Raw genomic sequence first — 56,548 nt, forward strand, 5'->3', positions numbered from 1 at the left:
GGAGATTTCGCAGGACGCTATCGAACGCCGCTATCGCCTTGCTGACCACCTCCTTCGGATAGGCCAGCAGGCGGGACAGCTCGAACAGGCCGCACTCCAGCCGCAGTAGAAGGCCGAAGTTCGTGACCTGGGGCAGCACGGAGTCCATCGCGCGCCAGCCGGCCGGCATCTCGCCACGGGCGAAGAAGCCGCCAAGACCTTCGGGGACAGGCGCAGTGCCCGACATGCGCGCACCGATCCGTGCCGGCACGAGGGCGAAGGCGCTGAACGGCGGGCCGCCGATGAACTTGGAGCCGGTGACGAAGACGATCGCGTCGAGCGCCAGATAGGCGCCGAGCATTTCCGGCGAGATGCGGCCCTGGCAGGCGTCGACGATCACGTCGAGCTTGTCGCCGAAGCGGCCGACCAGCCGCTCCAGCACCTGCGGAGAGGGCGCGATCAGCCCGGTCTTCGAGCGGTGCACGACGTGGAGCAGCGGGCGCTCGCCGGCGGCGATGGCGCCGGCGATCACATCGGCGAGGGCGGCCTCGCGCTCATTTACGTCGCGAAGGCCGCCGTCCTGGTTGCGGACCTTGACGGTCTCAAGCCGGATCTGCCGCTGATCGAAGCCGGGCACCGGCTGGCCCGTATCGACAGCGAGGCCGAGCGCCGTATGCGGGGCAAAATAACGCCCCTGCTGGGCGTGGAGGCAGCCGCTGCCGACCTCGTCCACCTCGACGATGATGTTGCAGATCGGGCTGCCGCCGCCGAGCGCGGTTGCGAGGACCAGATATTCGAGATCGGTCCCCGACGGCCCGAAGGCGATGTCGACGGAGCTGTCGAGTTGGTAGAGCAGGCGCAACCGGCGCCGGGCGTCTTCCAGCGCATCGGCATAGACGTCGGCAATGGCTCGACTCCGTGAGGCCTGGTGAAGCTGGAAGTGGAATGCGCGGGCTTGTGCGAACGCGCCGGCCGAGACGGTGCTGGCCGTCGAGGAGGCGTAGCTGATCGCCGGCATCGGCTTGGGCGCGCAGCCGTAGGAGTTGAGGCCACTCTGCTCGTCGAGCGTAATCCGCGCGTCACCGCCCAGCGCCATCAGCTCGCCCGTCGTCAGGCTCAAGCCGCCATCGTCCGGCTGAGAACCGGAACCGCCGGTGTCCCGGGTTATGTTGTCATCGGAGCCGCCCGCCAATATGGCGAGCTTTTCGGGGTGGCTGGTCATAACCCTATGTAGCGCCCGACCACGCCGGTTCAATCGATCGGAGACTGCATGCCCCTCCTGCGCCCGCTTCGCATACCCCAGAATGCGAAGAACAACCTGCGGGTGATGTTCATCGCCAAGCACGCCAAGAGCTCGGGCGACAGACACCAGATCGACGGCAACCATGCCACCTACCATCACGAGATCGGCAGCGTGCTCGGCGGCATCTTCGCCAATCTCACGATCTGCAACCAGTTCGAGGAGCTGTTCGAGAAGCCGGAGGTCGACTTCATCTTCTCGTTGCTCAATCGCGGCGGGTTCCTGAATTCGGAGATGCTGGCGCCGCTGCTGGCGACCCGCCACGGCATCCCGTTCCTCGGCGCCTCGCCGATCCTGCGCGGCCTTGCGGACGACAAGCACCTGATGAAGATGGCTGCACGCTATCGCGGCGTGCCGACGGCCGACTGGCAGATCTTCCGCCGCGGCGCACCGATCGAGCCGATCACGGCCTGGAGCGCGGACCGTTACGTCGCCAAGCCCAACGCGTCTTCGGCAAGCTGGGGCGTAGCGGCCGCACGTTCTTGGGATGAGCTTCGGGCGGAGATCGACCGCATTCATGATGAAGGCCACGATGCGCTGGTGGAGCCTTTTCTGCGTGGCATCGACGTAGAGCTGCCGGTGTTCGGGCGGGAGGGAGCCGAGATCCTTCCGATCATGACCTTCGAGCACGATCCAGACGTGCTGCGCACCTATGGCGAGAAGCGCGGCTTCGAGGATTCAGGGGCCCGGCTTGTGCCGATGGTTGAGGGACCGCTTGCCGATGAACTCCGCGCCTACACGCGCAAGCTGATCCCGGAGCTCTGGCCCTTCGATTACGGTCGCTTCGAATTCCGGGTGAACCGCGACACGGGCGAAGTGCACTTCCTCGAAGTGAACCTCCAGGCCAACATCTGGTCGAAACGCGTGATCGGCCAATCGGCGGCGCTGGCCGGGCTCAGCCACCCCGACCTCATCGAGACCATCGTGTGCCACAGCCTTGTGCGCCAGGGACTTGTCCGCGCGGAGGATGTTCGTGCCGGCTGATGCGGGGCGGCCGTTCACGGCGATCATCCTGGCGGCGCAAAGGAACGGGAAGCTTGACCCGCTGGCCGCTGAGGCTGGGGTCACCCATAAATGCCTGGTGACGATCGTCGATCGGCCGCTGATCGAATGGGTGATCGAGGCGCTCACGCCGGTGCCCGGGCTCCAGCGGATCCGGATTTGCATCGAGCCGGAGGCGATTGCGGCGGTTCGCGCCGTGCGTGGCGCATCGGGCGAGCTCGGCATTCCGGTAGACTTCGTCGCCTCAGCCCCGACGATAACGGACAGCGCCTATGCATCGGCGCAGGGCGTTGATCCTCCGATGATCCTCACTACCGGAGATAATGTGAACCTGACGCCGGCGGCGGTTGAGCGCATGCTGGGGGCGGTCGCAGACGGAGCCGATGTCGCTGTCGCGATGGCGAGCCGGCCCGCCGTCCTTGCCGCCCATCCCGAAGGGCAGCGCCGCTTCTACGAATTCTCGGACGAGGCTTATTCCAACTGCAATCTGTACGCGATCGGCAGCCATGCGGGGTTGAAGATGGCCGAGACTTTCCGCGAGGGCGGTCAGTTCGCCAAGAACCGGGCGAGGCTGGTCAGCGCCTTCGGCTGGTTCAACATCCTCCTGTTCCGCTTCAAACTCCTGTCCCTCGCTGGCGCTATGAAGCGGCTGTCCGCCCGCTTCGGACTCAGGATCGCGGCGGTCGTGCTGGAGGATGGCGGTCACGCGGTGGACGTGGACAACCGCCGGACATATATCATCGCCGACATCATATTAAGAGAGCGCCTCGCGCGGAACGGATCCCTCGGCCATTGAGCGGCGGCCCGCTTCCCGTTATCCAGCTTGAGCTAGGGGGGACCTGACCATGGCCGAATTCGCGCTTCCGAAGAACAGCAAGATCAAGGGCAAGGGCCGCACCTTCAAGGCGACCAGCCCCGGCCGGATCAAGACGTTCAAGATCTACCGCTACGATCCCGACAGCGGGGAGAACCCCCGCTACGACACTTTCGAGATCAATCTCGACGAATGCGGGCCGATGGTCCTCGACGCGCTCATCAAGATGAAGAGCGAGCAGGACCCGACGCTGACCTTCCGACGCTCCTGCCGCGAGGGGATTTGCGGCTCCTGCTCGATGAACATCGCTGGCCGCAACGGCCTCGCCTGCACCACTGCTATCGAGGATTACAAGGGCGACGTCCGCATCACGCCGCTGCCGCACATGGATGTGGTGAAGGATCTGGTGCCTGACTTCACCCACTTCTACGCGCAGTACGCCTCGATCGAGCCGTGGCTGAAGACGGTAACCCCCACCCCGTCCGGCAAGGAACGGCTGCAATCGCCGGTCGACCGACTGAAGCTCGACGGGTTGTACGAGTGCATCCTTTGCGCCTGCTGCTCTTCCTCCTGCCCGAGCTATTGGTGGAATTCGGACAAGTTCCTGGGCCCCGCCATCCTGCTCCAGGCCTATCGCTGGCTTGCCGACAGCCGTGACGAATTCGCCGGCGAACGGCTCGACCAGCTCGAGGACCCGTTTCGCCTGTATCGCTGCCACACGATCATGAACTGCGCGAACGTGTGTCCGAAGGGCCTGAACCCCGCCAAGGCGATCGCCGAGACCAAGAAGCTGCTGGTCGAGCGGGCGATCTGAAGGCTCGTTCCCGGTAAGCCGGTCGAGCTATGCACCCCCTTATCGTCCACCAGCCGGACCCGGAGCATCCGGGCTGGTGGACGTGGGACGTTTCCGGCGAGGAGCGGTATAACGCGACCATCGGCAGGTTGCTGGTGCGGGCGGACGGTCCCGGGCGCGCGCGCTGCCGGATGTTTCCCGGCACGCTGCAGAGCAACCTAGGGAATGTGGTTCATGGCGGCGCGATCCTGACCTTTATCGACATGGCGCTGTTCGCGGGCGGCAAGCTCGCCGGTATTTCGGACATCTCGCATTCGGTGACGCTCGATCTGGCTTGCCAGTTCATCAGCCCCGCCGAGTTGCGCATACCGCTCGACTGCACTGTCGAGCTGCTCCGGGAGACGGGCCGCCTCGCCTTCATGCGCGGTCTGGTCGAGCAGGAGGGGCGCACTGTCGCCTCCTGGTCGGGCACGCTGCGCAAGGGCGGCGAGCGGCGGTGATCAGCCTGCTCTCGCGCTACCAGCAGATGGTCGCGGCGGGTGAGCTCAAACCCGACGAAGACCAGCGCCGCGCGGTCACGCAACTCGACCGGCTTGAGCGCGACATGGAGCGGGGCGGCAAGCCGAGCCTGTGGTCGCGCTTCACCCGGCGGCGGACCGAGCCTGTGCGGGGCGTGTACATGTGGGGCGGCGTGGGGCGCGGCAAATCGATGCTGATGGACCTGGCCTTCGAGGAGATCGACGTTTCGCCCAAGCGCCGCGTCCATTTCCACGAATTCATGCTGGAGGTGCATGAGCGGCTTCGAATCGAGCGCGGGCGCGAGAAAGGCGATCCGATCCCACCGGTCGCCGAGGCAGTCGCAAGTGGAGCCTGCCTGCTCGCCTTTGACGAGATGGTGATCAACAACAGCGCCGACGCGATGATCCTGTCGCGGCTGTTCGGGCAGCTGCTCGACCGCGGCGTCACGGTCGTCACCACCTCCAACCGGGCGCCGCGCGATCTCTACAAGGACGGGCTCAATCGCGAGCATTTCCTGCCCTTCATCGATCTCGTCGAGCAACGGCTGGAGGTCGTGTGCCTGAACGGGCCGACCGATTACCGACTCGAGCGGCTCGGCGGCATGGCGACTTGGCATGTGCCGAACGGACCGGAAGCGACGCTGCGGCTGAGCCAGGCCTTCTTCCGGCTCACCGACTATCCGGTCGAGGATCGCGGCAACGTGCCGAACGAGGCCATCCCGGTTCAGGGCGGCCGCACGTTGCATGTGCCCAAGAGCCTAAAGGGCGTCGCCGTGTTCTCGTTCAAGCGGCTTTGCGCCGAAGCCAGGGGCGCTCCGGATTATCTGGCTATCGCGCGGCGCTACCATACCGTCATCCTGGTCGGGATCCCGAAGCTCGGCCCGGAGAACCGCAACGAGGCCGCCCGTTTCGTGACGCTGATCGATGCGCTGTACGAGCACAAGGTGAAGCTGCTGGCCGCTGCGGACGCAGAGCCCGGCCAGCTCTACACGCAGGGGACCGGCGCCTTCGAATTCGAGCGCACGGCTTCACGACTGATGGAGATGCAGTCGCGCGACTATCTCGCCACGGGCCATGGGCTCGAGCAGCTGGCCGCCTAAGCGGTTGCCCGTGACCTCCTCCGGGTCTAAGCGGGCCGCATCTTGACGGCTGCGCGCCGCCGCAGCCTCGCCACTGCTCAACACGAGGGGTTAGAGTCCGTCATGGCTCGCAAAAAGATCGCGCTTATCGGTGCCGGCAATATCGGCGGCACGCTTGCCCACCTTGCCGCGCTGCGCGAGCTTGGAGACATCGTCCTTTTCGACGTCGTCGAGGGCGTCCCGCAGGGCAAGGCGCTGGACCTGGCCCAGGCGGGGCCGGTCGAAGGCTATGATGCGGAGCTCAAGGGCTCGAACGATTATGCCGACATCGCCGGCGCGGATGTGTGCATCGTCACCGCCGGGGTCGCGCGCAAGCCGGGCATGAGCCGCGACGACCTGATCGGGATCAATCTCAAGGTGATGAAGGCCGTCGGCGAAGGCATCCGGACCCATGCTCCGGACAGCTTCGTCATCTGCATCACCAATCCGCTCGATGCGATGGTGTGGGCGCTGCGCGAATTTTCCGGACTGCCGCACGAGAAGGTGGTCGGCATGGCCGGCGTGCTGGATTCGGCGCGCTTCCGTCATTTCCTGGCCGAGGAGTTCAAGGTCTCGGTCGAGGATGTCACTGCCTTCGTGCTCGGCGGTCATGGCGACACGATGGTGCCGGTGGTGCAGTACTCGACCGTGGCCGGCATCCCGATCCCCGACCTCATCAAGATGGGCTGGTCGACGCAGGAGAAGATCGACGCGATCGTCCAGCGCACCCGCTCCGGCGGCGGCGAGATCGTGGCTTTGCTCAAGACTGGTTCGGCTTATTACGCGCCGGCGACGAGCGCGATCATAATGGCCGAGAGCTTTCTCAAGGACAAGAAGCGCGTCCTTCCCGCCGCCGCCAACCTGACTGGCCAGTACGGCATCAGCGATCTTTATGTCGGCGTGCCGGTGGTGATCGGCGCGGGCGGCGTCGAGCGGATCGTCGAGATCGAGTTGGACGAGGCGGCGCAGGCAAATTTCACGGTATCGGTGGACGCGGTGAAGGAGCTGCTTGAGGCGTGCAAAGCCATTGATGGGAGCCTCGCATGATCGCTACACGCATCGGTCTTGCCGCCGTCCTGATGGCGACCGCGCAAGAGGCGTTCGCTCAGTCGGTCACCTTGACCGTGGACGACGGCCGCCCTTTGGTCGTCGGTGGATCGTCCGACCTCGGCGCCGCGCTAACTGCAACCTCGTTGGCGCCAGTAGCGGTGTCGGCCGAGTTCCGCCGCCTCTGCCTTTCTGATCCCGCCACCGCGGGGACGCGTGTCGCGGGTTCAGTTTTGGCTCTCGTCAGCGATGACGCCCTTTTCGCGGCTGAAGGCAAGCGGGGCGAGGCCCGAGTGGCTCGCTGGAAGAGCCCTTCGGCTGAACTGGCAGTCTGGACAGGCGACGACGCGAATCTGAAGGGTCGCCCGATCGCGATGCCGAGCCGGGGCTCTACGACAACCGGCCCCTACGGGCCGTTTCGAGCGGATGGAACGCAATGCAACCTGGTCGTCATGCTCACTGACCTCGCCGCTGCGCAGGCGTTAGCGGCTGCTCTCACCGCTGCGTTCGGAACTCCCGGGAAGCTTGTTTCTAAAAAATCATTCGCTGACGGCTTCTGGCAAGTCGCCGGTACAAACCCGATCGTTCGCATAAACTTCACTGCGCCCTCGGTGCGCGGCGGGCCGCAGCCCGTTCACCTGTCGGCGCAGGTTATGAAGAAGGGAAAACGTTGAGCATCCTCGTCAACGCCAGCACGCGCGTCATTACCCAGGGCATGACCGGTGAGACCGGCACCTTTCATACGCAGCAGGCGCTCGCTTACGGGACCAAGATGGTCGGTGGCGTCACGCCCGGCAAAGGCGGGCAGACGCATATTGGATTGCCGGTGTTCGACACCGTTGCCGAAGCGGTCGAGAAGACCGGTGCCGATGCAAGCGTCGTCTATGTGCCGCCGCCCTTCGCCGCGGATTCGATCCTGGAGGCGATCGATGCCGGGGTGCCGTTGATCGTAACGATCACGGAAGGCATTCCGGTGCTCGACATGGTCAAGGTCAAGCGCGCGCTGGCGGGGTCTAAGTCCCGGCTGATCGGGCCGAACTGCCCGGGCGTGCTGACTCCGGGCGAATGCAAGATCGGGATCATGCCGGGCAACATCTTCAGGAAAGGCTCGGTCGGCGTTGTCAGTCGATCGGGCACGCTGACTTACGAAGCGGTGTTCCAAACCTCGAACGCCGGGCTGGGCCAGACGACTGCGGTCGGCATCGGCGGCGATCCGGTGAACGGGACCAACTTCATCGACGTGCTGGAGTTGTTCCTGGCCGATGACGAGACCAAGTCGATTATCATGATCGGGGAGATCGGCGGCGCGGCCGAGGAGGATGCGGCGCAGTTCATCGCCGACGAGGCCAAGCGCGGCCGTTCCAAGCCGATGGTCGGCTTCATCGCGGGCCGCACCGCGCCTCCGGGACGCCGCATGGGCCATGCAGGCGCGATCGTGAGCGGAGGCAAAGGCGGCGCCGACGATAAGATCGAAGCCATGGAGCGGGCTGGAATCCGAGTTTCTCCGAGCCCATCTGAATTGGGGACGACACTTTCAGCGCTGCTTAAGGGTTGACCTGACATTGCTCCTGCGAAGGCAGGAGCCTAGCATCAGCGTGGTCACTGGGCTCCTGCTTGCGCAGGAGCACGGAAGGGTAACATGGACAGCTTGGGCGAGATCGAACAGGAGCAGGGCCCGAGTTGGGCGCGCGACAATTGGCCGCTTAGCGATCTGGACGATCTGAACGCCGGCCTCGACCCGACCCGCATGACAGTCGAGAAAGTCGCGGCCAAGGTCAAGGAAAGCGCGGCCGGCGCCGGCAAGTCGGACGCGGAGATCAAGCAGGCGGCGGACGATTCCATCCGCGCGATGATGCTGATCCGCACCTATCGCGTGCGCGGACATCTCGCTGCGGATCTCGATCCGCTCGGCCTCGCCAAGCGCGAACTGCCGGCCGACCTCACGCCCGAGTTTCACGGTTTCACTGGAGCCGCGCTCGACCGCCCGGTCTATCTCGGCGGCGTCATGGGGTTTGAGACCGCGACGGTTCGAGAGTTGGTGGCCGTTCTGCGCCGCAATTACTGCGGCAAGATCGGCCTTGAATATATGCACATCAACGACCTGGAGGAGCGCCGCTTCCTCCAGGAACGGATGGAAGGCAAGGACGCCGCGATCAGCTTCACGCCCGAGGGCAAGCTGGCCATCCTCACGAAGGTGATCGAAGCCGAGGAATGGGAGAAGTTCCTCGCGCGCAAATATGTCGGCACGAAGCGGTTCGGTCTCGACGGCGGCGAATCGATGGTGCCGGCGCTCGAGAGTGTCATCAAATATGGCGGCCAGCAGGGCGTGCGCGAGATCGTGCTCGGCATGGCCCATCGCGGGCGGCTCAACGTGCTCTCCAACGTGATGGGCAAGCCTTACCGCGTGATCTTCAACGAGTTTGCGGGCGGCTCGGCCAATCCGGAGGATGTCGGCGGATCGGGCGACGTCAAATATCACCTCGGTACGTCGAGCGACCGCGAGTTCGACGGCGTCAAGGTCCACCTCTCGCTGGTGCCGAACCCGAGCCATCTCGAAGCGGTCGATCCGGTCGTCCTCGGCAAGGCGCGCGCGGTACAGACGCTGCGGGGCGATCCGGAGGGTGATCAAGTCCTTCCCGTGCTGCTGCACGGCGACGCGGCATTTGCAGGCCAGGGCATCGTCGCCGAATGCTTCGGCTTTTCCGGCCTGCCGGGCTACGGCACCGGCGGAACGCTGCACTTCGTGATCAACAATCAGGTCGGTTTCACGACTTCGCCGCAGTTCGGCCGGTCTTCGCCCTATCCTTCGGACATCGCGAAATCGGTCCAGTCGCCGATCTTTCACGTCAATGGCGACGATCCCGAAGCGGTCACCTTCGCGTGCAAGGTCGCGATCGAATATCGGCAGTGCTTCAATCGCGACATCGTGATCGACATGTGGTGCTATCGCCGGTTCGGTCACAATGAGGGCGACGAGCCGAGCTTCACGCAGCCGCTCATGTACGCCGCGATCCGCCAGCATCCGCCGGTCAGCGCGCTCTACGGCAAGCGGCTGATCGAGGAGGAGGTCATCGATCAGGCCGGCCTCGACGGCATGGTGAGCCAGTTCACAGCGCTGCTCGAAGGCGAGTTCGAGGCCGCCAAAGCCTATCTGCCCAATAAGGCGGACTGGTTTGAGGGCCGCTGGGCGGGCCTTGGTAGACCGGGTACTCCGGAAACCGAGCGTCGCAATGTCCAGACTGCGCTGGCCCCTGACCGAATGCGCGACCTCGGGGAGGCGCTCACGGCGGTTCCGGCCGACCTCACTCCGCACAAGACACTGCTCCGCATTCTCGACGCCAAGCGCGAGATGTTCGCCAGCGGAACCGGGTTCGACTGGGCCACCGCAGAGGCGCTCGCGTTCGGATCGCTGCTGCAGGACGGGTTCGGCGTGCGCCTGTCCGGGCAGGACAGCGGCCGCGGCACGTTCAGCCATCGTCACGCGGTCTGGGTCGACCAGACCGACGGCCACAAGTATATCCCGCTGTGCGGGATCGAGGGCGGGCGGTTTGAGGTGCGCGATTCGCCGCTCAGCGAATTCGGCGTGCTCGGCTTCGAGTATGGCTATTCGATCGCCGATCCGCGCACTTTGGTGCTGTGGGAAGCGCAGTTCGGCGACTTCATGAACGGCGCGCAGACGATCATTGACCAGTTCATCGCTGCCGGCGAGGCCAAATGGCTGCGCGCCAGTGGGCTCGTCATGCTGCTGCCCCACGGCTATGAAGGGCAGGGTCCGGAGCATAGCTCGGCGCGGCCCGAGCGCTTCCTGCAGCTTTGCGGCGAGGACAATATCCAGGTCGCCAATTGCACGACGCCAGCCAACTATTTCCACCTTCTGCGGCGGCAGATGCTGCGCGAATTCCGCAAGCCGCTGGTGCTGATGGCGCCCAAGTCGCTGCTTCGACACAAGCTGGCGACGTCCGTTGCCGCCGATTTCACCGGCGACAGTCACTTCAAGCGCATCCTCTCCGATCCCGCCCAGCCGCGGGACGAGGATGTCCGGCGGCTGGTGCTCTGCTCGGGCAAGGTCGCCTACGACCTCATCGAAGCGCGCGACAAAGCTGGGGACAGCAGCACCACGATTGTACGGATCGAGCAGCTTTATCCCTTCCCGTCCGAGCCGCTCGTCAGGCGCCTCCAGCGCATGACCAACCTCGAGGAAGTGATCTGGGCGCAGGAAGAGCCGCGCAACAACGGCTACTGGACCTTCGTGGAGCCGTTCGTTGAGCAGTGCCTCGCCGTTGCCGGCGTTCGGCCGACGCGCCCGATCTACGCCGGGCGCCCCTCTTCCGCCTCGCCCGCGACCGGGCTTGCCAAGCGGCATGTGGCGGAGCAGGCATCGCTGATCGCGGCAGCGCTCGGGCACCGGATCGAAGGCGCTAAGGAAATGGCCGCCGATGCCGTGCGCAAGGCCGGCAAGGCGGCGAGCTGATGGCAAGGGAAGATCATGTCGACTGACGTTGTGGTGCCGACGCTCGGCGAATCGATCGCGGAAGCGACCCTTGGCCAGTGGCTCAAGAAGCCCGGCGACCCGGTCAAGGCGGACGAGCCGATCGCCAGCCTGGAAACCGACAAGGTTGCGGTCGAGGTGCCTTCGCCCGTGGCGGGCACGATGGGCGATCAGGTGGTGAGCGAAGGCACCACGGTGGCCGTGGGGGCGCTGATTGCGCGGATCGAGAATGGGGCGGGTGCTGTTGCGCAACCCGCCGAGGCCATGCCGGCTCCCGCCGCAACTCAGGAGCAGGCTGTCGAGGATGATCCGGCGCTCTCACCCTCGGCGCGCCGCGCGGTGATCGAGCGCGGTCTCGATCCATCGAAGATCGAAGGAACGGGCAAGCACGGCCTCGTCACCAAGGAGGATGTGCTCGCCGCCGCGGCCAAGGCGCAGCCCTCAAGTGCTCCTGCGAAGGCAGGAGCCCAGGATCCGGCTCAGAGCCGGGCTCCTGCCTCCGCAGGAGCACAGGGCGGTTCCGCTGGGCCGGAGCGCCGCGAAGAGCGCGTGCGTATGACCCGGCTGCGGCAGACGATCGCCAGCCGGCTCAAGGAAGCGCAGAATACCGCCGCGATCCTCACCACCTTCAACGATGTCGACATGAGCGCGGTGATCGACGCGCGCGCGCGCTACAAGGACCTGTTCGAGAAGAAGCACGGCATCCGGCTCGGCTTCACCGGTTTCTTCGTGAAGGCCGCCGCGCTCGCCGCGCGCGACGTGCCTGCGGTCAATGCCTCGATTGAAGGCGACGAGATCGTCTACCACGATTATCTCGACGTCTCCGTCGCGGTCAGCGCGCCGAACGGCCTCGTCGTCCCCGTGATCCGCAATGCCGATCGGATGAGCTTCGCCGAGATCGAGAAGACGATCGGCGACTTCGGGCGCCGCGCCAAGGACGGCACGCTCAAGATGGACGAGATGCGCGGCGGCACCTTCACCATCTCCAACGGCGGCGTGTTCGGATCGCTGCTGTCGACGCCGATCATCAACCCGCCGCAATCGGCCGTGCTCGGCATGCATCGCATCGAGGAGCGGCCGGTGGTCAAGGACGGCCAGATCGTCGCCCGCCCGATGATGTACCTGGCGCTCTCCTACGATCACCGCCTAATCGACGGGCGCGAGGCGGTCACCTTCCTGGTCCGGATGAAAGAAGCTATAGAGGATCCGACGAGGCTGCTGATCGACCTATGAACTGGCGCGAGCATATCCATTCGGACCCGGAAATCGGTCGCGGCAAGCCGATTTTTCGCGGCACGCGCTTCAAGGTCGAATTCGTCCTGAAACTCATGGCGGCCGGTTGGACGTATGAGCAGATGGCGGAAGAGTATCCGGGCATCTTACCAGAGCACCTTCGCGCGGCAGCTGCCTTTGCCGCCGAGATGATGCGTGACGAAGAGTATGTTGCGATTGGGCAGGCGCAAGCGGCTTGAAGTTCCTGCTCGATGTGCACATCGGCACCAGTTTTGCGCGCGCTTTGGTCGAACGTGGGCATGATGTAGTCAGAGCCGCCCTCGACTATCCCAAGTGGGGCGATGAACGGCTTCTGGAATTCGCCGTCGCCGAGCAGCGGATCGTGGTCACTCAGGATAGCGACTTCACCGACCTCGTATACGCGTTCGGCAAGCCCGCGCCGCCTTCGATGCTATATATCCGCTGCGAGCCTGAACAGCTGCCCAGTATGGTCGGCCGAGTTCTCGAAACCCTCGACTCCGGCCGGTTCGATGACCACATGAGCGTCATCCGCCCGGATGACACCCGCTATCGTCCCCTGCCTCGAGAGAACAAGAATGCCTGAATTCGACTTTGACGTGATCGTGATTGGCGCTGGGCCGGGCGGCTATGTGGCGGCGATCCGGGCGGCGCAGCTGGGCCTCAAGACGGCTTGCGTGGAGAGCCGGGAGACGCTCGGCGGGACCTGCCTAAACGTCGGCTGCATCCCCTCCAAGGCGCTGCTGCACGCCTCGGAGCTTTATGCGGAGGCCAGCAATGGATCGCTCGCCAAGTTCGGCGTCAACATGGCCGGGGTGACGCTCGACCTCGACGTGATGCACGGCGAGAAGGCCAAGGCGGTCAAGGAGCTGACGGGCGGCATCGCGTTCTTGTTCAAGAAGAACAAGGTCGAGTGGCTGAAGGGCCACGCGGCGTTCACCGGGCCGAACACGCTTGACGTCGCGGGCAAGGCGGTCACCGCCAAGAACATCGTGATCGCCACCGGCTCGTCGGTCACTCCGCTTCCGGGTGCCGATATCGACAACGAGGTGGTGATCGATTCTACCGGTGCGCTCGCGCTGCCGAAGGTTCCGGGTCACCTGGTGGTGATCGGCGGCGGCGTGATCGGGCTTGAGCTCGGCTCCGTTTGGAAGCGGCTCGGCGCTAAGGTGACGGTGGTAGAATATCTCGACCAGATCCTGCCCGGCATGGACCGCGAAGTGCGCGCCGACGCCACCAAGATCTTCAAGAAGCAGGGCTTCGAGATCCGCACCTCGACCAAGGTCACCAAAGTCGATCGCAGCGGCGCCGGCGCGACCGTCACGATCGAGCCGGCCCAGGGCGGCGCGGCCGAGACGATCGAGGCGGACGTCGTGCTGGTGGCGATCGGCCGTCGGCCCAATACCGAGGGCCTCGCGCTCGAGCGCGTCGGCGTGCAGGTCAACGATCGCGGCATGATCGAGGTCGATCACAGCTTCCGGACGAAGGTGCCGGGCGTGTGGGCGATCGGCGATGTCACCCCCGGCCCGATGCTTGCCCACAAGGCCGAGGACGAGGGCATCGCGGTCGCCGAGAACATCGCCGGGCTGACCGGCATCATCAATCACGAGGTGATCCCCGGCGTCGTTTATACCCATCCGGAGATCGCGTCGGTCGGCAAGACCGAGGAGGAACTCGAAGCCGCGGGCATCGCGTACAAGGCGGGCAAGTTCCCGTTCGCCGGCAACAGCCGCGCCAAAACCAACCGCGACACGGACGGGTTCGTCAAGATTTTGGCCGACGCAAAGACCGATCGCGTGCTGGGCGTCCACATCATCTCCAGTCTTGCTGGCACGATGATCGCGCAGGCCGCGCAGGCGATGGAGTTCGGCGCAACCAGCGAGGACATCGCCTACACCTGCCACGCGCACCCAACGCATTCGGAAGCGATGAAGGAAGCGGCAATGGCGGTGACCGGCAAGCCGATCCATATCTGATCGGGTGAGACGGCGGAGGCGCTAGGCGTCGAAGCGAGCGTGCTGAGCTCGGGGATGGCTGCGACACCAATCCTCGATCATGCGGGGATGGCTGTCCTCGATCCCATTCACCCGCACGAAGCTCGTATACTTCCCTCGCTCGGCCCAGGTTCGGTCGAAGACGAGCAACTCGGGCACCGCCATCATGGCGCCGGCACGGTCTAGTGCTGCTTGCACCAGATGCTTGGTTTGCTCGAGAATGTCGTCGCGGATGGCGACGGTAAGGCTTTGCCAATCGAGTTCCGGGGCTGGGGAAGGGCTTTCGTCCGCGGCGTCCAGCTTGAGGTAGAAATGTGGGCCGCCGCGACGGTCCTCAAGGTCCTTGCGCCAAGGCGACCATGCCTCGGTCACCGAGAGCTGGAAGCCGGGACGCGCCGCCAGATCGTCGACCCACCGCCGGTTGTTCGCCTCAGTCCAGTTCAGCTTGCGAAAGCGGGTGACCTCGCCAGCTTGGTCGTCCTTCCTGGCCACCACGGGATCATATTGCCTGGAGAGCAGGAAGCAGCGCTCAGGGAGCACCGCCACCAATGCGTCCAGCGTCGGGAACAGCTCGGGCCAGCGGCGCCAGAGCTGGGACGCGCGAGGCGGATCGCGCTCAAATAGGCAGGCCATCCGATATTTCTCGCCGCTTACCAACCGGCGCAAACTCCCGAACATATCGCTAAGCCTCTTGCAGACGATCCGCCGGCAATAGGCGATCAGTCTCACGATCAGGTTACCGCGGCTCCCCTCGACTTAGCCGGCGACGGGCGGCTAGGCGTTCACGATGTCCGACCCGCTGTCGATCCTCAAGTCCACTTTCGGCTTCCCCTCGTTTCGGGGTCGGCAGGAGGCTGTGGTCGCTCGCGTCATGGCTGGGCAGCATACGCTCGCGGTCATGCCGACCGGGGCGGGCAAGTCGCTTTGCTATCAGGTGCCGGCGCTCGCCCGGCCGGGAACCGCGCTCGTGATCTCGCCGCTGATCGCGTTGATGCACGATCAGATCCGGTCGGCTTCGGGCTTTGGCATTCGCGCCGCCGCGCTCACCTCTGCCGACGACAATCGCGAGGAGACGGTCGCGCGGCTCCGGGGCGGTGATCTCGACCTGATCTACGTGGCTCCCGAGCGGGCTTCGGGAGAGGGCTTCCGCAACCTCCTGAGCTCCGTGCCGCTGGCGCTGGTCGCGATCGACGAGGCGCATTGCGTGTCGGAATGGGGGCACGATTTTCGTCCTGATTACCGGCTGCTCCGGCCGTTGCTGGATCGCTTTCCGGACGTGCCGCGCCTCGCTCTGACCGCCACGGCCGACAAGCAGACCCGCGCCGACATCCTGGTCCAGCTCGGAATCCCGGAGGATGGCCTCATTCTCGCCGGCTTCGACCGGCCGAACATCCGCTACCATGTCCGTGCGCGGGAAGGCGTCGGCGCGCAGCTCAAGTCGCTGCTCGCGGAGCAGCCTGGACCGGGGATCGTCTACGCGACCAGCCGAGCGGCGACCGAGAAGCTCGCCGAGCAGCTGGGCGGCGCCGGGCGCCGCGTGCTGCCCTACCATGCCGGGCTGGACGCAAGCGTCCGCGCCCGCAACCAGGCGGCGTTCGTCGCGTCCGAGGACATGGTGATGGTGGCGACGATCGCGTTCGGCATGGGCATCGACAAGCCGGACGTCCGCTTCGTCGCCCATGCCGGCCTGCCCAAATCGATCGAGGCTTATTATCAGGAGACCGGCCGCGCGGGGCGCGACGGCGATCCGGCGGAGGCGCATCTGTTGTGGGGCGCGGACGATTTCTCCCGGGCACGGCGGCGGATCGAGACGGAGGTGCCGGAGGATCGCCGGGCGGGCGAACGCCACCGGTTGAACGCGCTCGCGGCCCTGGTCGAGACGCCGAGCTGCCGCCGCGCGCTGCTGCTCCGCCACTTCGGCGAGGAGCCGGCGCAAGGCTGCGGCAATTGCGACAATTGCATCGCCCCGCCGGGGACGATCGATGCGACGGAGGCGGCGCGGAAATTGCTCTCGGCGGCGTTCCGGACCGAGATGCGGTTCGGGATCACGCACTTGACCGAAGTGCTGGCGGGCAATGACAGCGAGAAGGTGCGCAGCTTCGGCCACCATCGCCTGTCCGTGTTCGGCATCGCGAATGCGGACGAGCTTGCATTGATCCGCCCAGTGGCGCGGGCGCTGATGGCGCGCGATGCCTTGCGCGCAGACGAATATGGCGGACTTTCGTTCGGTCCGGGTGCGAAAGCGTTGCTTAAGGGCGAGGAGAAGCTCGAACTCGTCCTCCCGCCCAAGCGCCAGCGCAAGGCCCGGCGTGATCGCGACGCAAACCCGGACGGCGATCCGTTGTTTGACGCCCTGCGCGCCTGCCGCCGCGATCTCGCCAAGCAGGCCGGTGTGCCGCCCTACGTCGTGTTCCACGACAGTACGCTGCGCGAGATGGCCGAACTCAAGCCGCAGAGCATGACCGCGCTCGGCCGCGTCTCCGGCGTGGGCGCCGCCAAGCTGGAGCGCTATGGCCAGGCTTTCGTGGATGTCGTGAGAGGGTTCGCGTGAAGCAGGTGGACGAGCACGTCTTCGTGGCGGGACAGATCAGGCCGGAGGATTTGCCCGGCATCAAGGCCGCGGGCGTGACCGCGATCGTCAACAATCGGCCGGACGACGAAGAACCGGACCAGCCAAGTACGGCCGAGATGGCGGTAGCAGCGCAAGCGGCGGGACTGAGTTACCAGCACATCCCCATGGCCGGCGGGCTCAGCCCGGCGCTGGTGGAGGAGATGGCGAACGCGTTGGCCGAAGCGGAGGGCCCGCTGCTCGCCTTTTGCCGCTCTGGCACGCGCTCGACTTACTTATGGGCGCTGGCCGAGGCACGGCGAGGCGCGGATGGCGAGGAGCTGATGCGCAAGGCGGCAGCGGCGGGCTACGATCTCACCCCGATCGCGCGGTTCCTCTAGTCGGGAGCTCACTCAGAGGCGCTCGCCATCACGCGCCGGGCTGCTCCAAGATCGTCCTCGTCAACCATCAGGCGCACCGGGACCACACCGTCCAGACCGCCCCAGTTCATCTCCGTGTCAAACAACACCGCGTCGATCCCGTCCGCCTCCAGCGCGGAGCGGACCACGCTGGCTTCGAACGGATTGTAGAAGCGGGCGAGCTCCACCAACGCCACTACCAGGGCACCACGTCGCCAGCGGCCAATTCGTCCGCGCGCGGGCTGCGGCCGAGGATCGCGTTGCGGTGCGGGAAACGGCCGAAGCGCTCGATGACGTCACGGTGCTTGCGGGCGAATTCGAGCTGGTACTTGTCCTCCAGGCTGCTGAAGAGCGCGACCGAGCGCTGCTGGTCGTCCAGATCCTCGCTATGCTGAAAGGGCATGTAGAGGATGCCGCGCTCGGCTTCGGACAATTTGTCGTCATAGCCGAGCGCGATCGCTTCCCTGGCAACCGCGAGCCCGAGATGATCCGTCGCGAACTGGTCGGCATGGCCGCGGAACATGTTGCGCGGGAACTGGTCGAACAGCACCACGGCCGCCAGTGCCTCGCGCGGCGAGCCAAGGAAGGCCGAGGTGGGAGAGCCCTGCTGCGTCTCCCAGAGCTTTTGAAAGCGCTCGCGTACCTGCGCGTCGAGATCAGGATCGGCCTTGAACCACCTGTCCTTGCCCAGCCCGAACCAGAAGCTCAGGATCTCGTCGACACAGGGCTCCGAAATCATGCGGCGGTGCCGCCAACAGTCAGTCCCTCCACCAGCAAGGTCGGCTGGCCGACGCCCGCGGGCACCGATTGCCCGCCCTTGCCGCACACGCCGATGCCTTCGTCCAGTTCCATATCGTTGCCGATCGCGGCGACCTTGGTCAGCACGGTCGGACCATCGCCGATCAGGGTCGCGCCCTTGATCGGCGCCGCGAGCCTGCCATTCTCGATCTTGTAGGCCTCGGTGCAGCTGAACACGAATTTGCCGCTGGTGATGTCGACCTGCCCGCCGCCGAAGCTCTTGGCGTAGATGCCGTTCGTGACGCGGGAGAGGATCTCGCGCGGATCATCCTTGCCCGCTAGCATGAAGGTGTTGGTCATGCGCGGCATCGGCGCGTGGGCGAAGCTTTCGCGGCGGCCGTTGCCGGTCGGCTCGACGCCCATCAGGCGCGCGTTGAGGCGATCCTGGATGTAGCCGACCAGGACGCCATCCTGGATCAGGGTGTTGCACTGGGTCGGCGTGCCTTCATCGTCGATCGAGAGAGAGCCGCGGCGCTCACCCAGCGATCCGTCGTCGACCACCGTGACGCCAGGAGCGGCCACCCGCTCGCCGATGCGGCCGGAAAAAGCGGAGGTGCCCTTGCGGTTGAAGTCGCCCTCAAGGCCGTGGCCGATCGCCTCGTGAAGGAGCACGCCCGGCCAGCCATTGCCGAGCACGACCGTCATCTCGCCCGCAGGCGCGGCGACCGACTCGAGGTTCACCAGCGCCATGTCCAGCGCGAGATCAATCGCTCGGTTCCACACCGCGGGCTCAAACATGTTGTCGTACAGGTAGCGACCGCCAAGGCCGTGGAAGCCCGCCTCGCGCCGGCCATTCTGCTCGGCGATGATCGAGACGTTGAGGCGGACGAGCGGGCGTACATCGTGCGCGACGAACCCGTCCGGGCGGACAATCTCGATCACGCTCCACGATCCGGCGAGCGAGACCGAAACCTGGGCGACGCGCGGGTCGCGAGCGCGGGCGGCCGCGTCGATCTGCTGGCACAGCGCCACCTTGCGGGCAAACGGGATGGCCGAGAGCGGATCGGAATCGGTGTAAAGCGTGGCGTTTGTCCGCCGCGGCGGAGCGGCCCGCGCCCCCCTGGCGGGATCGAGCACGCTCATCGTCTCGGCCGCGCGCCGGATCGCGGCTTCGCTGATATCGTTGGCGTGGGCAAAGGCGGTGGTCTCGCCGGAGACGCCGCGCAGGCCGAACCCCGCCTGGGTGTTGAAGTCAGCCGTCTTGAGACGCCCGTCATCGAACGCGAAGGATTCCGAGGCGGTATATTGCAGGTAGAGTTCGCCATCGTCGCAGGACGCAAGGGCCTCCGCGGTAAGGCGCTTGGCGGAGTCCGGGTCCAGCGCGTCGGCGCGGTAGAGGAAGCGGCGGGGGTCGGCGGAGAGGGTCATGGGGCGGATATAGGACCGGGCCCCACCGTTCGTCACCCCCGCACCAACTCGTCACCCCGGACTTGATCCGGGGTTCATCTTTTTAGGGGCGAGAAGAAGGAGGTGGATGCCGGATCAAGTCCGGCATGACGAGGGCGAGGGACGCCTAAGCCTCGCTCTGCCCCTGATCCATCGGGCTGCCGGCCAAGATGAAGCGCTTGTCGCAATAGCCGCAGTCGACGAAGCCTTTCTCGTCAATCTGCATGTAGACGCGCGGATGGCCGAGCGCCGGGCTGATTTCGGTGGCGCCGTCGCAGGCGACCCGGGGCGTTTTCACAAAGCTGATCTCGGGCGTGAAAGGATCTTCGCTCGTCATGCGGGAGCGACTAGCAACGCGCAGGCGTCGGCACAATCACCGCATTCTTGCAGTGGCGACCGGCGCGGTTACGCGGCGCCGATCGCCTGACGCGTGACAAAGCCCGCCACACCTCGCCGGCCGAACTCGCCGACTAACCGCAAAGCGTGACCGCAATCTTACTCGCCGGGCGGTGTAAGCCGCGCGTGTTTTGCCGGGACGGGCACGAGCGGCTATGCGCCGACGATGACTGACGCCGCTATTTCGATCCGCGATCTCCACAAGACCTATTCCGGCGGCAAGCGCGCCCTCGAGGGGATCAGCCTGGAAGTGCCGCGCGGCGAGATTTTCGGGCTGCTGGGCCCTAATGGCGCGGGCAAATCCACGATCATCAACATCCTGTCTGGCATGGTGAACAAGAGCGGCGGCAAGGTGACGATCTGGGGTTTCGACATCGAGGAACATCCTCGAAACGCAAAGGCCTCGATCGGGATCGTGCCGCAGGAGATATTGTTCGATCCTTTCTTCACGCCCGCAGAGACGCTCGACCAGCAGGCTGGACTGTATGGCGTACCCAAGGCGTCCCGGCGAACCGCCGAACTGCTCCGCGCCGTTCGGCTGGAGGACAAGGCGGACGCTTATTCGCGCACTCTGTCCGGCGGGATGAAGCGGCGCCTGCTGGTTGCCAAGGCGATGGTGCATTCGCCGCCCATCCTGGTGCTGGACGAGCCCACCGCCGGGGTCGACATCGAGCTTCGCCAGCAATTGTGGAGCTATGTTCGCGAACTCAACCGGGACGGCGTCACCATCGTCCTGACCACCCACTATCTCGAAGAAGCGGAGGAACTCTGCGATCGAATCGCCATCATCAACCGCGGCCGATTGATCGCGAACGAGACGACACGGACCTTGGTCGGCATGGCGCAGGAAAAGGCGGTGGAGGTCACAGTCGACCGCGACCTGGACCAGGTGCCGGACGCGCCCTGCTTCGACAAGATCGAACGCGTCGGCGAGCGTACGCTTGCGATCACCTACCGCAAGGATCGGGTCAATGCGGGCGAGGTGCTCGCCGCGCTGGGCCGCAGCGGGCTCGGTATCGTCGACGTCTCGACGCGCGAGGCGGACCTGGAGGATGTCTTCCTGAATCTCACCCGGGCATCCGACGCGAATGGGTGAGCACGTTTATGACGTCGTCATCGTCGGTTCCGGGGCGGCAGGGCTCAGCGCAGCTCTGAGTCTCGCGCCGCACCTGCGGATCGCGGTGCTGGCCAAAGGCGCGCTTTCGGCCGGATCGACGGCCTGGGCCCAAGGCGGCATCGCGGCCGTCCTGGAGCCGGGCGACTCGTTCGAGCGGCATATCGAGGACACCATCTTGGCCGGGGCGGGGCTGAACGACCGCAAGGCAGTCGAATTCGTCGTCGAGAACGCGCCCGCCGCTATCGAGCGGCTCTCGGCGCTCGGCGTACCTTTCAATCCCGGCGAATCGGATCGCTGGCACCTCACACGCGAAGGCGGCCACAGCCACCGTCGCATCGTCCATGTCCACGACGCGACAGGCTGGGCGGTGCAGCAGGCGCTGGAGAAAGCGGCCGCCACTCGGTCGAACATCAGCCTGGTTCCGAACAAGGTCGCGATCGATCTGGTGACCGGCCGTCACGTCGTGGGCGGCAATGGGCGCGAGCGGGTCTGGGGCGTCTATGCGGTCGATCGCGAGTCGGGCCGCGTCGACACCTACGCCGGACGTTCGACCATTCTTGCGACGGGCGGCGCCAGCAGGGCGTGGCTTTACTCGACCAACCCACGCGGGAGCACGGGCGACGGAATCGCCATGGCCTGGCGGGCAGGCTGCCGCGTGTCGAACATGGAATTCAACCAGTTCCACCCGACCTGCCTGTACAATCCCGAGGTCAAGAACTTCCTGATCACGGAAGCCATGCGCGGTGAAGGCGGGCGGCTCCGGATTCCCGGATCGGGCCATCGCTTCATGCCTGACTTTGACGGCCGCGCCGAACTCGCGCCCCGCGACATCGTCGCCCGCGCGATCGATCATGAACTGAAGCGGCTGGGCCTCGATCATGTCCATCTCGACATCAGCCACCGCGACCCGGATTTCATCCGAGCGCATTTTCCGACCATTGCCGCGCGCCTCGCGGAACCGGACATCGGCATCGACATCACCCGCGAGCCGATCCCGGTCGTCCCGGCCGCCCATTATACCTGCGGCGGCGTAGTCGTGGATCTTGCCGCGCGGACAGATCTCGAAGGGCTCTACGCCGCGGGAGAGGTCACCCAGTCCGGCCTGCACGGCGCGAACCGGCTTGCATCCAATTCGGTGCTCGAATGCCTGGTCTTCGGCCTTGCCGCCGCCGAGGACATCAATGGCGGCTGGGGCGACCTCGAGCGGTCGCCGGCGATCCGGCCATGGGACGAAAGCCGGGTCACGCATTCCGACGAGGAAGTGGTCGTGCACCACAATTGGCGCGAGATCCGCCGCTTCATGTGGGACTATGTCGGCATCGTCCGCACCACCAAGCGGCTGGAACGCGCCTTGAACCGGGTGAACCTGCTCCGGCAGGAGACGGAGGATTATTACGGACATTTCCGGATCACGCCGGACCTGGTCGAGCTTCGTAATCTGGTCGAGGTGTCGGGCCTGATCGTCAGGTCCGCGCTTGCCAGAAAGGAAAGCCGGGGGCTGCACTATACGCTGGATCATCCGGACATGCTGCCGGAAGCGGTGGACACTGTGCTTTCGCCGTAGAGTTCACTTCGTCATGCCGGGACTTGATCCGGCATCCACCTTCTTTGCGTGCCCAGCCTAAACATCGCCCGGGATCAAGTCGGGAGTGACGAACTCAAGAACGCCTTCACCGCGGCCCTGAACTTCGTCGGCTGATCGAACATGATCATGTGCCCGCTGCCGTCCACGCGGACCAGCTTGGCATCGCGCTTGGCGCGGTAGGCGGCTTCGTAATTGCCCTGCACATAGGCGCGCTGATCAGGGTTCGGGATCGCGTAGATCACGGTAAGCGGCGCCCTGATGCGGGAAAGTTCGCCGCTGAGGTCAGTCACCGCAAGCTCGTGAGTGGCGCGGGCGACCACGTCGGCGTCGCTGCGCCGGTCGGCCGGCTGGGGCCCGCCGAACATCTCCATGACAGACTCGACCATGCGGCGCCCATCCGGCGTCGCGGTCAGCCCCTGGAGGGCGTTGGCAAGACCGCGCACGCCGGACGCAGTGGAGCCGACGAAGCCGGCCGGCTGCGGAGTCATGTCGACCACCATCACCCTGCCGACCTGCGCCGGATGGCGCGATGCGGCCATCAAAGCGACGGTGCCGCCCATCGAATGGCCGATTAGGGCGGGGCGCTTTAGCCTCCTAGCGGCGATGTAGCGGGCTAGCTCGTCGGCGACGCCGCTCACCACCCGGCCCTGCGCATTGCCGCGGACCGGCGCGCCCGCAAAGCCTGCGACCTGGACGAGGTGATAGCGATAGCCAGGCACCGCCGCGACCGTGCCGTCCCAGACATCACGCGAGGAGGCGAGGCCAGGGAGGAGGATCACGTCCGGGCCGCTGCCGCGAACCTCGACGGAAAAGCGGGTCGGCTTGAAGGCGGGCGCGGCTTTCACCGCCAAGGCGGGCGCGATCGCGCCGGCCGGGACTGGCGAGGACAATGACGCCAAGCCGCCGACCAGAGCCGCCGTTGCGCCGGCAAGAAGAAGTGGTTTCAACATTGCTGATCGTTAGCTTCGGGCGCTTGAACCGAAGCTGACAGGGCCGAAGCCACTCCCACAGCCGGGAGGGTTAGGCTAGGACCGGCCGATGTCCTCCCATCTCTACCTCGTCGATGGCTCCAGCTACATCTTCCGCGCCTACCATCGCCTGCCGCCGCTTACGAACCGGCATGGGCTCAACGTCGGGGCCGTTTATGGCTACACGACCATGCTCTGGAAGCTGGCGGAGTCCTTGCACAAAGCGGACGGGCCGACCCACCTCGCGGTGATCTTCGATGCGGCCGGCAAGACCCACCGCGACGACATGTATGGCGAGTACAAGGGGAACCGGCCGCCGCCGCCCTCCGACCTGGTGCCGCAATTCCCGCTGATCCGCGATGCGACCCGCGCCTTTTCGCTGCCGTGCATCGAGGAAGAAGGGCTGGAAGCGGACGACATCATCGCCTGCTATTCCTACGCCGCGCTGGCCGAGGGCTGGAAGGTAACGATCGTCAGCTCCGACAAGGATTTGATGCAGCTGATCGACGACGGCCGGCTCGACATGCTCGACACGATGAACGACCGTCGGATCGACCGCGCCTATGTGGTCGAGAAGTTTGGCGTCGGGCCCGAGCAGCTGGGCGAAGTGCTGGCGCTGATGGGCGACAGCGTCGACAACATACCGGGCGTGCCCGGGATTGGGCCCAAGACCGCCGCGCAGCTTATCCAGCAATATGGCGATGTCGAAACCCTGCTCGCCCGCACCGACGAGATTACCAAGCCCAAGCTCAAGCAGAACCTAATCGAGCATGCCGAGGCAGCGCGGATGTCGCGCGAGTTGGTCAAGCTGGTCTGCGATTCTCCGCTGCCGCAGCCGCTCGGGCAGCTTGAGATGAAGGGGATTCCTGACGGGCCGCTGCGGGAGTTTCTGGAAGACCAGGGCTTTCGCTCCTTGCTCGCTCGCCTCAACGGCACCAGCCAGGTCCGGGCGCCCTCGACCGATCCGGCTAAGACGCCCGTTCAGCGTGAAGTCCGGCCCGAGCCGAAGATCGACCGCTCGCTTTACGAGACCGTGCTGGATGAGGCCGTGCTCGACCGCTGGATTGCCGAAGCAGTTTCGCTCGGCCGCTTCGCGATCGACACGGAAACCGACTCCCGTGATCCGATCCGCGCCAAGCTGGTCGGGATCAGCATGGCGACAGAGTGCAACCGCGCCTGCTACATCCCGCTCGAGCATGGCGGCGACGATCTCCTCGCGGAGCGCCCGGAACAGCTCGCGGCGGGGCTGGTTCTGGGCAAGCTCAAGCCCCTGCTGGAGGACCCGGCGGTCCTGAAGATCGGCCACAATCTCAAGTTCGACTGGGTCGTGCTGGATCGTCGCGGGATCAAGGTTGCGCCGATAGACGACACGCTCGTGATGAGCTTCGACCTCAATGCCGGCGGGCTCTCCAGCCACAGCCTCGACGATCTCGCCAAGGAGCATCTCGATCACCAGTGCCTGAGCTTCAAGGAGGTGTGCGGATCGGGATCGAAGCAAGTCTGCTTCGACAAGATCACGCTGGAGCGGGCGACCGAATATGCGGCGGAGGATGCGGACGTCACCTTGCGGCTGTGGAAGCGGTTCAAGGCGCGGCTGCCGCACGAGCGGGTCACCCGTGTTTACGAGCAGGTCGACCGTCCGCTGATCCCCGTGGTCGCGCGTATGGAGCGCGAGGGCGTCAAGGTCGACCGCAAGGAGCTGGCCAGGCTTTCCGCCGAGTTCAACGAGCAGATCGTTGCTCTTGAAGAGCAGGTGTGCGCCGAAGCCGGCGCGAAGTTCACGATCGGCAGCCCCAAGCAGCTTGGCGAGATCCTGTTCGACAAGCTCCAGCTGCAGGGCGGGCGCAAGGGCAAGTCGGGCGTGTGGTCGACAGACGTCAACGAGCTGGAGCGGCTGTCGCGCGATGGGGTGCCGATCGCGAGGCTGGTGCTCGATTGGCGTCAGCTGACCAAGCTCAAGAACACATACACCGATGCGCTCCAGCAGCAGATCAATCCGGAAACGGGCCGCGTCCACACCTGCTACAGCCTGTCGGGCGCGCAGACGGGCCGGCTCTCCTCGACCGACCCCAATCTGCAGAACATCCCGATCCGGACGGAGATCGGCCGCCGCATCCGCGACGCCTTCGTCGCCGAGCCCGGCTATCTGATGCTCGCTGCCGACTACAGCCAGATCGAGCTGCGCCTAGCCGCGCACATGGCCGACGTGCCCCAGCTGAAGCAGGCCTTTGCCGACGGCGCCGACATTCACAGCATGACGGCGCAAGAGCTGTTCGGCGAAGTCACCCGCGACACCCGCGCCAGCGCCAAGACGATCAACTTCGCGATCCTATACGGCATCTCGCGCTGGGGCTTGGCCGGCCGCCTCTCGATCACCGCGGACGAAGCGCAATCAATGATCGACCGCTATTTCGACCGCTTCCCTGGCATCCGCGACTACATCCACACAACCCTGACCAGCGTACGCGAGACCGGCTTCACGACGACGCTGTTCGGCCGCAAGACCCACTTCCCCGGCATCCGCAGCAAGGTCCAGCACGAGCGCCAGGGCGCCGAGCGCGCCGCGGTCAACGCGCCCATCCAGGGCACCAGCGCCGACATCATCAAGCGCGCCATGGCCCGCATGTGCCCAGCGCTGGAGCGCGAGGCCCTGGGCAGCACGCGCATGCTGATGCAGGTCCACGACGAACTCGTCTTTGAAGTCCCCGAAGCAGATGCGGAACGCGCCGGCGCGGTGATACGGGGGGTGATGGAGAATGCGGCCGGGCCGGCAGTCACGCTCAGCGTCCCACTCGGCGTTGATATCGGTACCGGGACGAACTGGGGCGCGGCCCATTGATTGCACGCGAGCTCCGTTACATGTAACCTGCCGGCCATGAACAAGGCTGAAAGGATTAGCAGCCGCGAGCGCGTTGCGAGACGCCGAGCAGCACTGCGGGCGCGCGGCTTGCGGCCGAAGCAATTCTGGTTGCCTGACGTGGCGTCGCCGGAGTTCATCGCTCAAGCCAGCGCCGATGCTAGAGCGATCGCGGCGAGCGAGGACAGCGCCGAGGCTCAGGCCTTCATCAACTCGGTCATCGACGATGTTTGGTCCGACTTGGAACGTTGATTGAGACGCGGCGAAATCTGGACCTCAGCCGGCGGGAGTGCCTATGCCGGCAAGCCCCGGCCCGTTCTGATCATCCAGGATGATTCCTATGCCGATACAAATTCGATCGCAGTTTGCCTGATCACGACCGAACAGATTGCGACCTCGTTCATTCGGCCGCCGCTGGAACCTGACGCGGAAAACGGCCTTAACGAGAGCTCTCGCGTGATGGTCGACAAAATCGCTGCGGCACCCCGTTCGGGGTTGCGGAAACGGGTGGGCCGCGTCTCCGATGGGCAGATGCGGGCTGTTGAGGACGCCCTCATGACTTACCTGGGAATGGCCCGGTGAGCGGGGCAACGAGCTCCGGCGATCAGGACATTGCCGCGCTCGCGAAGGGTGGGCGGACGAACTTCTTCGGGTTTCTCCTGCGTCTAGCGGCTCGCCTCCCCTTCCTGTTCATCGCAGGACGTATCTACGGGGCGGAGGCGCTCGGCCGTTTCGCTTATGCGGTGCTGATCGTCGAATTTGCGGCGCAGTTGGCGACGCTGGGACTCAAGCGGGGCCTTGCCCAACAGCTCTCCTCGACGGACAAGCCGCATGTTTGCGTGGTCTGGGACGGAATGCTCGTCGCTCTGCTTGCCTCCGGCGCGGCGACCATGCTGCTGCTGCTTTTCCCGCAGGCGATGTTCCCCAACAGTCCAGTGCGGGGTCTTGAGTGGCTGCTGCCGCTGATCGTGTTCGCGATCGCCGGATCGGACGTCGCCCTGGCGGCGCTCGCCTACCAGCATAACGTCAAGGCAACGGTGACTGCGCGGGCGATCGTCGAGCCGTGGACGATCAGCATCGCCGCATTCCTGCTCTCCTACCTGTCGTCTCGCGACGGGCTGATCATCGCTTATGTGCTGTCGATGGTGGCGGCGCTCGCCGCGTCGCTGTGGCCGCTCTACAAGGCCTATGGCCTGCCGAGCGGGTGGAAGCCGCAGCCGGGGCAGCTTTGGGCGCTGGCCCGCCGCAACACGCCGCTTGCCGCGGCGGACGCAATCGAATGGGCCTCGCGGCGAATCGACATCGCAATCCTGGGGCTGTTCTTCTCGCCCGCTGTGGTCGGCGTCTACTATGTCGCCCAGCAGGTCGCGTCGCTGCCTCAGAAGCTCAAGACCAGCTTCGATCCGATCCTGGGGCCGGTCATCACCCAGAAGCTGGCTGAGGAGGATCGGCCGGCGGTCGCCAAGCAGGTGCGGCAGGTCGGGTTCTGGATCATCGCCGCCCAGGTCGGGGTAGCGCTGGCGCTGGGAATACCGGGCGAGGCTGTGATGGGCCTGGTCGGGCCCAATTTTGTCGGCGGAACCGGCGCGCTCGCTTTCCTGCTCGCGGCCGAGGCGGTGGCGGCGACCGCAGCCGTTTCCGAGGCGGCGCTGGTCTATGTCGCCCGCCACCGCAACCTGATGATCTCGCTCCTCGCGATTTCCGTTCAGGCGGCGCTCTCGGTCGCGCTGATCCTCGGGATCCGAGCGGTTCAGCTGCCGGCCTGGCTGGTCGAGCGCCTCCATCTCGCGACAGATCGCCTCCCGGACAGCTTCGCAGCGGCCGGCCCGGCGATCGGGCTCATCGTTGCGCTCGGCATTTCCTCCGTCCTCAAGGCGCGGCTGCTCAGCCGGCTGCTCGGCGCGCCGGTCCAGGGCTGGCGCTGGCCGATCGTCTGGGCAGCCGCGGCCGCGATCCTCGTCGGCTTCGGCTTCACCCAGCTCCCGCAGACGCTCGAGTGGCTGGAACTCGCAGCCGGCATTCCCGCGATCCTCCTTGCCTTCGGGCTGGTCATCTGGAAGCGCGGCTTCACGCACGAAGACCGCGTCCTCTTCCGAATGGGCAAGCGGGGGAAGGCCGAGCCTAGTCTTCCACCTCCGCCAGGGGCTTCACCGCCGGGCCGTTGAGCACCTGCCCGTCGGGCGCGAATTGCGAGCCGTGGCACGGGCAATCCCAGCATTTCTCGAAGCCGTTCCAGTGCACTATGCAGCCGAGGTGCGTGCAGACCGGAGAACGGCGGATCACCGTGCCGTCCTCGGCCTTGAAGGTGGCGACCTGCTTCAGGCCATGACGAATGAGGGCGCCTTGACCGGGCTGGAGCTCGTCTTCCGACTTGAGGTCGCCGGGCCCGATATATTCCGCGAAGTTCTTCACCGCGCCCGCCTGCTCGCGGATGAACTCGCCGATCGACGAGGTCGAGTTGAAGGATTTGCGACCCGGATCCAGCACGGGCGCGAAGCGGCTGTCCTCGCCGATGATCAGCGGCATGATGGTGAGGCTCCCGGCCACTCCGTTGGTGATGCCCTGGCCTGAATCGCCCGTGTGGATGTAAATATTGGTATTGCCCGGGTTGCGGCCGGAGAAGGGCATGAAGTCCATCGGCTCCATCACCATCCCCGACCAGCGATAATCGGCGCGGGTGAAGCTGGGATAATGCTCGCGCGTCCAGTTTTCGAGATCGTCCAGCCGCTGGTCCATGTCGTGGGCCTCGCCGGATTTGTGATCGCCGCCGCCGACGATGATCAAATCCTCCGTCTCGCTGAGCGGCTGGATGCGGACATAGTGATACGCCTCGTACGTGTCCCAGACGAGCGCGTCGGGTACCGAGCCTTTCGGCACCGGGCCGGCGACGACATAGGTGCGGTCCGGAGTCTGCTTGGGGTGAATCGCGACCTTGTTGTTGGTCGGCGAATTGGTCGCGAACACCGCGGCCTGGGCGCGGATCACCGGGCCAGCTTCGGTGGTGATTTCGACGCCGCCGTCCTTTTCCTCGTCCCCGACATGGGCAGTGTTCGCATAAATGCGCCCGCCGCGCGCCAGGATGGCCTTGGCGAGCCCGCGCAGATATTTGGTCGGGTGGAACCGGCCCTGATAGGGGAAGCGCAGCGCGCGGCCGGTGTCGACGCCGGGAACAGGCGCGCGATCGACCCATTCGACGTCAACGCCGATCTTGCGGCATGCCTCATATTCCTCGTCGAGTTCGCCTTGCGGCTTGTCCGCGGGCGCGAACAGATAACCATCGAGCCGCTGGAAATCGGCGTCGATGTCCTCGTCGCGGCAGATCGCCTCGATCCGGTTCACGGCCGCGACCTGGCTGTCGTGGTAGATGCGAGCCTCGTCCTCGCCGCGGACCTTGATCAGCTCTGAGTAGAAATCGTCCAGCTGGGTCGCGAGGTGGGCGGTGGTGCGAGCGGTCATGCCGTTACCGATGCCGCCGCGATCGATCACGATCACCGAGCGTCCGAACCGGGCCAACTCGTACGCGGTGGACAGGCCGGCGATGCCCGAGCCGATGACCACCACATCGCATTCGGCGTTGGCTGTGAGCGGCGGCGCGTCGATGACAGGGGTGATGTCCATCCAGCAGCTGACACTGCGCTCGTCGCCGACGTTCATTGCTTCACCTCCGCTGCCTGAACCCACCGAGCCGCCAACGGGCCGTCCGCGAAATGAGTTCCGGCATGAAGGACTAACCCGTCCGAACTCGATGAAGCCTTCGCATCAGGACCCTGGCTGGCCGAAAGGTTCGGAAGGTTCATAAAGTTCAGCCTCCCTGGAGCAGAAAATCTCCGGCCTGCGAGCTTGTCTTCGGCTCCGAGCCGATCCAGCGGCATCGACCGCCCGGCCGAGCGCGCGGCATTGCAGAGAACGCACCGCCGATCGACAAAACGCGCTATTGACCGGCACGGGTCGGACGGGGTGAAAGACCACGAATTCGCGAAGCCCGGCGGTGGAGGGGTGGGGCGAATCGCTCATGGCTAAGTCCATGCTGGATGACCGGCGCTGTAGGACAGAGGGTATTTGCAGGCCTTGCGACGATGGCGGCACAGACGATGACGACATGAAGAAACGTTCAGCTGGGCCAAATCGCCCCGAGACCACCGTGGTCGGCCAGTAAAAAGCGGCGGCCAAGCAAGGGTTATCAGGAGATTGGGCGTGTCATACTCGCCCACGAAGTGCGCTGGCGTGGAAAGGAGCAGCTTTTGGTCGCTTTGATTCGGTCATAGCGATCGATGATTTTCGATGCCTGTCATGGCTTGGATCCGGACTCGATACAGGGGGCATCGTTGACTGTCGCGTATGAGCACGCGTTCTCGGTTTGGCTTAATGCCGAAAATGTCTCACCCCCGTGAACAGCATCGCCAGCCCCGCCTCGTCCGCCGCGGCGATGACCTCGTCGTCGCGGATCGAGCCGCCGGGTTGGATCACTGCGGTGGCTCCCGCTTCGACTGCGGCGAGGAGGCCGTCGGCGAAGGGGAAGAAGGCGTCGGAGGCGACCGCGGAGCCGATCGTGCGGGGCTCGGGCCACCCGGCTTTCCCGGCGGCGTCGCGCGCCTTCCAGCCGGCGATGCGGGCGGATTCGAGGCGGTTCATCTGGCCGGCGCCGATGCCGACGGTAGCGCCGCCCTTGGCGTAGACGATGGCATTCGACTTGACGTGCTTGGCGACGGTCCAGGCGAACAGGCAGTCGGCCAGCTCCTGATCTGTCGGGGCGCGCCTGGACACGACCTTGAGCGCATCCGGCCCGACCCGTCTGTTGTCACGGGTCTGCACGAGCCAGCCGCCGGCGATCGTCTTGAGCGTGAAGCCGCCGCGCGCCGGATCGGGCAGATCGCCCGTGAGGAGCAGGCGCAGGTTCTTCTTGGCCGCGAACAGACGGAGCGCCGCTTCGTCCGCGTCCGGGGCGATCACGACCTCCGTGAAGATGGTGGTAATCGCCTCCGCGTCGGCGGCGGTGAGGGGCCGGTTGACCGCGACGATCCCGCCGAATGCGGAGACCGGGTCGCACTCGAGCGCTGAACGATAGGCCTCGAGCAAGGTGCCCGCGACGGCGACGCCGCAGGGATTGGCGTGCTTGACGATCACGCAGGCCGGATCGCCGTCGCGGAACTCGGAGACGAGCTCCAGCGCGGCGTCGGCGTCGTTGTAATTGTTGTAGCTGAGCTCCTTGCCCTGAACCTGCCGCGCCTGGGCAATGCCGCGCGCGGTGGGCCCGGCATGGCCGTAGAGGGCGGCCTGCTGGTGCGGGTTCTCGCCGTAGCGAAGCACGGTAGGCGCTTGCAGGACCATCGGCAGCGTGGCGGGGAAGAGTTGCTGCTGGTCGGCGAAGGCGAACCAGGAGGCGATGGTGGCGTCATAGGTAGCGGTGGCGGCAAAGGCCTTGGCGGCGAGACGCTTGCGAAGGCCGAGCGGGGTCGATCCGCCCGCTTCGTCGAGCGCCGCGATCAGCTCCGGGTAATCGGCGGGATCGGTGACGATCGTCACGAACTGGTGGTTCTTGGCCGCCGAGCGGACCATCGAGGGGCCGCCGATATCGATATTCTCGATGATCTCGCGCCGCTCCGCCCCGCGCGCAACGGTCTGCGCGAACGGGTAGAGATTGACGACGACGAGATCGATAAGTCCGATGCTGTGCTCGGCCATGGTTGCAACATGATCCGGATTGTCGCGCGCGCCGAGCAAGCCGCCATGCACCTTGGGATGGAGCGTCTTGACGCGCCCGTCCATCATCTCGGGAAAGCCGGTCAGGTCCGAGACGTCGCGGACCTGCAACCCGGCCTCGCGCAGGGCCTTGGCTGTGCCTCCGGTCGAGACGAGCTCGACTCCGTGCCGGGCGAGCGCGTGGCCGAGTTCGGTCAGCCCGGCTTTGTCGGAGACGGACAGCAAGGCGCGGGTGATCTTTACGTCAGACATGAGGCAGTCCCGGTGGGGCGTTCGCCTCCCCCTCTACCGTCATGCTGAACTTGTTTCAGCATCCATCTTGGTGACGGCGATGCGGGTGAGAAAAATGGACCTTGAAACGAGAGTTCAGGGTGGCGGGCACATCACGCCGCCCGCTTGAAGTGCCAGCCGATCGTCATGCCGTCGGGCGGGGTCTCGCCGGTGATGACGAGCTGAGTGCTCGGATGTTGACGGGCTGAGCCGTCGATCCAGAGGCTCTCGTCGATGGCAAGCTGGCCGCCGCGGCAGCGGAATTGCCAGACATTGCCGCCCTTGACGCGGAGCAGGGCGCCCTGGCCGTCGGCGGTGCTGGTCACTTCTACGCCGGGAGCAAGGTGGAAGCGGACTGCGAACGGGACTGGGTTGCCGCGACGCTTGCGGCCTGCGGCGAGCAAGACGTCCTCGCCTTCAAGCTCCAGACCGTTGGCGGACAAGGTAAGGCGCCGCTGGTGAGTGAGGGCGAAACGCTTGCAATAGCCGTCATGGCTCGCTTCGACTGTGACTACGCCGCCGGCCTCGTCTCGGGCGAGCTCGACCTGGCTCACGCCTTTGCCGAGGCTGCCGTCTTCCAGGATTGCGGTCGAGTTGCGGTCGCCGAGCGTGAGGGTCGAGTGGGCGGCCGTGTTGCGCAATGCCTGGTTGAGCCCGTGTGAAAGCGCGGTGGTGTCAATGCCAGCGCCGCCGCAGTTGACCACCAGTCGGTGCATGCCGTCGCTGAGTTCGAAGGCGAGCGTCGACGCGCAGCCCCCTTTCAGGGCACGGGCCGGCGGCGGTGGGGCGGCGTCGAACACCATCACGCTGTGCTTGGCCGCCATGCGTTGATAACCCCAGCCCCGCGCCTGGCGAAGCGGGCGGGCAGTCACGCCCGAGCCTTCCACGGCAGCGGCGACGCGGCGGCGGCTCAGCATATTGCCGCCTTGCCAGCTCGACAGAGCCTCGTCCCCGAGCGTCGCGGCGAGCAGCGCGGCAACCGAGCCGGCCAGGGCCTCGCCGAATTCGCCAGGCATTTCCTGCCGGCCGGCGATGTAGGCGGCGCGAAGCTGGCCGAGCAGCTCGACGAGCGCGAGCTGCTCCATCGGAGACCGGCTGGTGATCCCGCCATCTTCGTGCAGAGCGGCGGCGAGCGCCCGGGACAGACCGGCCTCGCCCTTGCCCAGACGCGCCGGGCCGCCCTGGATGACGAGCGCGGACGCGATGACCCCAATCCAGGCGGTGATGCGCGGCAGGCCCGGCGGCGCCTTGTCCGCTCCGCGATCCAGATATCGCGCGCCCCGCGCGAGCGCGTTCAACACGGCCGAGCGGTGCACGAGATCCTTGCGGGACAGGATGTAGGGCGCATAGGCGGCCCAGAAGAGCACACGCTTGCCCCACAGATCGGCCCGCCAGGCTCGTTCGGTGACCTGATCGGCGTGGAGTGCCAGCCAGCGCTGAACGAGATGCTCGGCCAGCCGCGCGCCCTTCTCGCGAGTGGCGGCCGCGGCGAGATCGCGCAGCCAGGCGAAACTTTGCAGATAGTCGGACAGCTGGGGCGAGAAGCGGGGATCGGCGAAGTCGAGCCCCTTGATCGGGTAGCTTTCCCGTCCATGCTGGAGGACGCCGGACAGCAGCGCTTCGCCGACCGCCTTTTCCCCCGCGATCGGGTCCTTCGGAACCGCGAGCAGCTTCAGTGGACACCGGCCACGCAGGCGCATGCCCTGGAACGGCGCGCGCCAGGCGAGGCGGTGAAGCTGGTTCGCCAAGCGTTCAGCGAACGACATCCCCTGAACGTCGCCGGCCCGGATCAGCCGCTTGCCGGGCTCGATCTCCTGCCCATCATAGGTCCGCACCTTCTCCAACAGGCTCATTCTTGCCCCCTCAAGCGCCTGATATTGTCCGCGTAAGCGCCCTGCCCCCCACGGAAGGTCGCGGTGCCGGCGACCAGCACATCGGCGCCGGCATCGACCGCGCGCCGCGCCGTTTCCCGGTCGATGCCGCCGTCCACCTCCAGGTCGATCGGCTTTCCGAGCTTGTCGATCTGCTTGCGGATCGCCTCGATCTTGCGCAACTGGCTGTCGATGAAGCTTTGCCCGCCAAACCCGGGATTGACGCTCATCACGAGCACCAGATCCAGCTCCTCCAGCAGGTAATCGAGCATCTTGGCCGGCGTGGCGGGATTGAGCGAAACGCCGGCGCGCTTGCCGAGCGACTTGATCCGCTGGACGGTTCGATGGAGGTGCGGCCCGGCCTCCGGATGCACCGTGATCGTATCCGCGCCCGCTTCGGCAAACGCATCGAGGAACGGATCGACCGGCGCGATCATCAGGTGGACGTCGAACGGCTTCGAGCTGTGCGGGCGCAGCGCCTTCACCACCGCCGGTCCGATCGTGAGGTTGGGCACGAAATGGCCGTCCATGACATCGACGTGGATCCAGTCGGCACCGGCCGCGTCGATCGCGCGCACTTCCTCGCCCAGCCGCGCGAAGTCCGCGGACAGGATCGAGGAGGCGATGCGGACGGGTTGCTGCACGAGCGAACGTTAACCGGCAGCGAGTCGCGCGGCAAGGAAGCCGGCGAGTTCGCTTCAGCTAATTCTTGTCAACCGGGCGATGAAGAAGCCATCGGCCCCGCCCTGCTCGGCAAAGGTGCCGGGCAGGATGCGGACGGTCCCGTTGTTCGGGCGCATGCCGGGCGGCAGTTCTTCGGGCCGGACAGGATCGAGCGCATAATCCCCGCGTGAGCCAAGGACGGCCGAGAGCACCTGCTCCCCTTCTTCGGGTTCGAGCGAGCACACGGAATAGACCAGGGTTCCGCCGGGCTTCAGCCAGCCGGCGGCGCGGGCCAGCATGGCTTTCTGTCCCTCGGCCAGTTCACGGATGGCGCGGGGACGAACACGGTGGAGCACGTCCGGGTGTCGCCGGAAAATGCCGGTCGCCGAGCAGGGTGCGTCGAGAAGGATCGCGTCGACCTTCTCCGGTGGGCTCCATTTCATCAGGTGGGCGGTGCGGATTTCGGCGTGGAGGCGCGTGCGCTCCAGGTTCTCGCGAAGTCGCGCCAGACGACTTTCCGAGGCGTCGATCGCGGTCACCTGAAAACCGGCGGAGGCCAGCTGCATCGTCTTGCCTCCCGGGGCCGCGCACAAATCCAGCACCCGGCGCCCCTCGCCCGCGCCAAACAGTCGCGCCGGAATTGAGGCTGCGATGTCCTGCACCCACCAATCGCCGCTGCCGTAGCCGCTAAGCCCGGCCACCGCCGTGCCCCGGGCAAGGCGCAGATGACGGGGCATGAAGCTGACGCCCTCCAGGGCCTCAGGCGCCTCATCCTGTGCCAGGACAAGGTCGATCGGCGGGGGCACGCCAATGGCGCGCGACGCTTCCCGAACCACGGCGCTTCCCCAGGCGACCTCCCATCGCTCGGCAACTGCCGATGGAAGGGCTGGAACTTCCGGGAGGGTCGGGTTCCGACGCATCAGCGCGCTGAACACGCCGTGGACAAGCCTGCGCGGGCCGCCATCGACCAACGGAAGGACCGTCGAAATGGCGGCGTGGTGGGGCGTCGACATTGCGAGCGCCTGGACCAGCGCGATGCGCAGCGCGGAGCGGGCCTTGGCATCATCCGGAAGCGGCTTGGCCGTCGCGCTGTCGATCAGGGCATCGAGATCGACGAGGCGGCGCAGGGTCTCTGCGGTGATCGCATGTGCGAAGGCCTTGTCGTCCGGCCGCTCCAGGTCGCGCGTCGCCGTGTCCAGCGCCGCCTCCAGCGGCAGGCCTTTGCGCAGCACCGCATCGAGCAGTCGCAGGGCGGCGCGGCGAGAGCCGGTGCCCGCTGGTTCCTGGATCTTCATCTTGCGCCAGCCCTTCGGGCTTCCGAGATGATGCGGCAAGCGATTAGGAGGGAAAGAAGTGGCCGAACGTCCAGCCCAACTCAAGCCACCCGCCAACTTGTCCAAGAGTCCGCCGGTGCCGGAGCCCGGCCCAGCCCGCGAGACCGACGAGCATGGCGGTCCAAAGGGCCAGGAGCCGACCCGTTACGGCGACTGGGAGAATAACGGCATCGCCTGGGACTTCTAAAGGCCTTCCGCCCGAAGCGGACGCGCCAGCAGGCGTTCCACGATCTCATCGACTGCGGACCCACCATCGAGGAGATCGCTCACCGCCTCGACGATCGGCATGTCGACGCCTGCCTCTCTTGCGGCGCGGCGCAGCACAGGAGCCGTATGAGCGCCTTCCGCCACCGTGCGGCGATCGGCCAGGAGTTCGCTGGCGGAGCGGCCTTGGCCCAAGCCCACGCCGAGACTGAAATTGCGCGAGCTGGTGGACGAGCAGGTGAGGACGAGATCGCCCAGCCCCGACAAGCCCGCCAGGGTCTCCGCGCGCGCGCCGCGGGCCAGGCCAAAACGGGTCATCTCCGCGAAGCCGCGGGAGATGAGGGCGGCACGCGCGTTCTGGCCGAGGCCGCGTCCCTCCACCACGCCGCAAGCGATGGCGAGCACGTTCTTGACCGCACCGCCGATCTCCGCGCCGACGACGTCGTTTGAAAGATAGGGGCGGAAGGCGGGTCGGGCCAGCCGCGCGCGAAGTCGCTCCCCGATTGCGATGTCCTGGACCGCAAGAGTGACGGCGGCGGGCATGCCCGCCGCCACCTCGTGGGCGAAGGTGGGGCCGGACAGCACTGCGATCGGCGCGCGCGGCTGCTCCTCGACAGCAACCTCGTGCATCAGCTTCGTGGAAGCCTCCTCCATGCCTTTCGCGCACAGGATCACAGGTGTCTGGATTTGCGGGAGGGCAGCCAGGGTGGCGCGGAGATGCTGGGCAGGGGTGACGGCGAGAAGCGCATCGCAGGTGGCGAGCTCGGCCAGGTCGCCGGTTGCACGGACTTGGGTGGTCAGCCTCAAGCCCGGGAGAAAGGTCCGGTTCTCGCCGTGCTCGTTGATGTCGGCGACGACCTCCGGCTCGCGCGCCCAGAGCAGAACCGGTTCGCCCCCCGCCGCGGCCACTTGGGCAAGCGCCGTGCCCCAGGCGCCGCCCCCGATCACGCCGACCTTCATGCCTTGACGCCGGCGCCGCGCGCCCGCTCGGCGTCAGGATCCAGCGGCCAGCGGGCACGGGCGGGCGCATCGAGTTCATCGACCAGCCCGACTTCGAAGCGCAACGCGCCCGCCCAGGCGATCATCGCGGCATTGTCCGTGCACAGCCAGAGCGGCGGCGCGACGAAGGGAAGATCGCTGGACGCCGCAAGCCGGGTCAGGGCGGAGCGCACCGCGCCGTTGGCCGCGACGCCGCCGGCTACGACCAGAGCCGTCGCGCCTTGCGCTTTGGCAAGCGCGCGCTCCGTTCGATCAACCAGGCAGTCCACCACCGCTTGCTGAAACGAGGCGGCGATGTCGTTCGCGGCGTACTGGCCGGAATCGCGCGCCCGCAGGACGGCGCCCTTGAGCCCGGCGAAAGAGAAATGCGGCTCCGCCGAGCGGATCAGCGGCCGCGGCAGCGGCACCGCTCGGGCATCGCCGGACACGGCGGCTCGCTCGACGGCAGGCCCGCCGGGGAAGCCAAGACCGAGCAGCTTTGCGGTCTTGTCGAACGCTTCCCCCGCCGCATCGTCGATCGTGGTGGCGAGGCGCCGGTATCGGCCCACGCCTTCCACGAACAGCAACTGGCAATGGCCTCCGGATACAAGCAGCAGCAGATAGGGAAATCGAAGATCCGGCTGGCTCAGCATCGGCGAGAGCGCGTGACCTTCCAGATGATTGAGCGCGATCAGCGGCTTGCCCGCGGCCAGCGCCAATCCCTTCGCCGTGACAAGGCCCACCATGACGCCACCGATCAGGCCTGGGCCGGCCGTTGCGGCGATCGCGTCGACCTGATCGAGGCCGACTCCGGCGTCCGCCAGCGCGCCTTTGATCAGCTCCGGCAGTATCTCGACATGAGCCCGCGCGGCGATCTCCGGTACCACGCCTCCAAACGGCCGATGCGCCGCCTCCTGCCCCGCCAATCGATGGGCAAGCACCTCCCGGTCGGAGGTGACCAGTGCCGCCGCGGTCTCGTCGCAGCTGGATTCGATGCCGAGGATCAGGCTCACCGCCTTTCCTCTATCGACGCTTGCCGGTAGGGCAAGCGCCGCATGATCAACCCCGTCCGCATCGGCACTCGCGCCTCTCCACTGGCCTTGAAGCAAGCGCGCATGGTCGCGGAGGCGCTCCGCAACGCCCACGGCTGGGGGCCCGAATGGATCGAGATCGTGCCGATCACCACGACCGGTGACGTCATTCAGGATCGGCCCTTGGCCGAGGTCGGCGGCAAAGGGCTCTGGACCAAGGAGCTGGACCGCGCGCTGGCCGAGGGCCGCACGGACTTGTCGGTCCACTCGATGAAGGACGTCGAGACGATCCGGCCGGAGGAACTGGTGATCGAGGCGATGCTGCCGCGCGCTGACGTGCGCGACCGACTGATCGGGGCGGAGAGCATCGACGCGCTGCCCCATTGGGCCCGGGTGGGCACCTCGTCACCACGGCGCACCGCGCAGCTGCTGTCCCGCCGGCCCGACCTCAACATCGTTTCCATCCGGGGCAATGTCGCGACACGCCTGCGCCGGGTCGAGATGGGCGAGGCGGACGCGACCCTGCTGGCCGCCGCCGGACTGGAACGGCTCGGCCAAGGCAGCGTCGGAACGGTCATCGACGACATGCTCCCGGCGCCGGCGCAGGGCGCGATCGGGATCGAGGTGGCGGCTGCCAACACGCGCGTTCGCAAGCTGGTGAGGGCAATTGACGATCGGCCCACTCACATCTGTGTCGCAGCCGAGCGGCGTCTGCTCGAAGGCTTGGGTGGCGGCTGCCGCTCTCCCGTCGCCGGCCTGGCCACGCTGGACGGGGAGGCGATCCTGCTGAGGGCGGAGATTCTGACCAATGACGGCAGCGAATTCGAAGCAGCTGAAATCGGTTTCTCTGCGGAAAACCGGGAGGCGCCGCTCTCGCTCGCGCGTCATCTGCTGAAGCAGGCGTCCCCTGCCCTGCGCGCGCTGTTCGACGGAGAAGCATCGTCCTGCTGATCCTGCGGCCGGAGCCCGGCGCCAGCGCGACGGCTGGCCGGGCCCGAGCGCTCGGGCTGGAGGCGATCGCCACTCCTTTGTTCCAGGTGCGACCGGTCGAATGGACCGCGCCCGACCCGTCGAGCTTCGATGCGCTGCTTCTGACGAGCGGGAATGCTCCAACCTATGCCGGCCCGCCGCTGCAGCTTTACGGTGCTCTGCCCTGCTACTGTGTTGGTGAGGCGACCGCCTCCGCTGCTCGCGAAGCGGGGCTCGACCGGTTGAGGGTAGGCGCACGCGATGGCGTGGCCCTGCTCGAGATGATGGCGACCGACGGCATCCGCACCGCGCTGCACCTCTGTGGGCGCGATCACCTCCCGCTCACCCACCCGTTCATCCGACTGGATCGCCGCATCGTTTATGCTGCCGAACCAATCGCGGAGTTCGCCCCCGACACGCTTCAGGCGCTCGCGGCAGGTGCGCTGCCCTTGATCCACTCGCCACGAGCCGCCCGGGTTTTCGCGGAGCTTTTCGACAGGGCTGGTCTCGTGCGCGCGGCTTTCTCGGTCGCCGCGATCAGCCCTGCCGCCGCGCAGGCGCTCGGCGCGGGCTGGCGAAGCGCCTCGGCGGCGGCTTCCCCGCGCGACGAGGCATTGCTGGAGCTTGCGGCCAAGCTGTGCCAGACTGATCCGATCGGCGGTGCGGACTATCACGAATGAGCGTTGATCATGTGAACACGGACGGGGCGATCCGGCGCAAGCGGCCAGTGCTCGTCACCTTTTTGCTGCCACTGTTGGCGTTCCTCGCCGGTCTCGCCGCGATGGGCTGGCTGCTGTCGCAGTGGGATGCGGCGGCCGCTTATCTGGGCATCGCTCCGCCCCCGGTCGTGCAACAGCCGGCGGCCGTGTTGCGCCTTCCCGCGGCTCCCGCGCCGGCGCCCGCGACCGCGGAGATGCCTTCCGGCCCCACGCAACGGCTGGTGATCGATCCGGAGACGACGCGGCGGGTCAACCGGCTGGAGCAGCGCCTTACCGAGATCGCCCAGCAATCAAGCTCAGCTGCCGGAAATGCAGATCGCGCGGAGGGCTTGTTGGTGGCGTTCGCCGCGCGGCGCGCGCTCGATCGCGGCGTCGGCCTTGGCTATATTGAAGGGCTGCTCAGCCAGCGCTTCGGCGACACGCAGCGGCCCGCGGTTGCGACCATCATCACCGCCGCGCGCCAGCCTGTCACGCTGGAGGAACTGCAAGCGGGACTCAAGGAAGCCGGCCCGGAGCTGGTTGGCGGGGGCCCGGACCAGGATTGGTGGGCTGCGCTGAAGCACGAGCTGGCCGGGCTGGTGATCGTCCGGCGCGCCGGTGCTCCGTCCACCCTGCCCAGCGAGCGGCTGGAGCGCGCGAGGCGACGACTTGACGCGGGCCAGGTGGATGTCGCGCTTGCCGAGGTGCTGCGGATGCCGGGCCAGCAATCGGCCAGTGAATGGATCGGCAAGGCGCGCCGCTATGTTTCGGCTCGCCGCGCCCTCGATACGATCGAAACCGCCGCCCTGCTCGATCCGCTCAATCCGCCCCAGCCCGCCGCCGCCGGACAAGCGCGCCTGTCGGCAGCACCGAGGCAACCCTCCGCCTGAATTTGAGCAGCGCGCAGGAGCGACCGAGCTCGGCGGGCACCACGCATCGAGTGACCTCGTAACCGGGAGACTGCGCGGCGTTGTACCTGGCAACGCCCAGGCGAGGTGCCGGTGACTGACCAGCTGACCTACTGGTAAAACTGGAGCGGGCGAAGGGATTCGAACCCTCGACCCCAACCTTGGCAAGGTTGTGCTCTACCCCTGAGCTACGCCCGCTCGGCGGACCGCGCCGCGCTGGGCGGGCGATCAAGGTGGCGGGCGGTTAGCATGGGCTCCCAGGGCCCGCAAGCCCCATCCGCGGCTCTTGGCAGACCGGGCGCTCTTCCCACATAGGCAGCGAAGTCGAAGCTGCGGAGCGTGGAAACAGTGGCCACTTTGGGAATGAGCGCCGTCGAGCGCGACGCGCTGGATCAGTTCAAGCGCGACGTGATCGAGCCTTCGATGACGTCGCTCGTGATCGTGGATTTCTGGGCCGAATGGTGCGGGCCGTGCAAGCAGCTTGGCCCCGTCCTGGAGAAAGTGGCGGCGGATTACGCGGCCAAGGGCGTCAAGCTGGTCAAGGTCGACGTCGACAAGAACAAGATGATCGCCGCCCAGTTCAGGGTGCAGTCGATTCCAACCGTATACGCGGTTTTCCAGGGCACTCTGGTGGCGGATCTCACTCCCGCGCGCACCGAAGGGCAGCTTGTCCGAGCGCTCGACCAGATCCTGGGGCAACTGCCGGTCCAAGGCGAAGAGCAACAGCGCGAGGCGGAGATCGAGCCGCTAATCGCGATGGGCGAAGAAGTGCTGGCCGGCGGAGATGCGCCAAGGGCGGTCAATATCTTCGAGCAGATACTCGACATGGCGCCCGACAACCCGGCAATCATCGCCGGCCTTGCCCGCGCGCTGATCGCGGCGGGCAAGGCCGAGGAGGCCCGCGAGCTGCTGGGGAGCGTTCCGGAAAAGCTGTCCGCCGATTCCGCCATCACCCAGGCCAGATCGGCGCTCGCGATTGCCGAGATCGCGCCGGCCAGTGCGGATACGGCGCGATATGAGCAGCGGATCGCGCACGACCCCGATGATCATGAAGCCAGGTACGAACTGGCTGGCGCACTGATGGCAGCGGGGGATCGCGACCGGGCGGCCGACGCGCTGCTGGAGAGCATCCGGCGTGACCGCGACTGGAACGAGGGCGCCGCGCGCAAGCGGCTGCTCCAGTTCATGGAGGCGATTGGGCTCGAGGACCCCTGGGCCTCCGCGCAGCGCCGGCGACTGTCCGCGATCCTCTTCACCTGATGGCTAAGCTCTCCTGATGGGGCGCGCGGTCCCGATCCGGGTGCCGATCTTCCCGCTCGCCGGGGCTTTGCTCTTTCCGCGCGCGCAATTGCCGCTGCACATCTTCGAACAACGCTATCGAGCGATGGTGCGCGACGCGCTCGCCAGCGACCGCCTGATCGCAATGATCCAGCCCAAGGACGAGACAACAGTGCCGCGGCTTTTCGAAGTCGGCTGCATCGGCCGGATCATCGCCTCGGAAGAGCTGGAGGATGGCCGCTTCAATATCGTGCTGGCGGGCGTCAGCCGCTTTCGCCTGATCGAGGAGATTCAGGTCTCGACTTCCTATCGCCAGGTCGATGCGGATCGATCCGGCTTCGACGACGATGCTGAGCCCGACCCGCTTGGAATTGCGCAGCGGGCTGAGCTGGAGCGCGAAGCGCGACGTTATGCCGATGCGCTCGGCTATGGCGTGGATTGGGAGGCGGTCGCCAGGCTCGACGATGAGATGCTGGTCAACGGTATCGCCCAGATCGCGCCGCTGGACGCCGGCTCCAAGCAGGCGCTGCTAGAGGTCGCGGACATTGCCGGGCGGGCCGACCTGCTGGTCCAGTTCATGCAGTTCCAGCGCATGCTTCCGGGCGGCGCCGATGGGCCGGGCACTTTGCAATGAGCCTTGATCCGGCCCTTCTATCCAAGCTGGTCTGCCCGGTGACGCGAACGCCTTTGCGATATGACGAGGAGCGACAGGAACTCGTGTCCGACGCCGCAGCGCTGGCCTATCCGGTTCGGGACGGCGTGCCGGTGATGCTGGTCGATCAAGCACGCCGGCTGGGCGCGGAGGAGACGGAACATGGCCGATGAGGACGACGGTTTCGATCCGACCGATCCATATAATCGCGAGGCGCAGACGTTTCCCAAGCTGAGTGGGGAGCACGTCGACCGGGTTTCCGCCTTCGGCTCGGTCGAGAGCTTCCCCGCCGGCACATCGCTGTTCACGCGCGGTGACCGCAGCGTCGATTTCTACGTCGTGGTCGAAGGATCCGTCGAGATCACGGACGCGGGCACCACCGGGGCCGAAAAGGTGATCCACGTTCATCGCGACCGACAGTTCACCGGCGAACTCGACCTGTTCAACAACCGCGAGATCCTGGTCAGCGGGCGCACGGGGGAGGACAGCCGCATCATCCGGGTGCCGCGCGCCACTTTCCCGCGGATGATCGAGGCCGAGCCGGACATCGGCGAGATCATCATGCGTGCTTTCATTCTGCGGCGCGTTGGGCTGATGCGCTATGCCCAGGGCGGGGTGGTCCTGATCGGCTCGTCCCATTCGGGCGACACGCTGCGCATCCAGCGCTTCCTGTCGCGCAACGGCTACCCGCACCGCATGCTCGACACCGACCAGGATCCCGATGCCGGCGGCATGATCACCTGCCTCAAGGTCCAACCGGAAGAGCTTCCGGTGGTGGTCCTTCCCGACAAGGCGTTCCTGCGCAATCCCACCACGCCGGCACTGGCCGATGCGATCGGCCTCACCGAGAGCTTCGACCCGGACCATGTCTACGATCTGACGGTGGTCGGCGCCGGGCCGGCAGGGCTCGCCGCCGCGGTCTACGGGGCGTCGGAGGGGCTCGACACAATCGTGATCGAGCCGCTCGCGCCCGGTGGCCAGGCGGGCACCAGTTCCAAAATCGAGAATTATCTCGGCTTCCCGACCGGCATCTCGGGCCAGGCTCTGGCGGGACGCGCCCAGGTGCAGGCCCAGAAATTCGGCGCTCGGCTCGCCATATCCCGCAGAGCCGCATCAATCGATTGCGATCGAAGTCCGTTCTGCGTCGAAATGGAGGACGGCCAGCGCATCTCCACCCGATCGATCATCATCGCGACGGGCGCGCGTTACCGCAAGCTCGACCTGCCCAACTACGACAGGTTCGAGGGCCAGGGGATCCACTATGCGGCAACCTGGATCGAGGGGAATCTCTGCGCGAACGAGGAGGTTATCGTCGTCGGCGGCGGCAATTCGGCTGGGCAGGCGGCGGTCTTCCTGTCGCGGCAGGCGCGACATGTTCACATGATGGTGCGCGGCGAAGGCCTGGCGGCGACCATGTCAGACTACCTGATCCAGCGAATCGAGGCGTCTCCAAAAATCACCTTACACTCTCATACGGAGATTACCGCGCTTGAAGGCGAGCGGACGCTGCAGCGCGTGACCTGGACCAACCGCGCGAGTGGTGACAGCGAGACTCGGACGATCGGCAATATCTTCGTGATGATCGGGGCGATCCCCAACACCGACTGGCTGGACGGGTGCGTGCCGCTGGATCGGGGCGGCTTCGTTGTGACGGGCCGTGATGGAAAGGGAATGGCACTGCCCTCCCCCTATGCAACCGAGCGACTGGGCATCTTCGCGGTTGGCGATGTCAGATCGGGATCAACGAAAAGGGTCGCGTCGGGAGTCGGCGAAGGATCCGTGGTCGTGTCGGCCGTCCACACCTACCTGGCCGACATCGAGAAAGTGCAGTGACGCTTGGCTTCTCTCTGCCGGGAGAAGCTTAGACGGTGATGCCCCGCAGCAGCAGCGGCAACTCCCCGCTCTCGCCGCGCGCTTCCTGCATGAACAGGCTCTTGAGCGGCGCGATGCGCTGAACCGCGCCAAGCCCGAACCGACGGATTGCTGATGCAGTGCGGCCGGGAATGCCGAACAATCGCGTGAGGCCGTCAGTCGCGAAGGCCACCAGGAAGGTGTCGAGGCTGCGCCAGCGCTCGTAGCGGGCCAGCAGCTGTGCGTCCCCGAGATCGAGGCCGAGGCGGGCACCTTCGACAAGCACCTGTGTCAGCACGGCGGCGTCCCGAAACCCGAGATTGAGGCCCTGGCCCGCGATCGGGTGGATGCCATGCGCGGCGTCGCCGGCCAGCACGAGACGCTCGCCCGTAACTGTCGCCGCGTGGTGGAAGCCGAGCGGATAGCTCGCCCGGGGTCCTGCCAAACGAACAGCGCCGAGGAAGCCGCCCATCCTCGTCTGCAGTTCCGCGGCGAGGGCGCGGTCGGGCAGGTCCAGGATTGCGGCGGCGTCGCGTTGCGGAACCGACCATACGATCGCGGATCGCGTTCCGGGCAGCATCGGCAGGATCGCGAACGGGCCGCTCGGATAGAAGATCTCGTACGCCACGTTTCCGTGGTGCCGCTCATGCTCCACCGTGGCGACGATCGCCTGATGATCGTAGCTCCACCGGGCCAGGGGGATCTGCGCGGCTTCGCGGGTCGGCGAGTTGCGCCCTTCCGCGCCGATCAGCAGTGGCGCCGTGAGCAGGCGGCTGTCCTCAAGTGCAACCCGCACCCCACTTGCGTCCCGGACCACTTCCGCTGCGCGGGCAGGCATGAGAAGGGTGACATTCTCCGCGGCCTGCGCCGTCTCCCGCAGTGCGCGTCGCAGGTGGCGGTTTTCGAACATGATGCCGAGCGGGTCTTCGACGCTCGCCTCGCCAGGCCCTGCATCGAACCGGGCCCCGCCGGGGCCCAGACCATCGCTGACCCGGATCGATCCGATCGGGCAACCCTGGCCCCCCAGCCGCTCGGCGACCCCGATCGCCTCCAGCATCCGCCACGATGCGCTGGCCACCGCAGTGGCGCGTCCATCATATTGCGGAGCCGCGACTTTTTCAGGATCGGCGGGGTCTACGACAATGCTGGACAGGCCATGCCGGTCCAGCGCGACCGCCAGAGTGAGGCCCACAAGACCCCCGCCGAGGATGATCACGTCAGCCCGTTCCATTTTCTCGGCTTAGCGATGCAACGGCGCAACGCCAAGCGGCCCTCCGCCGCTTGACCGCGGAGTCCGCGCACATGCATGATAACCATCGGAACATACGGGGGCCGGGGTGATGGCGACACGGGCAGTAATCACGGACCGCGGAACGCGGCTTGCCGAATGGCGGGACGGCGTCAAGCGCGGTGCGAAACGGTCCGGCACCCTGCTCGGCGGCGCAAGCCTGGTCGTGGCCGGGCTGATCATTCTGATCGCGCTCGCCAGCTATCGGCCGAGCGATCCCTCGTTCAACACCGCCGCGGCGGGGCCCGTCGGCAACTGGATGGGCTGGTTCGGCGCTTACGGGTCGGACCTGTTGCTCAGCTTGTGGGGCCCAGGATCGGGCCTGCTGGTCCCGCTCGCCTTTGTACTGGGGCTGCGGCTCGCCCGCGGCACCGACACCGGGCGCTGGGGCCGCTCGCTCGCTTTGACCCTGCTCGGCATCATCTTCGCCGGCACCGGCGGCGCTCTATTGTTCGGCGGTGCGGTCAACGGGCTCCCGGCCGGGTGGGGCGGGGCTTTCGGCCTCAGCTTCGGCAAGCTGATCGAATGGGGGCTCCATTCGATCGCCCAGCCCGACGTCGCGGACCCGCTCCGCATTGTGACGATCTCGCTCGCCTGGTTGGCCGGCGCGTTCCTGCTTTACCTTGGCCTGGGCCTGCGCGCGGAGGAGCGGCAGTGGATCGCGAGCCGCCGTCTTGCCCTGCCCAAGCTGCCGCAACGCAATCGCCTGGCGCCGGATGAGCCTGCCACCGCCGCCTTGCCGGATTTCGACGACGAAGCGGAAGAAACGGAAGAGCCCGCGCAAACACGCGCCCGTACACCGCTCATCACGGCGCCGGAGCCACGCACCGTGATCGCCGACCGCGTCCGACCGGAAGCCAACAAGCGCCCGCAGCGCGAGCGGCAGCCTTCGCTCGCGCTCGGCGACGCCTATCAGCTCCCCACGCTGGACCTGCTGGCTCCGCCTCCGCCCCCGGTCAGCGGGCAACTCGACAAAGCGGGCCTCGAGCGCAATGCGCGGCTGCTCGAATCCGTGCTGGAGGACTTCTCGGTCAAGGGCGAGATCGTCGAGATCCGTCCCGGCCCGGTCGTTACCATGTACGAATTGGAGCCGGTCAGCGGCATCAAGGCGAGCCGGGTGATCCAGCTTGCCGACGATATTGCCCGCAACATGTCTGCGCTTTCCGCGCGCGTGGCGACCATTCCCGGCCGCAGCGTGATCGGCATCGAATTGCCCAACGCCAAGCGCGAAATGGTGTCGCTGTCCGAGCTGATCGCAAGCGACGCGTTCGAGGACCAGCAAGCGTCCCTGCCGCTGATCCTGGGCAAGAACATCGCCGGCGATCCGGTCGTCGCCGATCTTGCGCCGATGCCGCATCTGCTCGTCGCCGGCACCACCGGGTCGGGCAAGTCGGTCGGCCTCAACTGCATGATCCTGTCCTTGCTCTACCGGCTGACCCCGGACCAGTGCCGGATGATCATGATCGATCCCAAGATGCTCGAGCTCAGCATCTACGAGGACATTCCGCACCTGCTCTCGCCGGTCGTGACGGAACCCGCCAAGGCGATCCGGGCGCTGAAATGGACGGTCGAGCAGATGGAGGATCGTTATCGCATGATGGCGTCCGTGGGCGTGCGGGCGCTGTCCTCGTTCAACGCCAAGGTGCGCGAGTCCAAGGCCAAGGGCCAGCCGCTCGGCCGCAAGGTGCAGACCGGCTACGACCAGGAAAGCGGCCAGCCGACCTACGAGATGGAGGAGCTGGACTACGAGGTCCTGCCGCAGATCGTCGTCATCATCGACGAGCTGGCCGATCTGATGATGACGGCCGGCAAGGAAGTCGAGTTCCTGATCCAGCGCCTCGCCCAGAAGGCGCGCGCGGCGGGCATCCACCTCATCATGGCGACGCAGCGGCCATCGGTCGACGTCATTACCGGCGTCATCAAGGCCAATCTGCCTACCCGGATCTCCTTCTCGGTGACCTCGAAGATCGACAGCCGCACCATTCTCGGCGAACAGGGCGCGGAGCAGCTGCTCGGCAAGGGCGACATGCTCTACATGCCCGGCGGCAAGCAGATCGCCCGCGTCCATGGACCGTTCGTGTCGGACGAGGAGGTCCGCGCCGTCGCGGATTTCTGGCGCGGGCAAGGCCATCCCGATTACGTGAAGTCCGTCACGGAGGAGCCGGAAGACGGCGGCTACATGTTCGAAGGCCAGCCTACCGGCGACGAGGATGCCGAGACCCAGCTCTACCGCAAAGCGGTTCAGGTCGTTGCGGAGAGCCAGAAGGCGTCCACCTCCTATCTCCAGCGCCAACTCCGGGTCGGCTACAACAATGCCGCGCGCCTGATCGAGCGCATGGAAAAGGACGGCAAAGTCTCCGTCCCCGACCATGTTGGCCGGCGCGAAGTGCTGATCGATCCGGACGGCCACGCCATCTGATCAACTCGACTCGGTTTGGGCACGGTCCGACTCGGCGGCGCTATCCAGCGGGAACCGAGCGGCTAAGCTGGTTTCCGGAGTGGCGTGGGGCGTAAAGGGGCACTCCGGACAAAGCCGAAGGGGCGGCAAGTGGCTTTCGGAAAGCCGCCTCCAGTGAAGCACTGTCCGGAGCAACCTTCCTGGAAGGCCGAGCCGTCCACATCCCGCAAAGCTGAACGAGCCGGAACCGCCGGGTTCAGTGGGCATTCAAGGCGCGACCCGCATTTGGCCCCCGAACAGACACGGAGTTTCCCATGAAGCGTTTCGCAGCGCTCACCCTTCTCGCCGCGCCTCTCGGCGCGGCCCTGCTGGCGCCGGTCGCCCTTTCGGCGCAGGCGGCCTCGCCTTTGTCGCAGGTCAGCGCGCATCTGAAAGCGGTCGGAACGATGACGGCGAACTTCAGCCAGAGCGGCCGCAATGGACAGACGCTGCAGGGCGTCTTGACGATGAAGCAGCCCGGAAAGGCACGCTTTCAATATGGCCGCGGCATCCCGCTGCTGATCGTCGCGGATGGCCGTAGGCTGACGATGATCGACTATCAGGTGAAGCAGGTTTCGGGCTGGCCGATCGGCAATTCGCCGCTCGCCGTCCTACTCGATCCGAACAAGGATCTGTCCCGGGTCGCCAAGGTGATCCCATCGGGCGACCCGCGGGTGCTGCTGGTCCAGGCACGTGATCCCAAACGACCCGAATTCGGGACGATCACTTTGGCCTTTGCGAAGGTACCGAGCGGGCCGGCGGGGCTGATGCTGACGGGCTGGACGTCGATCGATGCCCAGAAGAATCGGTCGACAGTGAAGCTGTCGGGACACCGCTTCAACGTCGCGGTTGCGGACAGCGCCTTTACGTTCGTCGATCCTCGCAAGGCCAAGCGGGGATGAGATTTCGGGGGGAACCTAGCTTATGTTAGCGCGTTTCAAGACCACCACGTAATCTCCCTGACGCCCCGGTACGAGTATCGCCGGGGCGTTTTTCATTTCCGCCGCACTTTTTCTCGCAGCTGCGAAAAGGTTAACGGCGTTCATCGCTCCGACAGGATCGAATCGGTAGAGAAAAGTCTGCAATTGCGGCGCGCCGCTTCGGGTTTTCCCCCTGTTGCCCGTTCCGGTGCCCGTGATTGTCCTCGCGTAACATACGCTTGGTGACCCTCGCTCCACGCCCCCGGAGCGGGGGTCTTTGCGTTCCAGCCTGCCATTCCGCCGCGCCGCAACATCGACAGAGACGCGGGCCATCGCTACATCTTCGCCATGTCGCCCTCGCTCAAAGTCGCTTCCTGGAACATCAATTCCGTGCGTGCCCGCATTGCGATCGTGGAGCAGTTCCTGATCGAGGAGCAGCCGGATATCCTTTGCCTCCAGGAGACAAAGGTAATCGACTGCGACTTTCCCAAGGCCATGTTCCTTCGCTTGGGTTACCGGCACATCATCCTGTGCGGCCAGCGCATGCACCACGGTGTGGCGATCATCAGCCGCGTTCCGCTCGTCGAAGAAAAGCGGGAGGATTGGCAGGCGAACGGAGAAGCGCGCCACATCGGCGTGCGCCTGCCGAACGGGATGCGGCTGGAGAATGTCTACGTGCCCGCCGGGGGCGATGTGCCCGATCGCGAGCAGAACCCGAAGTTCGGCCAGAAGCTCGATTTCGTTGAGCGGATGACCCGCTGGTCGGAGGCGTGCCAATGCCCCACCCTTCTGGTCGGCGATTTCAACATCGCCCCGCTGCCCTGCGACGTCTGGAGTCATAAGCAGCTGCTCAACGTGGTCAGCCATACGCCAGTCGAAGTGGAGGCACTAACGCGCCTGCAGCAGAGCAACGAGTGGGTCGACCTCGGCCGCCATTTCCACCCGGCGCCAAAGCGACTTCACACCTGGTGGAGCTACCGCTCGCCCGATTGGTCGAAGAATGATCGAGGCCGTAGGCTCGACCATATGTGGGCGACAAAGGACGTTGCGGCACTGGCCAGGGAGCACCACGTCCACGAGCCCTGCCGCAACTGGACTCGGCCCTCCGATCATGTCCCGCTCGTAACCGAGTTTGCCATTTGAGCGGTGGCCGCGATCTCGCCCGCGCAGTCGATGCGCTGAAGCGCGGCTGGCCGGTCGCGATCGACGGCACAAATTATCTCGCGATTGAAACCGCCGATGACGGCACGTTGGCTGCCTTCGATGGGCAGGCCCGTGCGGACATTCTGATCTCGGGCAGCCGGGCGGCGACGCTGAAACTCACCAACCAGCGGGACGCGACTTCCACGGGCCCGGTACGGGTCGTGCGCGCAACGTGGATCGACCTTGCCGGGGCCACCGCGCTTGCCGATCCTGCTCTGGACCTCAGGACACCCCTCAAGGGCCCGTTCCAGACAGTCCCGGTCGGATCGCCGGATGGTGCGGAGGCGGCACTCAGGCTCGCGCGTTTGTGCGGGTTGTTACCGGCCTTGTTCATCGACGGAGCGGCCGAAGAGCCGGCCGTTGTCGCGGCGCGAGACATCATGGCGTCAGCTGAGGCTGCGGGGCTTCGTATCGCCTCGCGCGCGAAGCTGCCGACGCGCCATGCGGAGCAGGCGGAGGTCGTCGCCTTCCGCTCGGAGGACGATGCGGCTGAGCATGTCGCGCTGCTGATCGGTGGTCCAAACGGCCACCCTCCCCTCGTCCGATTGCACAGCGAATGCCTAACGGGGGACGTGCTGGGCTCACTCAAATGCGATTGCGGGCCGCAGTTGGATGATGCGCTCAGGGTGATCGCTGCTTCCGGCTGGGGTATCCTGCTCTATCTGCGGCAGGAAGGCCGCGCGATCGGGCTGGTGAACAAGCTGCGGGCCTACGCGCTGCAGGACCAGGGTTTCGACACTGTCGATGCCAACCTCCGGCTCGGGTTTGGTGACGACGAGCGCCATTTCGGCGTGGCGGCGCGGATGCTGCGGCTGCTTGCCCAGGATGATGTGCGCCTGCTCACGAACAACCCGCGCAAGGTCGCGGGGCTGGAATCTGAGGGAGTGCGCGTCACCGAGCGGGTTCCGCTCAGGGCCGGACACAATCCGCACAATGCCGGCTACCTCGACGCGAAGCGGCTACGGAGCGGTCATCAGCTCTGATCTCGTCAGGCGAGGATCGCCGCGACCTCCTCGAAGCTTTTCGCAGACGCCTGCGCGCCGAGCTTGAGAAGACGTTCGGCATGGCCACTGGAGCAGTGGCTTCCCGCCGCCAGACCGATGACGAACGCGCCGGAGGCGACGGCCCCCGCCACCCCGACCGGTGAATCCTCAATGATCGCGATCCGCTCGATCCGAACTCCGAGCGCCGCGGCGGCGTGAAGGTAAAGGTCGGGAGCGGGCTTGCCGCGCGAGACATGAACCTTGCCGCTGTAGATATGCGGCTCGAAGCATCCCCGTATTCCGAGATGATCGAGATGCGCCCTGATCCAATCGAGCGAGCTTGAGGAGGCGATCGCCCGCGGCAGGTCCGGTGCGAGGCTTTCCACGAATTCGACCGCGCCCGCGACCGCGGCGATGCCTTCGCGAAGGACGCGCGCATCCTCCTCCTCACGCGCGGCGTGGAACCCTGAGGGAAGCGACTGGCCGAGCCAGCGCTCGATCGCGTCGGTGAAGGTTGGGCCCGACAGTCCCATGAATTCGGCCAACGCCTCCTCGACGCTGATCGGATGCCCAATCGCCGTCAGATAATCGGCGATCTGCTTGTTGCCGACATATTCGCTTTCGAGCAGCACGCCGTCGAAGTCGAAGATCAACCCTGAGAACCTCAGCTGCGTTCTCCGAACAGGTTAGTGCCGACCCGCACATGAGTCGCGCCGGCCATCACCGCAGTTTCGAAATCAGCCGACATGCCCATGCTCAGCGCCGGGAGATGGTGGCGGCGAGCGAGCTTGGCGAGCAGCGCGAAGTAAGGCGCCGGCTCGAGGTCGGCGGGAGGGATGCACATCAAGCCGATGACCGGCAGCCCGGCCGTGCGGCACGCCTCCACCAGCGCCGGCAACTCGTTCGGAACGCATCCGCCTTTCTGCGGCTCGTCACCGACATTGACTTGGATGAAGCAGTCCGGTCGTCGATCCGCCTTGGCCATGGCCTTGGCGAGCGCTGTGACCAGCGAGGGGCGGTCGACCGAGTGGATGCAGTCGAACAGTTGCACCGCTTCCTCAGCCTTGTTGGACTGGAGCGTTCCGACCAGGTGCAGGTTCAGGCCGGGGAAGATTTCCCGAAGTGGCGGCCATTTCGCCTGGGCTTCCTGAACCCGGTTCTCGCCGAACGCACGGTGCCCTGCCTCGATCATCGACACCACCGCCTCGGCGGGCTGGGTCTTCGACACGGCGATCAGATTGACCTTGTCCGGCGAGCGACGGGCGAGGCCAGCGGCACGCGCGATGCCTTGCTTGACCATCCGGAGCCGCTCGGCGGGTGATGTCTCGATCATCGGCGCGCTATAGGATCGGCCATGCGTCCCCACCACCAGTCTTTGCCCCGCCTTTGGCTGATGACCGACGAACGGCAAGGAGAGGCGCTCTGGACGGCGCTGGAGCGCTTGCCGGCCGGCGCGGGCGTGGTCTTCCGGCATTACGGCTTGCCCGATGCGGAGCGACGTTCGCTCTTTGCGAGGCTGCGGGAACTATGCCGGCGGAAGCGGCTGATGCTGCTGGCGGCTGGTGGCCCAAGGAGCGCGCGGGCTTGGCGGGCGATCGGCTGGCACGGACGTGGACCGCGATACCGGAACCTGCTCAGGACAGCGCCCGCCCACAACGTCCGGGAGATCAGGGCGGCAGAGCGTGGAGGCGCAGCGCTCGTTTTTCTCTCGCCCGTCTTCCCGACGCGCTCGCATCCGGGAGCGCGAGCCCTCGGACCGGTCAGGTTCGGGCTGCTCGCGCGTGCATCGAGAGTTCCGATCATCGCGCTCGGCGGAATGAACGAACGCCGGGCGCGGCATCTCCCAGGCGCTTATGGCTGGGCCGGCATTGATGCGTGGAGCTACGCCCCGGCTCAGAAGCGGAAGGCGGTTCCCAGATAAACGGCCTGGCTGTCGCGGCGCTGATCGGCAATCGGCTCGAGCCGGTCGCGATCGATCTTGTAGCGGACGCCGCCGGTCACAGCTAGGTTGCGCGTGATCGAATAGGAGCCGCCGACATCAAGCGAGTAGCTGGATTCGACCGGTACAATCCGCGGCAGGGTGCCGTCGCTCCGCTCGGCGCCGGCCGAAACGCGACCCGTGAACTTCTTGGTTTGATAACTGATGCCGACTTCCGCCGCCTCGCGGCCGCCCGGGATTGGACCACCCTGCACACGCGCGACGTCGCCGGACAGGGCGAAACCCTTCCAGCCGACCGAGACGCCGAGATTGTAAGCCGTGGGGGTAATCGCGCTCACCGGCGTGCTGTCCGCAACGCGCGTTGCTTGGGCCGTGACGGCCGCAGGCGTGATCGTACGCGCCCGCACCGCGACCCGGACTGCCTTGCTCTTTTCGGGCGAAGCCGACGAAGGTGTGAACCGGAAGCTGCTCGGCTGCAGGCCGCGGCGGGCGAATTCGGCCGCGAGCCGGGGATCCGCCACCGCCGGCGTGAAGCTGCCGATGCTGAGCGAGCGGGCGCTGCGTGCCTTTTTCTTGGCCTGGTTCTGCGTGGAAGCGGCAACGGCAGGCGCCAGCACGAGCGCAAGCGCCGCCAACGACGCGCCCCCCAGTGCAGCCATCCCACCCAGCCTGATCACAACCCGACTCCCATGAGCCCAGAGATGTAGTAGCGCCCAACGCATGAGGCCAGCCAATCGCCTCCTGCCCGGCCGAATCCCGATCCTCTGTTGCATCTTCTCCACAACAACTTACGCCAGTCTGTACAGATGCGCTTGACTTGGCGTTCAGTACGACGAGGCCGTCGCGCCATACCCGGCGACGGCGCTTGCCGCACGCGTTCGCCGGCCTATAACGGCGGCGCACCCAAGTCGCTTCAAGGAATGTCCATGTCCCGTTTCGCTTCGCTCGGCCTCATCATGATGTGCGGCCTGTCCGCTTCGGCCTGCGACTCCATTCGAGACGACATCAACGCAACCTTGGGCCGCAACTCAGGGAGCAGCGTTCGCGCCGCCGACGCTGCCGCCTCGCAGGTCACCACGATCGGGGTCAACGCCTACCTGTGGCGCGCGGCGCTCGATACGCTTTCGTTCGCGCCGATGGCGCAGGTCGATTCCGCGGGCGGAGTGATCGTCACCGACTGGTATGCGAACCCGCAGTCGCCGGGCGAGCGGATCAAGGTCACCGCCACGATTCTCGACCGCGACCTTCGCGCCGACGCGCTGCGCGTTGCGGCTTCGCGCCAGGTCATGCAGAACGGGCAGTGGGTCGAAGCACCGATCGCGGCGGCAACCGTGCAGAAGCTGGAGGAGATCATCCTCACCAAGGCGCGCGACCTGCGCCGCAACGCGGTCAGCGGCTGACGGACTTCTCCTGATGGCGACGTCGCGCTTCAACCCGCTCGCGGCCGATGCGCGCTGGCAGCAGATCTGGGAAGAGCGCGGCACTTTCCGCGCGTCCGACGACAGCCCAAAGCCGAAGAGCTACGTGCTGGAGATGTTCCCCTATCCATCGGGGCGCATCCACGTCGGCCACGGGCGCAATTACGTGATGGGCGACGTGCTCGCGCGCTATCGCAAGATGAAGGGTTTCGAGGTGCTCCACCCGATGGGGTGGGACGCGTTCGGAATGCCGGCCGAGAACGCCGCGATGGAGCGGCGGGTGCATCCCGGCGAATGGACCCGCGCCAATATCGACGTGATGCGGTCGCAATTGAAGCTGCTCGGCCTTTCGCTGGATTGGAGCCGGGAGTTCGCGACGTGCGACCCTGAATATTATGGTCACGAGCAGGCGCTGTTCCTGGACCTGTTCGAGGCCGGTCTCGTCTTCCGCAAGGAAAGCGAGGTCAATTGGGATCCGGTCGACATGACCGTGCTCGCCAACGAGCAGGTGATCGACGGTCGCGGCTGGCGCTCGGGCGCACTGGTTGAGCGGCGCAAGCTCAACCAGTGGTTCCTGAAGATCACGGATTTCGCCGAGGAACTGCTCGACGGCCTCGAAACGCTCGACCGCTGGCCTGACAAGGTCCGCCTGATGCAGGAAAACTGGATCGGCAAGAGCCAGGGGCTTCGGTTTCGCTTCGCTTTTGCCCAGGAAGAGGGAGCCCGCCTTCCCCTGGAAGTCTTCACCACCCGTCCCGATACCATCTTCGGCGCGAGCTTCGCGGCAATCTCGCCAGATCACCCGATCGCGCTCGCGCTGGCTGGCCAAGACGAGCGCGCCGCCGCGTTCATCGCAGAGTGCAAGCGTGGCGGGACCACCGCGGCCGAGCTCGACACGGCGGAGAAGCAGGGCTTCGATACCGGTCTTCGCGTGGTTCACCCGCTCGATCCGGAATGGACGCTGCCGGTCTATATCGCGAACTTCGTACTGATGGATTACGGCACCGGCGCGATCTTCGGCGTGCCGGCCCACGACCAGCGCGACTTCGAATTCGCGACCAAGTACAACCTACCGATCCGCCGCGTCGTGGCCGCCGCTGCCGATCAGGCGGACGCGCCGGTCGACAAGCAGGCCGACAGCGGCGACGGTGTCCTCGTAAATTCGCGCTTTCTCGATGGCATGGGCGTCGAACAAGCGAAGGCGGCGGTCGTCGCCCGCGCCGAAGCCGAAGGTTGGGGCGAGGGTACGATCGCTTGGCGGCTGCGCGATTGGGGTGTCTCGCGCCAGCGTTACTGGGGGACGCCCATCCCGATCATACACTGTACCAAGTGCGGTCCGGTTGCGGTTCCAAAGGACCAGCTACCGGTTGTCCTGCCGGACGATGTGACGTTCGATCTGCCCGGAAACCCGCTGGAACGCCATCTGGAGTGGAAGCATGTCGAATGCCCACGCTGCGCCGGCAGCGCGGTCCGAGAGACCGACACGCTCGATACTTTCGTTGATTCGAGCTGGTATTTCATCCGTTTCGCCAGCCAGCCCGGAGACCAGCCGTTCGACGCGCAAATTGCGGCGC

General features: G+C 66.2%; 54 protein-coding genes and 1 tRNA gene (2 of these 55 only partly in view). 36 read left to right on the forward strand and 19 right to left on the reverse strand.

The window, feature by feature from the left end; translation table 11 throughout:
* On the reverse strand, window positions 1-1,201 hold the 5' portion of the coding sequence (locus VF631_RS13435; RefSeq protein ID WP_431850824.1) for a hypothetical protein. It extends 440 nt beyond the left edge of the window; 1,201 of the gene's 1,641 nt are visible here — the first part of the coding sequence; it begins with the start codon at window positions 1,199-1,201; the stop codon falls past the left edge of the window.
* A gap of 48 nt (window positions 1,202-1,249) precedes the next feature.
* On the opposite strand from VF631_RS13435, the gene VF631_RS13440 reads away from it, so the two are divergent.
* From VF631_RS13440 to lpdA, 13 genes are all read left to right on the forward strand, one after another.
* Complete coding sequence (locus VF631_RS13440) at window positions 1,250-2,263, forward strand: D-alanine--D-alanine ligase family protein (protein ID WP_431850825.1); 1,014 nt, start codon at window positions 1,250-1,252, stop codon at window positions 2,261-2,263.
* The gene (locus VF631_RS13445; protein ID WP_431850826.1) at window positions 2,253-3,077 is read left to right on the forward strand and encodes an NTP transferase domain-containing protein; all 825 of its coding nucleotides are present in this window, start codon (window positions 2,253-2,255) and stop codon (window positions 3,075-3,077) included. Before VF631_RS13440 ends, VF631_RS13445 begins: the two co-directional genes overlap by 11 nt.
* Before the next feature lie 49 nt (window positions 3,078-3,126).
* Window positions 3,127-3,909 carry a succinate dehydrogenase iron-sulfur subunit gene (locus VF631_RS13450; protein ID WP_431850827.1) on the forward strand — a complete coding sequence of 261 codons (783 nt, stop codon included), beginning with the start codon at window positions 3,127-3,129 and terminating at the stop codon, window positions 3,907-3,909.
* 29 nt (window positions 3,910-3,938) lie between these two features.
* Window positions 3,939-4,388 carry a PaaI family thioesterase gene (locus VF631_RS13455; protein WP_431850828.1) on the forward strand — a complete coding sequence of 150 codons (450 nt, stop codon included), beginning with the start codon at window positions 3,939-3,941 and terminating at the stop codon, window positions 4,386-4,388.
* Window positions 4,385-5,506: a cell division protein ZapE gene (gene zapE, locus VF631_RS13460; protein ID WP_431850829.1), complete on the forward strand. Its 1,122-nt coding sequence runs from the start codon at window positions 4,385-4,387 to the stop codon at window positions 5,504-5,506. Before VF631_RS13455 ends, zapE begins: the two co-directional genes overlap by 4 nt.
* 102 nt (window positions 5,507-5,608) lie before the next feature.
* On the forward strand, window positions 5,609-6,571 hold the full coding sequence (gene mdh / locus VF631_RS13465) for a malate dehydrogenase (protein WP_431850830.1): 963 nt from the start codon (window positions 5,609-5,611) through the stop codon (window positions 6,569-6,571).
* Window positions 6,568-7,245, forward strand: a complete 678-nt coding sequence (locus VF631_RS13470) for a hypothetical protein (RefSeq protein WP_431850831.1) — start codon at window positions 6,568-6,570, stop codon at window positions 7,243-7,245. The genes mdh and VF631_RS13470 overlap by 4 nt, the downstream gene beginning before the upstream one ends.
* On the forward strand, window positions 7,242-8,126 hold the full coding sequence (gene sucD, locus VF631_RS13475; RefSeq protein WP_431850832.1) for a succinate--CoA ligase subunit alpha: 885 nt from the start codon (window positions 7,242-7,244) through the stop codon (window positions 8,124-8,126). Before VF631_RS13470 ends, sucD begins: the two co-directional genes overlap by 4 nt.
* Window positions 8,127-8,210: 84 nt before the next feature.
* On the forward strand, window positions 8,211-11,042 hold the full coding sequence (locus tag VF631_RS13480) for a 2-oxoglutarate dehydrogenase E1 component (RefSeq protein WP_431850833.1): 2,832 nt from the start codon (window positions 8,211-8,213) through the stop codon (window positions 11,040-11,042).
* 15 nt (window positions 11,043-11,057) lie between these two features.
* Entirely contained in the window at window positions 11,058-12,293 is a 1,236-nt protein-coding gene (gene odhB, locus VF631_RS13485; RefSeq protein WP_431850834.1) for a 2-oxoglutarate dehydrogenase complex dihydrolipoyllysine-residue succinyltransferase, read from the forward strand.
* Entirely contained in the window at window positions 12,290-12,532 is a 243-nt protein-coding gene (locus VF631_RS13490; protein ID WP_431850835.1) for a DUF433 domain-containing protein, read from the forward strand. Before odhB ends, VF631_RS13490 begins: the two co-directional genes overlap by 4 nt.
* Window positions 12,529-12,897, forward strand: a complete 369-nt coding sequence (locus VF631_RS13495; RefSeq protein WP_431850836.1) for a DUF5615 family PIN-like protein — start codon at window positions 12,529-12,531, stop codon at window positions 12,895-12,897. Before VF631_RS13490 ends, VF631_RS13495 begins: the two co-directional genes overlap by 4 nt.
* A complete protein-coding gene (gene lpdA / locus VF631_RS13500; protein WP_431850837.1) occupies window positions 12,890-14,287 on the forward strand; it encodes a dihydrolipoyl dehydrogenase in 1,398 nt (465 codons plus the stop codon). Before VF631_RS13495 ends, lpdA begins: the two co-directional genes overlap by 8 nt.
* Window positions 14,288-14,308: 21 nt before the next feature.
* On the opposite strand, the gene VF631_RS13505 is transcribed toward lpdA, so the two are convergent.
* Window positions 14,309-14,983: a hypothetical protein gene (locus tag VF631_RS13505; protein WP_431850838.1), complete on the reverse strand. Its 675-nt coding sequence runs from the start codon at window positions 14,981-14,983 to the stop codon at window positions 14,309-14,311.
* A gap of 109 nt (window positions 14,984-15,092) precedes the next feature.
* Here VF631_RS13505 and recQ point away from each other — a divergent pair, with 109 nt between their 5' ends.
* Both recQ and VF631_RS13515 read left to right on the forward strand, forming a co-directional pair.
* On the forward strand, window positions 15,093-16,856 hold the full coding sequence (gene recQ, locus VF631_RS13510; protein WP_431850839.1) for a DNA helicase RecQ: 1,764 nt from the start codon (window positions 15,093-15,095) through the stop codon (window positions 16,854-16,856).
* A 5-nt stretch (window positions 16,857-16,861) separates the two neighbouring features.
* The gene (locus VF631_RS13515) at window positions 16,862-17,254 is read left to right on the forward strand and encodes a TIGR01244 family sulfur transferase (protein WP_431850840.1); all 393 of its coding nucleotides are present in this window, start codon (window positions 16,862-16,864) and stop codon (window positions 17,252-17,254) included.
* A gap of 8 nt (window positions 17,255-17,262) precedes the next feature.
* On the opposite strand, the gene VF631_RS13520 is transcribed toward VF631_RS13515, so the two are convergent.
* The 4 genes from VF631_RS13520 to VF631_RS13535 form a co-directional block, all read right to left on the reverse strand.
* Window positions 17,263-17,469 (reverse strand): DUF2007 domain-containing protein, encoded by a 207-nt coding sequence (locus tag VF631_RS13520; protein WP_431850841.1) that lies wholly within the window; start codon window positions 17,467-17,469, stop codon window positions 17,263-17,265.
* A complete protein-coding gene (locus tag VF631_RS13525) occupies window positions 17,469-18,011 on the reverse strand; it encodes a DUF924 family protein (protein WP_431850842.1) in 543 nt (180 codons plus the stop codon). Before VF631_RS13525 ends, VF631_RS13520 begins: the two co-directional genes overlap by 1 nt.
* Window positions 18,008-19,438 (reverse strand): metalloprotease TldD, encoded by a 1,431-nt coding sequence (gene tldD, locus VF631_RS13530; protein WP_431850843.1) that lies wholly within the window; start codon window positions 19,436-19,438, stop codon window positions 18,008-18,010. Before tldD ends, VF631_RS13525 begins: the two co-directional genes overlap by 4 nt.
* Window positions 19,439-19,583: 145 nt before the next feature.
* Window positions 19,584-19,793 carry a zinc-finger domain-containing protein gene (locus tag VF631_RS13535; protein WP_431850844.1) on the reverse strand — a complete coding sequence of 70 codons (210 nt, stop codon included), beginning with the start codon at window positions 19,791-19,793 and terminating at the stop codon, window positions 19,584-19,586.
* A gap of 225 nt (window positions 19,794-20,018) precedes the next feature.
* On the opposite strand from VF631_RS13535, the gene VF631_RS13540 reads away from it, so the two are divergent.
* Complete coding sequence (locus tag VF631_RS13540) at window positions 20,019-20,948, forward strand: ABC transporter ATP-binding protein (RefSeq protein WP_431850845.1); 930 nt, start codon at window positions 20,019-20,021, stop codon at window positions 20,946-20,948.
* Window positions 20,941-22,533 (forward strand): L-aspartate oxidase, encoded by a 1,593-nt coding sequence (gene nadB / locus VF631_RS13545; protein WP_431850846.1) that lies wholly within the window; start codon window positions 20,941-20,943, stop codon window positions 22,531-22,533. Before VF631_RS13540 ends, nadB begins: the two co-directional genes overlap by 8 nt.
* A 74-nt stretch (window positions 22,534-22,607) precedes the next feature.
* On the opposite strand, the gene VF631_RS13550 is transcribed toward nadB, so the two are convergent.
* Window positions 22,608-23,504 carry an alpha/beta fold hydrolase gene (locus tag VF631_RS13550; protein ID WP_431850847.1) on the reverse strand — a complete coding sequence of 299 codons (897 nt, stop codon included), beginning with the start codon at window positions 23,502-23,504 and terminating at the stop codon, window positions 22,608-22,610.
* Between the two features lie 88 nt (window positions 23,505-23,592).
* Here VF631_RS13550 and polA point away from each other — a divergent pair, with 88 nt between their 5' ends.
* Genes polA through VF631_RS13570 form a run of 4 tightly spaced genes read left to right on the forward strand, consistent with a single transcriptional unit; the run spans window position 23,593 to window position 28,544 of the window.
* Complete coding sequence (gene polA, locus VF631_RS13555; protein WP_431850848.1) at window positions 23,593-26,361, forward strand: DNA polymerase I; 2,769 nt, start codon at window positions 23,593-23,595, stop codon at window positions 26,359-26,361.
* A 36-nt stretch (window positions 26,362-26,397) separates the two neighbouring features.
* Window positions 26,398-26,631, forward strand: a complete 234-nt coding sequence (locus tag VF631_RS13560) for an antitoxin MazE-like protein (RefSeq protein ID WP_431850849.1) — start codon at window positions 26,398-26,400, stop codon at window positions 26,629-26,631.
* Complete coding sequence (locus VF631_RS13565) at window positions 26,632-26,961, forward strand: type II toxin-antitoxin system PemK/MazF family toxin (protein ID WP_431850850.1); 330 nt, start codon at window positions 26,632-26,634, stop codon at window positions 26,959-26,961.
* On the forward strand, window positions 26,958-28,544 hold the full coding sequence (locus VF631_RS13570; protein ID WP_431850851.1) for a lipopolysaccharide biosynthesis protein: 1,587 nt from the start codon (window positions 26,958-26,960) through the stop codon (window positions 28,542-28,544). The genes VF631_RS13565 and VF631_RS13570 overlap by 4 nt, the downstream gene beginning before the upstream one ends.
* On the opposite strand, the gene VF631_RS13575 is transcribed toward VF631_RS13570, so the two are convergent.
* The 5 genes from VF631_RS13575 to VF631_RS13595 all read right to left on the reverse strand — a co-directional run bounded on the left by VF631_RS13575 (window position 28,501) and on the right by VF631_RS13595 (window position 36,178).
* Window positions 28,501-30,033 carry an FAD-dependent oxidoreductase gene (locus VF631_RS13575; protein ID WP_431850852.1) on the reverse strand — a complete coding sequence of 511 codons (1,533 nt, stop codon included), beginning with the start codon at window positions 30,031-30,033 and terminating at the stop codon, window positions 28,501-28,503. The two genes, VF631_RS13570 and VF631_RS13575, sit on opposite strands and share 44 nt — an antisense overlap.
* A 708-nt stretch (window positions 30,034-30,741) precedes the next feature.
* Window positions 30,742-32,331: a bifunctional phosphoribosylaminoimidazolecarboxamide formyltransferase/IMP cyclohydrolase gene (gene purH, locus VF631_RS13580; protein ID WP_431850853.1), complete on the reverse strand. Its 1,590-nt coding sequence runs from the start codon at window positions 32,329-32,331 to the stop codon at window positions 30,742-30,744.
* A gap of 131 nt (window positions 32,332-32,462) precedes the next feature.
* The gene (locus tag VF631_RS13585; RefSeq protein ID WP_431850854.1) at window positions 32,463-34,202 is read right to left on the reverse strand and encodes a heparinase II/III family protein; all 1,740 of its coding nucleotides are present in this window, start codon (window positions 34,200-34,202) and stop codon (window positions 32,463-32,465) included.
* Complete coding sequence (rpe, locus tag VF631_RS13590) at window positions 34,199-34,864, reverse strand: ribulose-phosphate 3-epimerase (protein WP_431850855.1); 666 nt, start codon at window positions 34,862-34,864, stop codon at window positions 34,199-34,201. The genes VF631_RS13585 and rpe overlap by 4 nt, the downstream gene beginning before the upstream one ends.
* A gap of 54 nt (window positions 34,865-34,918) precedes the next feature.
* The gene (locus VF631_RS13595; protein WP_431850856.1) at window positions 34,919-36,178 is read right to left on the reverse strand and encodes an RsmB/NOP family class I SAM-dependent RNA methyltransferase; all 1,260 of its coding nucleotides are present in this window, start codon (window positions 36,176-36,178) and stop codon (window positions 34,919-34,921) included.
* Between the two features lie 58 nt (window positions 36,179-36,236).
* On the opposite strand from VF631_RS13595, the gene VF631_RS13600 reads away from it, so the two are divergent.
* Entirely contained in the window at window positions 36,237-36,404 is a 168-nt protein-coding gene (locus VF631_RS13600; protein WP_431850857.1) for a DUF1674 domain-containing protein, read from the forward strand.
* On the opposite strand, the gene VF631_RS13605 is transcribed toward VF631_RS13600, so the two are convergent.
* Together VF631_RS13605 and tsaD are read right to left on the reverse strand one after the other, a co-directional pair.
* A complete protein-coding gene (locus tag VF631_RS13605; RefSeq protein WP_431850858.1) occupies window positions 36,401-37,381 on the reverse strand; it encodes an NAD(P)H-dependent glycerol-3-phosphate dehydrogenase in 981 nt (326 codons plus the stop codon). The genes VF631_RS13600 and VF631_RS13605 overlap by 4 nt on opposite strands.
* Entirely contained in the window at window positions 37,378-38,412 is a 1,035-nt protein-coding gene (gene tsaD, locus VF631_RS13610; protein WP_431850859.1) for a tRNA (adenosine(37)-N6)-threonylcarbamoyltransferase complex transferase subunit TsaD, read from the reverse strand. Before tsaD ends, VF631_RS13605 begins: the two co-directional genes overlap by 4 nt.
* A gap of 42 nt (window positions 38,413-38,454) precedes the next feature.
* On the opposite strand from tsaD, the gene hemC reads away from it, so the two are divergent.
* From hemC to VF631_RS13625, 3 genes are read left to right on the forward strand one after another with little or no spacing between them, the layout of a single operon-like run.
* The gene (gene hemC / locus VF631_RS13615) at window positions 38,455-39,381 is read left to right on the forward strand and encodes a hydroxymethylbilane synthase (protein ID WP_431850860.1); all 927 of its coding nucleotides are present in this window, start codon (window positions 38,455-38,457) and stop codon (window positions 39,379-39,381) included.
* Window positions 39,382-39,383: 2 nt separating this feature from the next.
* On the forward strand, window positions 39,384-40,079 hold the full coding sequence (locus VF631_RS13620) for a uroporphyrinogen-III synthase (protein ID WP_431850887.1): 696 nt from the start codon (window positions 39,384-39,386) through the stop codon (window positions 40,077-40,079).
* Window positions 40,076-40,987 carry a hypothetical protein gene (locus VF631_RS13625; RefSeq protein WP_431850861.1) on the forward strand — a complete coding sequence of 304 codons (912 nt, stop codon included), beginning with the start codon at window positions 40,076-40,078 and terminating at the stop codon, window positions 40,985-40,987. The genes VF631_RS13620 and VF631_RS13625 overlap by 4 nt, the downstream gene beginning before the upstream one ends.
* A gap of 141 nt (window positions 40,988-41,128) precedes the next feature.
* Here VF631_RS13625 and VF631_RS13630 read toward each other — a convergent pair.
* Window positions 41,129-41,203: transfer RNA gene (locus tag VF631_RS13630), tRNA-Gly, on the reverse strand.
* 165 nt (window positions 41,204-41,368) lie between these two features.
* Between VF631_RS13630 and VF631_RS13635 the strand changes: the two genes are divergently transcribed.
* From VF631_RS13635 to VF631_RS13650, 4 genes are read left to right on the forward strand one after another with little or no spacing between them, the layout of a single operon-like run.
* Complete coding sequence (locus tag VF631_RS13635) at window positions 41,369-42,265, forward strand: tetratricopeptide repeat protein (protein WP_431850862.1); 897 nt, start codon at window positions 41,369-41,371, stop codon at window positions 42,263-42,265.
* 16 nt (window positions 42,266-42,281) lie between these two features.
* Window positions 42,282-42,917, forward strand: a complete 636-nt coding sequence (locus VF631_RS13640) for an LON peptidase substrate-binding domain-containing protein (protein WP_431850863.1) — start codon at window positions 42,282-42,284, stop codon at window positions 42,915-42,917.
* Window positions 42,914-43,108 (forward strand): Trm112 family protein, encoded by a 195-nt coding sequence (locus VF631_RS13645; protein ID WP_431850864.1) that lies wholly within the window; start codon window positions 42,914-42,916, stop codon window positions 43,106-43,108. The genes VF631_RS13640 and VF631_RS13645 overlap by 4 nt, the downstream gene beginning before the upstream one ends.
* On the forward strand, window positions 43,098-44,768 hold the full coding sequence (locus VF631_RS13650; protein ID WP_431850865.1) for an FAD-dependent oxidoreductase: 1,671 nt from the start codon (window positions 43,098-43,100) through the stop codon (window positions 44,766-44,768). The genes VF631_RS13645 and VF631_RS13650 overlap by 11 nt, the downstream gene beginning before the upstream one ends.
* Window positions 44,769-44,796: 28 nt before the next feature.
* Here the strand turns inward: VF631_RS13650 and VF631_RS13655 are convergent, their stop codons facing one another.
* Window positions 44,797-46,017: a UbiH/UbiF/VisC/COQ6 family ubiquinone biosynthesis hydroxylase gene (locus VF631_RS13655; protein ID WP_431850866.1), complete on the reverse strand. Its 1,221-nt coding sequence runs from the start codon at window positions 46,015-46,017 to the stop codon at window positions 44,797-44,799.
* 109 nt (window positions 46,018-46,126) lie between these two features.
* Here VF631_RS13655 and VF631_RS13660 point away from each other — a divergent pair, with 109 nt between their 5' ends.
* From VF631_RS13660 to ribA, 4 genes are all read left to right on the forward strand, one after another.
* Window positions 46,127-48,493, forward strand: coding sequence for a DNA translocase FtsK (locus tag VF631_RS13660; protein WP_431850867.1), 2,367 nt, complete (start codon window positions 46,127-46,129; stop codon window positions 48,491-48,493).
* A gap of 293 nt (window positions 48,494-48,786) precedes the next feature.
* Window positions 48,787-49,413 carry a LolA family protein gene (locus VF631_RS13665; protein ID WP_431850868.1) on the forward strand — a complete coding sequence of 209 codons (627 nt, stop codon included), beginning with the start codon at window positions 48,787-48,789 and terminating at the stop codon, window positions 49,411-49,413.
* A gap of 366 nt (window positions 49,414-49,779) precedes the next feature.
* A complete protein-coding gene (locus tag VF631_RS13670) occupies window positions 49,780-50,574 on the forward strand; it encodes an exodeoxyribonuclease III (RefSeq protein ID WP_431850869.1) in 795 nt (264 codons plus the stop codon).
* Window positions 50,571-51,617, forward strand: coding sequence for a GTP cyclohydrolase II (gene ribA, locus VF631_RS13675; RefSeq protein ID WP_431850870.1), 1,047 nt, complete (start codon window positions 50,571-50,573; stop codon window positions 51,615-51,617). The genes VF631_RS13670 and ribA overlap by 4 nt, the downstream gene beginning before the upstream one ends.
* Window positions 51,618-51,622: 5 nt before the next feature.
* Here the strand turns inward: ribA and VF631_RS13680 are convergent, their stop codons facing one another.
* Window positions 51,623-52,285 (reverse strand): HAD family hydrolase, encoded by a 663-nt coding sequence (locus VF631_RS13680; protein ID WP_431850888.1) that lies wholly within the window; start codon window positions 52,283-52,285, stop codon window positions 51,623-51,625.
* A complete protein-coding gene (locus VF631_RS13685; RefSeq protein ID WP_431850889.1) occupies window positions 52,282-52,950 on the reverse strand; it encodes a YggS family pyridoxal phosphate-dependent enzyme in 669 nt (222 codons plus the stop codon). Before VF631_RS13685 ends, VF631_RS13680 begins: the two co-directional genes overlap by 4 nt.
* Before the next feature lie 60 nt (window positions 52,951-53,010).
* On the opposite strand from VF631_RS13685, the gene VF631_RS13690 reads away from it, so the two are divergent.
* Window positions 53,011-53,538, forward strand: coding sequence for a thiamine phosphate synthase (locus VF631_RS13690; RefSeq protein ID WP_431850871.1), 528 nt, complete (start codon window positions 53,011-53,013; stop codon window positions 53,536-53,538).
* On the opposite strand, the gene VF631_RS13695 is transcribed toward VF631_RS13690, so the two are convergent.
* Window positions 53,511-54,215 (reverse strand): porin, encoded by a 705-nt coding sequence (locus VF631_RS13695; RefSeq protein WP_431850872.1) that lies wholly within the window; start codon window positions 54,213-54,215, stop codon window positions 53,511-53,513. The genes VF631_RS13690 and VF631_RS13695 overlap by 28 nt on opposite strands.
* 267 nt (window positions 54,216-54,482) lie before the next feature.
* Here VF631_RS13695 and VF631_RS13700 point away from each other — a divergent pair, with 267 nt between their 5' ends.
* A complete protein-coding gene (locus VF631_RS13700) occupies window positions 54,483-54,956 on the forward strand; it encodes a DUF3576 domain-containing protein (RefSeq protein ID WP_431850873.1) in 474 nt (157 codons plus the stop codon).
* Window positions 54,957-54,969: 13 nt separating this feature from the next.
* Window positions 54,970-56,548, forward strand: the 5' portion of a protein-coding gene (gene leuS, locus VF631_RS13705) for a leucine--tRNA ligase (RefSeq protein WP_431850874.1). It continues 944 nt past the right edge of the window; the window shows 1,579 of its 2,523 coding nt (coding positions 1-1,579); it begins with the start codon at window positions 54,970-54,972; its stop codon lies beyond the right edge, outside the window.

This window comes from Allosphingosinicella sp. (genome assembly GCF_036387615.1).
In the GTDB taxonomy this organism is placed as follows: domain Bacteria; phylum Pseudomonadota; class Alphaproteobacteria; order Sphingomonadales; family Sphingomonadaceae; genus Allosphingosinicella.

Bases quoted from the DNA above. Each gene is read 5' to 3' on its own strand.
- VF631_RS13655 (WP_431850866.1), bottom strand. From the start codon at position 46,017: ATGGAACGGGCTGACGTGATCATCCTCGGCGGGGGTCTTGTGGGCCTC.
- VF631_RS13595 (WP_431850856.1), bottom strand. From the start codon at position 36,178: ATGAAGATCCAGGAACCAGCGGGCACCGGCTCTCGCCGCGCCGCCCTG.
- VF631_RS13635 (WP_431850862.1), top strand. From the start codon at position 41,369: ATGAGCGCCGTCGAGCGCGACGCGCTGGATCAGTTCAAGCGCGACGTG.
- VF631_RS13560 (WP_431850849.1), top strand. From the start codon at position 26,398: ATGAACAAGGCTGAAAGGATTAGCAGCCGCGAGCGCGTTGCGAGACGC.
- mdh (WP_431850830.1), top strand. From the start codon at position 5,609: ATGGCTCGCAAAAAGATCGCGCTTATCGGTGCCGGCAATATCGGCGGC.
- VF631_RS13525 (WP_431850842.1), bottom strand. From the start codon at position 18,011: ATGATTTCGGAGCCCTGTGTCGACGAGATCCTGAGCTTCTGGTTCGGG.
- purH (WP_431850853.1), bottom strand. From the start codon at position 32,331: ATGTCTGACGTAAAGATCACCCGCGCCTTGCTGTCCGTCTCCGACAAA.
- VF631_RS13585 (WP_431850854.1), bottom strand. From the start codon at position 34,202: ATGAGCCTGTTGGAGAAGGTGCGGACCTATGATGGGCAGGAGATCGAG.
- VF631_RS13685 (WP_431850889.1), bottom strand. From the start codon at position 52,950: ATGATCGAGACATCACCCGCCGAGCGGCTCCGGATGGTCAAGCAAGGC.
- VF631_RS13505 (WP_431850838.1), bottom strand. From the start codon at position 14,983: ATGTTCGGGAGTTTGCGCCGGTTGGTAAGCGGCGAGAAATATCGGATG.
- VF631_RS13575 (WP_431850852.1), bottom strand. From the start codon at position 30,033: ATGAACGTCGGCGACGAGCGCAGTGTCAGCTGCTGGATGGACATCACC.
- recQ (WP_431850839.1), top strand. From the start codon at position 15,093: ATGTCCGACCCGCTGTCGATCCTCAAGTCCACTTTCGGCTTCCCCTCG.
- VF631_RS13535 (WP_431850844.1), bottom strand. From the start codon at position 19,793: ATGACGAGCGAAGATCCTTTCACGCCCGAGATCAGCTTTGTGAAAACG.
- VF631_RS13695 (WP_431850872.1), bottom strand. From the start codon at position 54,215: ATGGCTGCACTGGGGGGCGCGTCGTTGGCGGCGCTTGCGCTCGTGCTG.
- tldD (WP_431850843.1), bottom strand. From the start codon at position 19,438: ATGACCCTCTCCGCCGACCCCCGCCGCTTCCTCTACCGCGCCGACGCG.
- VF631_RS13480 (WP_431850833.1), top strand. From the start codon at position 8,211: ATGGACAGCTTGGGCGAGATCGAACAGGAGCAGGGCCCGAGTTGGGCG.
- VF631_RS13700 (WP_431850873.1), top strand. From the start codon at position 54,483: ATGTCCCGTTTCGCTTCGCTCGGCCTCATCATGATGTGCGGCCTGTCC.
- VF631_RS13650 (WP_431850865.1), top strand. From the start codon at position 43,098: ATGGCCGATGAGGACGACGGTTTCGATCCGACCGATCCATATAATCGC.
- VF631_RS13540 (WP_431850845.1), top strand. From the start codon at position 20,019: ATGACTGACGCCGCTATTTCGATCCGCGATCTCCACAAGACCTATTCC.
- hemC (WP_431850860.1), top strand. From the start codon at position 38,455: ATGATCAACCCCGTCCGCATCGGCACTCGCGCCTCTCCACTGGCCTTG.
- VF631_RS13550 (WP_431850847.1), bottom strand. From the start codon at position 23,504: ATGTTGAAACCACTTCTTCTTGCCGGCGCAACGGCGGCTCTGGTCGGC.
- VF631_RS13640 (WP_431850863.1), top strand. From the start codon at position 42,282: ATGGGGCGCGCGGTCCCGATCCGGGTGCCGATCTTCCCGCTCGCCGGG.
- VF631_RS13645 (WP_431850864.1), top strand. From the start codon at position 42,914: ATGAGCCTTGATCCGGCCCTTCTATCCAAGCTGGTCTGCCCGGTGACG.
- VF631_RS13665 (WP_431850868.1), top strand. From the start codon at position 48,787: ATGAAGCGTTTCGCAGCGCTCACCCTTCTCGCCGCGCCTCTCGGCGCG.
- polA (WP_431850848.1), top strand. From the start codon at position 23,593: ATGTCCTCCCATCTCTACCTCGTCGATGGCTCCAGCTACATCTTCCGC.
- VF631_RS13450 (WP_431850827.1), top strand. From the start codon at position 3,127: ATGGCCGAATTCGCGCTTCCGAAGAACAGCAAGATCAAGGGCAAGGGC.
- VF631_RS13470 (WP_431850831.1), top strand. From the start codon at position 6,568: ATGATCGCTACACGCATCGGTCTTGCCGCCGTCCTGATGGCGACCGCG.
- odhB (WP_431850834.1), top strand. From the start codon at position 11,058: ATGTCGACTGACGTTGTGGTGCCGACGCTCGGCGAATCGATCGCGGAA.
- lpdA (WP_431850837.1), top strand. From the start codon at position 12,890: ATGCCTGAATTCGACTTTGACGTGATCGTGATTGGCGCTGGGCCGGGC.
- VF631_RS13625 (WP_431850861.1), top strand. From the start codon at position 40,076: ATGAGCGTTGATCATGTGAACACGGACGGGGCGATCCGGCGCAAGCGG.
- VF631_RS13690 (WP_431850871.1), top strand. From the start codon at position 53,011: ATGACCGACGAACGGCAAGGAGAGGCGCTCTGGACGGCGCTGGAGCGC.
- VF631_RS13605 (WP_431850858.1), bottom strand. From the start codon at position 37,381: ATGAAGGTCGGCGTGATCGGGGGCGGCGCCTGGGGCACGGCGCTTGCC.
- VF631_RS13455 (WP_431850828.1), top strand. From the start codon at position 3,939: ATGCACCCCCTTATCGTCCACCAGCCGGACCCGGAGCATCCGGGCTGG.
- VF631_RS13660 (WP_431850867.1), top strand. From the start codon at position 46,127: ATGGCGACACGGGCAGTAATCACGGACCGCGGAACGCGGCTTGCCGAA.
- nadB (WP_431850846.1), top strand. From the start codon at position 20,941: ATGGGTGAGCACGTTTATGACGTCGTCATCGTCGGTTCCGGGGCGGCA.
- VF631_RS13440 (WP_431850825.1), top strand. From the start codon at position 1,250: ATGCCCCTCCTGCGCCCGCTTCGCATACCCCAGAATGCGAAGAACAAC.
- VF631_RS13490 (WP_431850835.1), top strand. From the start codon at position 12,290: ATGAACTGGCGCGAGCATATCCATTCGGACCCGGAAATCGGTCGCGGC.
- VF631_RS13670 (WP_431850869.1), top strand. From the start codon at position 49,780: ATGTCGCCCTCGCTCAAAGTCGCTTCCTGGAACATCAATTCCGTGCGT.